Here is a 57,671-nt window from a genome sequence, read left to right on the forward strand (position 1 = left end):
GCAACGCTACAATCCAGAAACCCTGGCCGTGACCTGGAATGGGTACAGCATTGCGGACATTTTAGACCTGTCCGTCGATGAGGCGTTACCGATCTTTGCGGCGGAAAGTGGGATTGAACAAACCCTGCAGACGTTGCACGACATGGGCCTGGGCTACCTCTTGTTAGGCGAGAGCACGCCTGCATTGTCCGGGGGCGAGGCGCAGCGGTTGAAGCTGGTCTCGCGGATTGGCAAGCGCCAGACCGGGACACTGTTTATCTTCGATGAACCCACGGTCGGTTTGCACCCGTTAGACATCCAACAGCTGGTCAAGGTCTTTGACCAGTTGCTCCAGCAGGGCGCCACGGTCATTGCGATTGAACATGACCTGGACCTGATTGCCAACGCGGATTACGTAATCGACATGGGACCCGGTGGCGGTATCAACGGTGGCCACTTGGTCGCAACCGGCACGCCCGCAGATATTAGCCAGGCGGCAGATAGTGTGACCGGTAAATATCTAAAGGACCAATTAAACTTATTTGAAAAATAGACCGCAAAAAAGCGCATCGCCAGAACTCTTGGCGGTGCGCTTATTTTAGCAAATTAAAGTTTTTTGGAAACGGTGTAACGTTTGGTCGTTGACGGTTCTGTTCGATCAGTCAACTGTTGTTCCGCCAAAAAGATATCGAACGATGGCTCCCCGTGTTCGCTCTTGACGACCAGGACGTGACCGGACTCATCATGCCGTTCCTGGTAAATCTGGGCCGTTTGCACGGCTTCGTGATAATCGTGAAAATTACCAATTGAATCTCCTGGGTTGAAAAGGACTACTTCATCCATCTAATCATTCCTTTCGAGGCTAGCTGCTAATTTCATTATAGCGCATTCCTCTTGAAAACGATACCAATTTACAAGCCGGCATCCATGGTAAAGGTCAAGGCCGAGAGGTCGGCGTTGGCCTGGACTAATTTACCCGTCTGGACTTGAATGGCTTGGGCCAAGGCATCGGCCGTTTCGGCGTTGAACTGGCCGAGTGAGGCTGCTGAGACGGTGGCCTGTTGGTCGCCTAAATGTAAGCGTTGGTAGCCAGCCGCTTGCGTTTCGTTGAGGAAGTTGGCAAGTAATTTCCGGTTTTGGTGGTAATGAGCCTCACTCAAAACATCGAGCAACTTGTTGGCCCAGTAAGGGTTCTGCCCATTGTAGGCGGCGTTGTCCTCACCATAGGCCAGGCCCACTTGATCACCCTGCGCATAGAAGGGCAGGTAGGGACTGAAGGCGGGGTTGCCGAGGCATTGCCAAACGACGCCGGCCAGGACGGGCGCCACGTTGCGACGAATCTGCAGAATGTGTGAGTTCTGGGTCCGTGACAGGCCAACCGCCCGGAATTGGTGCTTGGATTCTTCGCTACCGGTGCCCAATGGATCAAACGGGGTTTCTTGGTAGTGAGAGCCGAGGAATTGTTCAACGGCGCCGACGCTGATCTTACGTTCGGCATGCCGGATGAAGGGGAGATCTTGACTGCTGGGGTTTTCCAGGGCACTCGGGGTGAACAGCTTGTGGCCGTACCAGACCCGTGGCGTGTTGTAGTGGGCGTCGTCAATCGTTTGCGTGCCAAAGATGTGGCGGGAGTTGAAGCGATTGCCGTCGGGGTTCAAGCGATTTTCCTGAACAAATTGGCGGATACCAGGGGAGGCCAAGAAATTCTTGGTGTCAATGAAGTCGACGTCCTCGATGGCCAATTGGTTGGCCACCACGGCGTAGGCGTCGTCGGGGATGCGCTGGGCGACCCAGTGATGCCCACTGACGATTTCCATGTACCAAACTTCTTCGGCGTCACTGAAGAGGACCCCGTTGGTTTCGGCGGCCCCATTTTCCGTGACCAGTTGGCCTAACCGTTGGATACCGGCCTGAGCGGAGTCGACGTAAGGCAGGACGACCGTTAACATGGCGTCCTCGGCGATACCGTCCGTGACCAGCGGATCAATGCCCAAGACGCGACTATTGGTATAGGCACTTTCAGTTGCGCTCATGGCCACGTTCTGGTCGTTGATGCCGCTCTCTTCAAAATATCCTTCGCTAGGGTCGTTGTCGGGCATGGCTGTGTAGTGGTAAGCCTGTTCCGGCAACGTCGTGGTAAACGCGTTACCTTTCGAAACAAAGTGGCGGTCGCGGTCCTCGTTAGCGGGATGGACGACGGCCCGTTTTGGCCAGATGGCCACGAAGTTATCTTCGTTGCGGGCAATCAGTGTGCTACCATCCAAGGTGGCGAGTTTACCGGCTAAAAATGAGGTGCAAGCCTGATGGGTATGACGGTTCATAATAATTCCTCCTTTTAGAGTATCGTTAAGCACACTATAACACACGCGTGGCGCGGGATAAACCGCTATCATTGTGAAAGAGATGGGGCATTTCGCCAAGAGTGAGGCGTCAGCCACCGGTAACCGCTAATAGTTTGATAGAATGGACTTAACTTGGTTTCGCCTCCGGGCTGGTGAAAACCGGGCCTGGTCGCGTCCGTTCCCGCCGGCGAGCTCAAGGCGCCCTGCTATGGGGCCGGTTCCAGACTGAGGGGCGGTCTTCCACCTCAACTTTGCGCCTGAGAAGCGGTCGCAAAGGTTGTCCCATGGGCTAGGCTGGAAAAGAACTCCAGCCAAGGCCATCGACACAGCCGGGCACCTTGGCTCGCCTCTGGTCACTTCCACGACCGGCCCAGTTTCCCCAGCCCTGCGGCTGACACTGGTTAAGTCCATAATCAAACGGATTATCAGTGGTTGTCGGTGGCTATGGCAGTGAAGAAGATTGGTTAGACGGTATCGTTCCCGACGGCAGATTCAACCACCCCTGCTATGGGGCCGGTTCCAGCCTGTGGAGCGGGCTTCCACCTCGATTTTGAGCCGAAGAGCGGTCTCAAAAGTCGCCCCGTGGGCTAGGCTGGGGAAATGCATCCCAGCCAAGACCACCGACACAGCCGGTCACCTTGAAGCCCGCCGCCGGGAACGGAATCATCCGCCATTTTTCACTAGACCAATAGAAAAAATTAAGGAGATGCCGAAATGGTACATGAACATCATCATGAATCAATCGAACAAGAGCTGGAATGTGTTTCCCAGGTGCCCATTTTTCAGCGCTTGTCGGCGGATCAACTGACGTCGGTGGCCCAGGTTACCCGGCCCGTTATGGCCAAAAAGGGCGGGACGGTGTTTAGTACGGGAGAAGTTTCACAAACCCTGTACATCGTCAACGTGGGTCAGGTGCGCCTGTACCATTTGGGCGAAGATGGTCGCGAACAGGTCTTGCGGGTACTGAATCCGGGAGACTTCATTGGTGAAATTGCACTGTTTACGGATGAAATTCACAGTTCATACGCCGAAGCCACCAAGGACAGCGAGCTGTGTACCATTTCGCGAGCATCCCTGACGGCCTTGATCAAGCAGATGCCACCGCTGTCCATGGCCTTGCTGGGGGCGCTGGCGGACCGGCTGAAGACGGCTGAACGGCAGGCAACCTTGCTGGCCATTCCGGACGCGCTGCCACGGCTAGCCGGCTATTTACAAGAAATTAGCGGGCACCAATCCGGCGTCATTGATTTACCGATGAGCAAGCAGGACCTGGCCGCCTACCTGGGCATGACGCCAGAGTCCTTGAGCCGCAAGCTGCGACAGCTGGTCAAGGACGGCGTGATTGAGACAATTGGTCGCCGGCAGGTCAAAGTGATCAACACGGATCAATTGGCTGAAGTGGCGCCAGAGTAACCGGAGTTTTAGCTATCCATTAAGAATCCTTAATATTATGGTATTCCCGAAATAAATTTGCTAAAATGATGGGTGTTGTGTTTCATTTAATTTTTAATGAACGACTAAATTAGGCGATAAGAATAAAGGAAAAAGGGGATACGCACATGTGTGGATTCGTTGGCTATGTGAATCAAAAAGATGTTCCGACTAATACCATCAACAGTATGGCAGATCGGATTAAGCACCGGGGGCCGGATGACGAGGCTTACTTCCACGACGAACAAGCCGTGATGGGTTTCCGCCGGCTGTCGATCATCGACTTAGCCCATGGTAAACAACCCATGTATAACCGGGATCAAACCAAGGTTTTGACCTTTAACGGTGAAATTTATAACTATCAAGAAATTCGGGCCGACTTACAAAAGTTGGGTTACGAATTCCAAACTGACGTGGATTCAGAAGTCTTGATCCACGGGTACGATGCTTGGGGTCCTAAGCTGTTGGACCGCCTGCGGGGGATGTACGCCTTCGCCATTTATGACAAGACGAAGAACGAAGTCTTTGGCGCACGTGACCACTTTGGTATCAAGCCAATGTACTACTACGATGACGGTGAGACCTTCCTGTGGGCCTCTGAAATTAAGGCGTTCCTCGAACACCCTAACTTCAAGAAGGAATTCAACGAAGCCCTCTTACCCATCCATTTGAGTTTTGAATTTATCCCATCACGGGAAACGATGTTCAAGAACGTCTACAAGGTCTTGCCTGGGCAATACTTCATTCACCATGCCAATGGCGAGACGGAAACGCACCGTTACTACAAGTTTAACTACGATCACATCGACAACAGTCAGACGGTTGAAGAGGATGCCAAGAAGATTCGCGGTATCGTTGATGAATCCGTTAAGACCCACATGATTGCCGACGTTGAAGTTGGGAGCTTCCTATCCAGTGGGATTGATTCTTCCTACGTGTTGAACGAAGCTTCTAAATTAAAGCCAATCCAATCCTTCTCCTTAGGGTTCAAGAACTCTAAGTACAGTGAATTGAGCTGGTCGACCGAATTTGCCAAGGAAATCAAGCAAAAGAACACGCCACTCTACATGACGGGTGACGATTACTTTGACATTTTGCCAACGATTATGTACTACATGGATGAACCGTTATCCAACCCATCTGCCATGCAATTGTACTACCTGTCCAAGGGGACGCGTGAATCCGTTAAGGTGGCGCTGTCTGGTGAAGGGGCCGACGAATTCTTCGGTGGCTACAACACTTACTTGGAAGCTATTCCATTCGAACGTTACCAGAAGTGGGTGCCTAAGGGCATTCGGAAGATGCTGGGTGGCATCGCTGAAAAATTCCCTCGCTTCCATGGTCGGCGGTTCCTGGTCCGTGGTGCACAGCCATTGAGCGAACGCTACTACCGGGTCAACTACGTCTTCGATTACCATGACCGGAACAAGATTCTGAAGAACCCAAGTCTGAACCAAGATGCTGGGGCTTACACCAAGCACTTCTTCGATGATGTTAAGGGCCTGGATGAAATGACGCAGATGCAATACTTTGATATCAACACTTGGTTACCTTATGACATTCTGCACAAGGCTGACCGGATGAGTATGGCGAACTCACTTGAAGTGCGGACACCATTGGTTGATAAGGAAGTTGCAAAGTTTGCTGCAACCATGCCTGTGAAGACGCGGATCCACACGGATGAAACCAAGGTTTCTCTGCGGGCCGCTGCCGAGGCTGAATTGCCAGAACGGGTGGCTAAGAAGGAAAAGATGGGCTTCCCATCTCCAATCGCCACCTGGATCAAGACGGAACCTTACAAGTCACGGATCATCGAAGCGTTTAACTCCGACGTGGCCCAAAAGTTCTTTAACACGGACGCCCTGATGGATATCTTACACGAACACATCAACGGTAAGTCCAGCATGCAAAAGATCTTCACCATTTACACGTTTATCTTGTGGTACGAGGTTTACTTCCCAGAAGACACGACGGCTAAGACGGTGGACCTGGTTCACCGCACGCAAATTTAATATAAAACGGCATAGCTGTTTGGCTGGCCGATAACGATCAAGGTTGCTATTGGACTCGTCCGCTAACAACCTTGATTGTGTTTACTTAGTTTTTTCCGGTCTGGCAACTCGTTTGCCCCGGTCTGGTGAAAATGGACCGGAACGTTGTGGGCAGTCGCCGTTCCCGGCGGCGGATTCAAGGAGCCCTGCTGTGGGGTCGGTTCCAGCCTGTGAAGCGGGCTTCCACCTCAACTTTGAGCCTGAAAAGCGGTCTCAAAGGTTGCCCCATGCTCTAAGCTGAGAAAAATCTCTCAGCTAAGACCATCGACACAGCTGGTCACCTTGATCCGCCTCTGGTCACTGAGACTGGCCACGCTTGGCCCATTTTCACCAGCCCGCCGGTTGCGGACCGGATATTGCCTGTAAGCACGGTGCTCATGGATGTGATTGTGAGCATCCGTGGTGGCTGAAATAATTATTGCCAGAAATTGTGCAATAAAATAAATAATTGAACATGCAATGAGAGATATAAGTACGTTGTGAAGGGACTTTAATTTGTTATGGAAACCAATGGAGCAAAATTCACGCCCGTTCTGTTAGGGAGCGATTTTAACGTATACGGGATGGCCCGGTCGTTTTATCAGCTGTACCATGAACCCGTTCAGGCCTTTGCCAGCATTCAGTTGGCACCGACCCGTTACACCAAAGTCGTCAACTTGGAATTGATTCCAGGATTTGATGAGGATCCCGTTTGGATTGAAACCATGCGGAAACTGAAGGAACGTTACGCGGATCATCCAGAACCCGTGATTTTGATCGGGTGTGGGGATGGTTATGCGGAACTGATCAGTAAGCATAAGGCTGAACTGGAAGATGTGTTCATTTGCCCATACATCGATTACGATAAGCTGCGGCACCTGAACAACAAGGAAAACTTCTACAAGGTTTGTGATCAGTATGGGTTGCCTTACCCCGCAACGCGGATCATCACCAAGGCTGACGCCACGGCGGCGGAACCCGTTGAACAACCCTTTGACTACCCGGTAGCCCTGAAGCCAGCCAACAGTGTGGAATGGTTAGACGTCCACTTTGAAGGTCGGAAGAAGGCCTTTCGGATTCAGTCCGAGGCAGAGTTCCGCGACATTTTACAGAAAATCTACGCTAATGGGTACCAATCCGACCTGATTTTACAGGACTTTGTGCCCGGCGATGACAGTAACATGCGGGTGTTGAACGCCTACGTGGACCGCAACCATCACGTTAAAATGATGTGCCTGGGTCACCCCTTACTGGAAGACCCAGCGCCATCCGCGATTGGCAATTACGTGGCCATCATTCCGGAATACAACGAAACGATTTACCACAACATCCAGAAGTTCCTGGAAGCCATTGAATTTACCGGTTACGCCAACTTTGATATGAAGTATGACGTGCGGGACCAATCCTTCAAGCTGTTTGAAATCAACTTGCGGCAGGGTCGGAGCAGTTTCTTTGTTACCTTAAACGGCTACAACTTGGCCGATTGGGTGGTTAAGGATTACGTTCAGGACAGCTTAGCAGATGCCCCAACGGTGTACGGCAACAAGGACGAAAGCCAACACGCGCTCTGGTTAGGCGTGCCGGTCAAGGTCTTCAAGCAATACACCCGGGAAAATGCCGACAAGGACCGCGCACTGAAGCTGATTGCAGCGGGCAAGTACGGCACGACCTACCGTTACGATGAGGACATGAACCTGAAACGGTGGGCATTGATTCAATGGATGCAACACAATTACACGGTTAACTTTAAGAAGTATTTCGCAGAAAATAAGGGGTAACCACCATGAAAAAATTCTTTACGATTATTGGCGGCATGGGGACCATGGCAACCGAGAGCTATCTTCATTTGTTAAATGCTCGGACGCCCGCCCACGCCGATCAAGATTATTTGAATTATATTTTGGTCAACCACGCGACGGTACCGGATCGGACAGCCTACATTTTGGATCACAGTCAGCCCAATCCGTTACCCAGTCTGCTAGACGATATTCGCCAGCAGAGTCAACTGGGCCCAGCCTTTTTCACGTTGCCATGTAACACGGCGCATTACTTTTATGATGACCTGAAGGCGGCAACCGATGTCCCCATCCTGCACATGCCGTGGGAAGCGGTGAACGAAATCAAGCGCAAGTTCCCGAATGCCAAGCGCATTGGGATTACCGGGACGCAGGGAACCATCACCGATAAGGTTTATGAAGACGAGATTAATGCGGCCGGGTTAACGCCCGTGTTGCCAACGCCGGAAATCGAAGCGGAAACGATGTCGTTGATTTACGACCACATTAAGCAAAAAAATGACGTGGATGCCGATTTATTCCACCGCATTATTCGCGAAATGATTGAAGACCAACACGCCGATGTCGTGATTCTGGGCTGCACGGAATTATCCTTAGCCCAGGAACGCGAACCGGAAAAGACGTACCCAATCGTTGACAGCCAATCCGTTTTGGTTGACCGGACGATTGAGATGGCCTTGTCCAAGCTACGCAATAAAGATTAAGCCATTTGAAAAGGAATCGCTCAGCTTCTCCGTATGGAGGGTGAGTGATTCCTTTTTTAGTGGCGCTAATGGAAAAAGCAAACAACGACCAAAAAGGACCCAGCCAGTCAGCCAGGTCCCAAACGTTAATCGTTAAATTTAGTGAAGGCCCAGCGTGAGTCCCAAGCCAATCGTTGCGAGGGCAACCACGCCCAGAATCCAATAGACCAAGTGAGGCGTGTTGCGCTCCATCTTCCGGCCGAAGCTGATTTCGATAAGGGCAATCGTGCCGATACCCAGCAGAAACTTCAGGCTGATGAGCAGGGGAGCGTGGCTAAAGGTCCGAATGCTTAAAACGACCCCACTGATGATCATGACTAAATACGCAATCCGCGCCAGAATCAAGAATTGCGTGGCCCGTTTTTCTGAATGGCGGGTCAAGCCACCGACAACTAAAATTGTTAAAACTATCCAGGTCCAAAAATGTAGGCCTAACCACATACCGACCGATCCTTCGCGTAAAAACTAAATTAAGCGTACCATACTCGCGTGGTCAAGCGTTACTAATTTCTGCGCTGATAGACCAATTCGGCCAGTGGCCCGAGGGTGTGGGCCTGCATCAAGGTGAATTGATGGGGCGCCGCGAGTTCTCCCCACAGACGTTTACCTTGACCCAACAGGATGGGGGCAAGCTGTAAGTAGAGTTCATCAACGAGGTCGGCAGCTAGTAAGGGGGTCAAAACGCTGGCACCGCCCACAATCCAGACGTTGCCGTCCGCCTGCTTGAGTTGGCGGGCAAGGGTGACCACGTCGGTATCAGTGAAGGTCGTTAACGGCAAATTCTGCCGGTTCTCCCGGGTTAAAACGTAATTGTGCATTCCTGGGTTGGCAGGGTTAAACGGGGCGTCAGGCGCCATTTTAGCCACGAAATCGTAGGTAACACGACCCATGATGGCGTTGGTCATCTGGGAAAGCACCTGGACACCGGCATCGGCGGGGATGTCGGGCAGTTGGGTGAGCCAGTCGATACTGTCCTCGGGGGTGGCTAGATAGCCGTCGAGGGAGGTGGCACCGTAGAAAATAATTTTATTCATCGGGAACGATCCTTTCAAAAAAGGCGCGAAACAGATGCGTTCCGCGCCTTAGGTAAGTTAAGCGTTGCCGTTCAAGCCGGCTGCTGGAATCCAGTAAGCTTTATCGTTTAAGGTGACGCGGTACCAGGTCGAACCGTCGCTGGCCTTAAGACCAGACTTGTTCACTTTGACCTTGGTGCCAGCAGGGAAGTCCTGCGTGTGCGCCGTCGTCTTGGACAGGTAATTTGAGTTTAATACGTGATTCGTCATCTTGTAGTTGGTGTCGGTGTTCAGGGTGTAAGTCCCGCTGGCATCACTGTAAGTGACCTTGGGGAAGTTCAAGGTCTTACTGTAGACCCAGTATTTCGCCGTTGAATTCTTGCCAAAGCGAATCCGGTACCAGGTACCACTCCAACCGCCTTTTTTCACGCCACGAGAGTCAACGTAGACCTTCGCGCCACGATGGTCCGCACTCAGGCGCCCCCAACCGATCTTGTAAGCACCGCTCGTGCCCTTGACGTGGTTGTAGACGGTCCACTTGGTATAGTTGTTAGCCAGGGTAGCCGTTTCATTGTTGCCACCGTGGTTGTACTTGACCGTCTTCTTAGGCGCCGTCACGGTATGATCCGTCGAAGTGTCAGTCGTATCGGTCGTATCCGTGCTGTCAGTGGTCGTACCACCGAGGTTAGCGTATTGGGTGTTGACCAGCGTCATGAAGTCATTCATGGTGTAGGTCGTGCCGAAGTAGGCGCTGGCGTTGGCCTTCCAGTAACCATCGGGGTCGGTATGGTTCGTGCCACCGAGGTTGTTAGACACATCGTGGTGGGAGAGAACCGTCACGTTACGCTTTGGTGACAGGCCATACTGGTTAAGGATGTAAGCCGTGTAGTAAGCGGCATTGTTCAATTCGGATGCGAAGGCCGCCTTGCTGTGGACCTCGACTTGTTCGAATTGGACGTAGCGGGCGTTGGCAATGGGACCAGCTCCCCAGCATAAGTAATTTGTGTTGGCGATGTTGATGATACTGCTAGCATCCACGAAGGTGTGGACGAAGGCCGATTGATAATTATTCTTCATATAAGAAATTTCACCGTAAATCGTCGAGTTGGGGTTGGCCGTTTCGTGGACCACGACCCCTTCAGGCTTCCCATTCCGGTAGCTATTCTTAGGAAAAGTCGGCCAGATATTCTTCGTGATTTTGGGTGTTGCATATTGCTGATTGGCAATATAAGTATTAATTGCATTGGCGCTGGCCGTTGCTGTTGACCAGAAAAGGCCTAAACAGCCCGCCGTAAGAGCGATTCCCCGAACCGCCCAACGTTGCCATTTCTTCATAATGTCTTCTCCTCCTATGAAATTTCCTATTGAATAAAAACGAACTAACACAACGACTAGATTATAACTTATTTAGACCAATTTGAGTATGGTTTAGGAATTCGCCGAAATATCCTGTTGTTCGGCAATTTGTGGTTGAAAATGACATTGGAGTTAAAAATGAAATTATTGTTCGTTCTTTAATGAACACAGCTGCTAAATAGCAGATAAGGTTCGGCTTTCTCATTTTGTTTCAATCACCTTACAATTAGATTGCAAGCCACGAGAAAGCGGGCGTAAACGGTGGTACTGGGGGAAATCATTAGGTCTGGGAGGGAACTTTACTTGCTTCACTGCTGAAACATGGCTATAATATTACTTTGCATACGAAAGGAGCGACGAACAATGGCTGAGACTCAAGAGATTAAGATTGGCGATTACGTTGCGGCGAAAAAATTTGGTCCTCTGGAACACGATTTCACTGGGGAAGTTACCAAAGTGTATGATAATTCAGTTTTAGTTGAGATTCGGGACTACGATCCTGCCGACAAAACTGCCGTTGGCGACATGAACAACCGCGCTGTTGTGCGGAAGTCTGCTGCTAAAATTACGGGAAACAGTGCGGATGAAAATTAGTTTTTCAAAACTTTTTTGAATTTATTTGCAAAAAACGATGACAACTCACAAATGGTATGCTATACTCATTTGTGTTGTGCGGGTGTAGTTTAGTGGTAAAATTCAAGCTTCCCAAGCTTGCGTCGCGGGTCCGATTCCCGTCACCCGCTTTCGAATGTTGGGCGGCCAGTCTTGGTCGTCTTTCTTATTATTCGAAGGCATTTATCGCCATTGAAATAGTACGTTGTGGAAATCCTTTTCAGCGAGTCCGGAGTGCTGCGAGCCGGACAAGGACCCTAACGGAACGGAGCAATTGGTGTCATTTAAACAGAATTTTAAAGTGGACTTTAAAGTCAATCAGAGTGGTACCGCGGGTCATCTCGTCTCTTACAATTTATTTTGTAGGGGACTTTTTTTATCCCGTGAATCGCCTGAGATTGACGATGCTCTTGAGAAGAATACGAGGAGGAACTAGTATGGATTACAAACAAACAGTTACCAATGCCTTAGCTACCGCGCTGGATGGCCAATTATCCGCAGAAGATATTGCGGCTAAGTTAGAACGTCCTAAGACGTCAGACAAAGGGGACATGGCGTTCCCAACCTTTACCTTGGCTAAGTTGTTGCACCAAGCACCCCAACAAATTGCCCAGGATTTGGCGGACAAGCTAGATAAGACGGGCTTTGAAAAGGTTGAAGTCGTGGGTCCTTACCTGAACTTCTTCTTTGATAAGAGCGCTTATAGTGAAGAAACGTTGAACACGGTCTTAACGGCCGGCGCCAGCTACGGTCAAAACGACGATGGTAACGGTGGTAACGTGCCAATCGATATGTCCTCACCAAACATTGCTAAGCCAATGTCTATGGGTCACTTGCGGTCAACGGTGATTGGGAACTCCATCGCTGAAATCTTGACCAAGAACGGTTACAACCCAATCAAAGACAATCACCTGGGTGACTGGGGGACGCAATTTGGGAAGCTCATCACGGCCTACAAGCTGTGGGGGAACGAAGCCGATGTTAAAGCTGACCCGATTAACAAATTAGTCGAATATTATGTTCGTTTCCATAAAGAAGACGTGGACAAGCCAGAACTGGACGATGAAGCCCGGGAATGGTTCAGAAAGCTAGAAAATGGCGATCCTGAAGCTCACCGTCTCTGGGATTGGTTCCGGAAGGCCTCATTGCAAGAATTCAACGACGTTTATGAAAAATTAGGGGTTACCTTTGATACCTACAATGGGGAAGCCTTCTACAACGATAAGTTAGCAGAAGTCGTTCAAATCTTGAAGGACAAGCATTTACTGGTTGAATCTCAAGGTGCCCAAGTGGTTGACCTGAGCAAGCACGACTTGAACCCAGCCTTGATTCTGAAGAGTGATGGCGCTTCACTGTACATTACGCGGGATATCGCCACGGCCCTGTACCGTGACCGGACTTACAAGCCAGCCAAGAACTTGTACGTGGTTGGGTCAGAACAAACCTACTACTTCAAGCAATTGAAGGCTGTCTTGCAGGAAATGGGCGTGCCATCAGCTGATGACGTTCAACACGTGCCATTTGGACTGATCACCGTTGATGGGAAGAAACTTTCCACGCGTTCTGGTCGGATCATCTTGCTGGACAAGGTTCTTGAAGAATCTGTTAAGTTGGCCGGCGAAGAAATCAACGAAAAGAACCCTAACTTGGCTAACAAGGAAGAAGTTGCCAAGCAGGTTGGGGTTGGTGCCATTGTCTTCGGTGATTTGAAGAACGAACGGACCAACAACATTGACTTCGTGCTCGCTGATCAATTGAAGTTCGAAGGGGAAACCGGTCCTTACGTCCAATACTCACGGGTACGGGCCGAAAGTATCTTACGTAAGGCTGGCAACGTGGCAGTCAAGGCTGATGGCAACCAAGTTTCTGATCCAGAAGCCTGGGATACGATCAAGACCTTGGCCGACTTCCCAGCCATGGTTAAGATGGCTTGCGATGAGTTAGAACCATCTGTGATTGCGAAATACGCGATTCGTTTAGCTAAGACCTTCAACAAGTACTACGCCCACTCCAAGATTTTGGCGGACGATGCGGGCTTGCCAGCACGTTTAGCTCTGGTCAAGGCAGTGTCAACGGTCTTGAAGGAAAGCTTACGTCTGTTAGGGGTTCAAGCACCTGACGAAATGTAATTAAATGGTTTTAAAAAGAGATGCCTGCGGGTGTCTCTTTTTTTATGGGAAAATCTTAGAGAAATTAAGTTAGTTCTATTTTACGTGAAGTTCGTGATTGGTAAATGTTTAAATAGCAAAATGAATTTATCAGCAATACAGTTCTAGTAAAAACGAATATTAAAATAATTATATCGACTAATTGTTAGTCTTTTAGTTGACAGTCAGGTGGCGAATTGCTAAACTTAGCGAATAAATAGACTAACGGGAGGAATAGACATGGTGCAGGTTGGTTTAGTCATGGGGTCCATTTCGGATTGGCCCACGATGCAGTTAGCGGCGCAGCAATTGACAACCTTGGGGGTCGACTACGAACGACGCATTATCTCAGCGCACCGAATGCCAGATGTGTTACAAGACTACGGCCAACAGGCGCAGGACCGGGGATTGCAGGTCATTATTGCTGGGGCTGGCGGGGCGGCGCACTTACCGGGGATGCTCGCGGCAAATACGGTACTCCCGGTCATTGGCGTACCTATGCAGTCGCACGCGCTGAATGGCATGGATTCGCTCCTGTCCATCGTCCAAATGCCAGCCGGCGTGTCGGTAGCCACCATGGCAATTGGTGCGGCTGGGGCCAAGAACGCGGCGTTATTAGCCGCCCAAATTTTAGGCTTACAGGATCAGCGAATCCAGACGCAGGTCCAGGCCTTTCGACAACGTCAACGGGAGGAGGCGGCGCAAAGTGAACAGCAATTCTGAGACACCGATTTTACCGCCAGCAACGATTGGCATCGTCGGCGGTGGCCAGTTGGGCCAAATGTTAGCGCTGAGTGCGAAAGCCATGGGTTATCACGTGGGCATCCTAGACCCCACACCTCAGTCACCGGCAGGACAGGTAGCCGACTTTCAAATCGTCGCGGACTATCAGGAGACCGCAGCTCTGAAGCAATTGGCTCAGCGCAGCGATGTGCTGACCTACGAGTTTGAAAACGTTGATGTGGCGGCTTTAGATGCCGTTCAGTCGCTGACCCGAATTCCCCAGGGGACGGATCTGTTGCGGTTAACCCGCAATCGTTTGGCGGAAAAGCAATTTTTACATAGTCAAGGGATTCCGGTCACACCGTTCGCAGCGGTTCAGGGAACGGTCGCGTTAGAAACGGCCGTTGAACAGTTGGGGACACCAGCAATTTTGAAAACGCTAGAAGGCGGCTACGACGGACATGGTCAGGTCGATATCAACCAGCCAGACTTGTCGGCAGCTAGTCGGGAACTTTGCCAACGGCCGTGCATCCTAGAACGCCGACAAGATTTTAAATTAGAGGTTGCCATGATGGTGACTCGTGATGCGGCGGGAAACGTGGTGGCCTTTCCACTGGTAGAAAATCGTCATCAAAACCATATTCTGCATACCACGATTGCACCAGCCCAGGTTGCGTCGGCTGTGCATCAGCGCGCACAAATACTGGCCACAAAGATTGCGGCGGCGTTGTATTTACGTGGGGTCTTGGGGATTGAATTCTTTGTCTTACCTGATGGCGAGCTCTTAGTGAATGAATTAGCACCGCGACCGCACAATTCTGGGCATTACAGCATTGAGGCGTGCAACATTTCACAGTTCGAGGCGCACATCCGCAGTATTTGTGGGTTGCCGATTCCCCAGATTATGCAGGCAACCCCAGCGGTCATGCGGAATCTACTGGGGGCAGACCTTCAGGTGGCGCGCGACCTGCTCAGTCAACATCCGGAGTGGCATTTTCACGATTACGGCAAGGCAGAGATTAAAAAGCAACGCAAGATGGGGCACGCAACGGTTTTAAATGCGGATATACAGGCTGCCTTAGCAACTGTAGCGGCGTTGAAAGGGGAACAATAACCGATGACAGAGATTACCAAGCAAGGGCTGATTTACACGGGGAAGGCCAAGGCCATGTACGAAACGAACGACCCAGAAGTGTTGTGGGTGGAGTATTTAGATCAAGCAACGGCCTTAAATGGCAAGCGTAAAGTTGCCATTGCACAAAAGGGCCTGCTCAACAATCGGATTGCTAGCCTGATTTTCCAAGACCTGGCCAAGCATGGCATTGCCAATCACTTTATCACGCAGCAGTCGGCTTACGTTCAGCTGGTTCGCCGGGTAACCATGATTCCTTTGGAAACGGTGGTTCGGAACGCGGCATCCGGGAGTTTTGAACGAAAATTTGGGGTTGATCATTTAATGCCTTTTTCAGAACCAGTCATGGAATTTTTCTATAAGAGTGATCAGTTAGATGATCCATTCATTAACGACTCCCAAATTGTGGCGCTGAACGTGGCTAGTACTGACACGTTAGCTGAAATGCGGCGACAAGCGCAATTGGTCAATCATCGATTGCAAGAAATCTTCGGGGCGATGCAGGTCCAGCTAGTCGATTTTAAAATTGAATTTGGCGTAACGGCAGATGGAGCGGTTCTATTAGCTGATGAAATCTCGCCGGATAGTTGTCGACTGGTTGATCAAGCAACCCATGAGTCATTGGACAAAGATGTCTTCCGCAAAAGTTCCGGGGACTTGACCCAGGTCTACACAGAGGTGCTCAAGCGATTGGCTGCGGTGGAGGAGGAGAAACCATGTATTTAGCAAAGGTCTACGTGACGTATAAACCATCGATTCTAGATCCGAAGGGTGAGGCCATCAAGGACGCGCTTCATCGGCTAGATTATGAAAATGTGGCGGCGGTTACCCTGGGGAAATACTTTGAAATTAAATTGACTCCCGGAGAAAAGCCATTAGCCGAACAGGTCGATGAAATGTGCGACCGCTTACTGGCTAACGTGAACATGGAGACTTATCGTTACGAAATCACAGAGTTGGAGGCTTAAACCATGAAGTTTGCCATCCCCGTTTTTCCGGGTTCTAATTGCGACTATGATTTATTGAATGCTCTGCGTGATTGTTTACACACGCCGGCTGATTTAGTGCCCGCAACCACCACCGATTTGAGCGGCTATGATGCGGTCATTCTGCCTGGCGGATTTTCGTATGGGGATTACCTTCGGAGCGGGGCGATTGCCCGCTTTGCACCAGTGATGACGGCGGTAAAAGAATTTGCCAATGCCGGCAAGCCAGTGATGGGAATCTGCAACGGGTTTCAAATTTTGACGGAGGCGGGCCTGCTGCCAGGTGCCCTACAGGCAAATGAATCATCCAAGTTTATTTGCCAGGTCAGCCCCCTCCACGTCAGCAACACCCAGACCCGGTTCACTACCGCGTATGCGCGTCATCAAGACATCAAATTACCGATTGCGCATGGCGAAGGGAACTATTATTGCGATGCCGCTACGTTGGCCGAACTAAAAGCACACAATCAGATTGTCTTTGAATATGTCGATAATCCTAACGGTAGTGTGGCGAATATTGCCGGGATTGTGAATCGTCGCGGCAACGTGCTGGGGATGATGCCCCATCCAGAACGGGCAGTTGAAACAATTTTGGGTTCCGTTGATGGGTTGGGTATCTTTGACTCATTGTTAATGAATCATGTACAGGGGGATGCGCATGTTGAAAACCGCTAAATTAACGCCGGAAGCCATCCGGGATACGCAAGCCTACCAGCAGCTGGGCCTCACGGCGGATGAGTATCACCTCATTTGTGAACAAGTCCTCCATCGATTACCCAACTATACTGAAGTCGGTCTTTTCTCGGGGATGTGGAGTGAACACTGTTCCTACAAAAATTCTAAGCCAGTACTAAAAAAGTTTTGGACCCAGGGAGATCACGTCCTAGCGGGCCCGGGCGAAGGCGCCGGCATCATTGATATTGGTGATGGCCAGGCCGTGGTCTTTAAGGCAGAAAGTCATAACCATCCGTCAGCGGTAGAGCCCTATGAGGGGGCCGCAACCGGCGTAGGGGGTATCATCCGCGATATTTTCTCAATGGGGGCCAAGCCAGTAGCACTGCTCGATAGCCTACGTTTCGGTGAGCCCACGGATTCGGCAACGACCTATTTGATTTCACAAGTGGTGGCCGGAATCGGGGGCTATGGCAACTGTATTGGGATTCCCACAATTGGTGGGGATATGGCGTTTGATACGTGTTACCAGAAGAATCCACTAGTGAATGCGATGTGCATTGGCCTCTTAAATCATTCAGACATGCAGAAGGGTCAGGCGACCGGGGTCGGCAACCAGATTATCTATGTGGGCGCCAAGACCGGGCGGGATGGCATCAACGGCGCATCCTTTGCGTCGGCAGAATTCAACGATGCCAAGGAAACGCAACGTTCGGCGGTGCAGGTTGGTGATCCATTCATGGAAAAACTGTTGATGGATGCCTGCCTAGAAGTCATTCACGAACATCGTGACAGCTTAGTGGGTATTCAGGATATGGGTGCGGCTGGCTTGGTTTCGTCTTCGGCGGAAATGGCGTCCAAAGCGGGAAGCGGCCTTAAGCTCAATTTGGATTTAGTTCCCCAACGTGAAGCTGATATGACAGCGTTTGAGTTAATGCTGTCGGAATCACAAGAACGCATGTTGTTATGTATTAAGCAAGGATCAGCGGCGGAAATTCGTGAAGTCTTTGATAAATACGGGTTAGATGCGGTGGTCATTGGTGAAGTGGTTCCGGGACATCAGTATCAGTTGGTACATCACGGGGTGATGGAAGCCGATGTACCAGTTGATGCCTTGGCGACGCAAGCACCGGTCTATCAACGAGAAAAGAGCCGCCCACAGCGACTGGACCAACAGTCCGTCACACAATTTGTGCCAGTAATCACGGATGTGACGGCAACACTAAAGCAGTTATTACAGCAGCCCACAATTGCTTCCAAGCGCTCGCTGTTTGAAACGTATGATTCCCAAGTTCAGACCAACACGGTTGTCCGACCGGGTTCAGATGCTGGGGTGATCCGGATTCACCAAACAGACAAGGCACTTGCCATGACAACGGATGTGAATGGGCGTTACCTTCATCTCAATCCACGTGTCGGTGGTGAAATGGCTGTGGCGGAGGCCGCTAGAAATATCGTCGCTTCAGGAGGGTTACCTCTGGGAATCACGGACTGCTTGAACTTTGGTAATCCAGAAAAGCCCGAACAGTTTTATGACTTGGATGAAGCCGCTCAAGGAATTAGTCGGGCATGTCAGTTGTTTAATACGCCAGTCATTTCGGGAAACGTGTCGTTGAACAATGAGTCAAATGGTGAACCGATTTATCCGACCCCGATGATTGGGATGGTCGGGTTGATTAAGCATTTACGTGACGTGACAACGCAAGACTTCAAGCAGGCCGGAGACAAGGTTTATGTGGTGGGTGCGACGCATGCCGATTTCAATGGAAGCGAGTGCCAGAAGATGTTGACGGGCCAAGTCAGCGGCAATTTGTTTGACTTTGACCTGGCGACGGAGCATCACCATCAAAAGCTTGTCCTAGAAGCTATCCAAGCAGGACTAGTTGCCAGTGCCCACGATGTCTCTGAGGGGGGACTGATCACGACGATTGCCGAATCATGTTTTGGCGGTGACTTAGGAGTGGCATTGACCAGTCAATTACCAGCCGTTCAGTTCTTTGCGGAAACGCAATCACGCTTTGTGGTTTCGGTAGCACCGGAACATCAGGCGGCGTTTGAGGCCTTGATGCAAGAGACGGTCACTTATTTGGGTGTCACCACAGTGGAAGACCGGCTATGGGTCAAGACGGCTGATCAGACCTTTGATTTGCCCGTCAGTGAAGCGAAAAAGTTATGGGAAGGAGCGTTACCGTGTCTGTTGAAATAAAAGGCCTGAATGAAGAGTGCGGCGTCTTTGGCGTCTGGGGCTCACCGGATGCGGCCAAGCTCACTTACTTTGGGCTGCATGCGCTACAGCATCGAGGGCAAGAAGGGGCTGGTATTACCGCAAATAATGGGGGTCAGCTCCGGTCAGAACGGGGATTAGGTTTGCTAGCCGATGTTTTTCGGGAACCGCGGCGCTTAGAGCAGTTGACTGGAACGGCTGCGGTTGGCCATGTGCGGTACGCCACCGCCGGCAACCATGGCATTGAAAACATCCAGCCACTGGAATTCAATTTCAGCGACGCCCAGTTTGCTTTAGCTCACAATGGCAATTTAACCAATGCCAAAACGTTGCGGCATCGTTTAGAGGCTGCCGGGGCAATCTTTCATGCGAGTTCTGATAGTGAAATTCTCATGCATCTAGTTCGCCGGAGCCAATCACCAACCCTGACTGGCCAGTTAAAAGAGGCATTACGCCAGGTCCATGGCGGCTTTGCTTACCTGCTATTAACAAATGATCGGTTGTTTGCGGCGTTAGATCCGAATGGTTTGCGGCCATTGGTCGTGGGGCAATTGCCCACCGGAGGCTACGTGGTTTGTAGCGAGACGTGTGCACTGGATGCCGTGGGTGCCAAGTTCATCCAGGATGTTCATCCGGGTGAGTTACTGACAATTGATGATCAGGGGCTGACCGTTGATCACTACACCACAGCGGGAAATTTAGCTATTTGTTCAATGGAATTCATTTACTTTGCGCGCCCGGACTCTAATATTTATGGTGTTAACGTGCATTCGGCCCGGAAACGCATGGGCGCTCAACTAGCTAAAGAGCAACCAGTCGATGCGGATATTGTGGTGGGGGTGCCTAATTCTTCGCTATCAGCCGCAACGGGGTATGCTGAGGCTAGTGGACTACCGTACGAAATGGGCTTGATCAAAAACCAATATTCTTCGCGAACCTTCATTCAGCCGACCCAAGCACTGCGAGAACAGGGGGTACGGATGAAGTTGTCCGCCGTCCAAGGTGTGGTCGCTGGGAAACAGGTCGTTTTGATTGATGATTCAATTGTTCGCGGGACCACTTGTCGGCGAATTGTGAAATTGTTGAAGGATGCTGGAGCTAGTGCCGTGCACTTGCGGATTGCGTCACCGCCGCTACGCTTCCCTTGTTTCTATGGGATTGATATTCAGACAACCAAGGAACTAGTGGCAGCCCAGAAAACGATTCCTGAGATGTGTAGCTCATTTGGGGCAGATTCCCTGGGCTTCCTGAGTGAACAAGGTGTGATTGATTCAGTGGGTCTGGACGTGGCTGACCCCTATGGTGGGCTGTGTATGGCCTACTTCAACGGGGACTATCCGACACCTTTATATGATTACCAGGCTGAATTTGACGAAGAAATGCAGTGGCTAAAGAAGTAAGGAGGAAGCAGGCATGAGTGAGGCCTACAAAAAGGCAGGTGTGGATCTAAATGCTGGCTATGAAGTGCTGAAGACCGTGAAGGCATTAAGTGGTAACCGCCAACTGGGGGCCTTTGGGGGTCTTTTTCCGTTGGCTGCCGAGACCGTCATGAACGATCCAGTGCTGGTTGCTGGCACGGATGGCGTGGGAACCAAATTACTAGTGGCGATTGCTGCCCAGCAGCACGAGACCATTGGCATCGATTTAGTCGCGATGTGTGTGAATGATATTCTTGCTCAGGGCGCGCAACCCCAATTTTTCTTGGATTATTTGGGCTTGGGTCATACTGATCAAGATCAGGTAGCAGCCATTATGAAGGGCGTGGTCGCAGGGTGTCAGGAGGCTGGCGTCGCACTGATTGGCGGCGAGACAGCAGAAATGCCGGACATGTATGCGCATGGTCATTACGACCTCGCGGGTTTTGCGGTTGGCATTGCGGACCGGTCGGCCTTGCTCGATTCGAGTCAAGTGCGGGCAGGTGATGTGTTGATTGGCTTGCCAGCCAATGGCTTACACGCCAACGGGTTCAGTCTGGTTCGGGACATCTTATTTAAACAGCATCATTTTTCACTCGACCATGTTTTTCCAACGGTGGGGCAACCTCTTGGCGCAGAATTATTACGACCAACTAAAATCTATGTCAGTAGCGTCTTACCATTGGTACAACAAAAATTGGTTGTCAGCATCGCTCACATTACTGGTGGGGGGCTGATTGAAAACGTGGCTCGAGCTCTGCCGGAGAAGTTAAGCGCCCAATTTGAGTTGGGAAGCTGGCCAGTGCCGCCAATCATGACCGTCTTAGCTGATTTGGGGCAACTGACGCCCACGGATGTCCGCTCAACATTTAACCTAGGTCTGGGGATGGTGCTGGTCGTTCATCCGGAACGAGTTGCACCAGTCCTTGCCAGCTTAGCCGCGGTTGATCAAGTCGCCTACCAAGTTGGGCAGGTCGTCACCGGTGAAGAACCAGTGACTTTTCGGGAGGCGACGGATGGTTAAACGCATTGCCATTTTTGCCTCAGGAACGGGGACCAACTTCAGTGCGCTCCAGTCAGCCATCGGGCAACGGAAAATTCCAGCAGAAATTGTGCTACTGGTTTGTGATCAGGCCAATGCCCCAGTTATTGAGCGGGCCGAAGCGGTCGGTGTGCCAGTGTTTGTGATTAACTACAAGAATTTTGCTACGAAGGCGGCTGCCGAGACGGCTATTTTAACCAGTTTACGTGCGCACCAGGTAGCGGCCATTTTGCTGGCGGGCTACATGCGTATCGTGGGGAAGACGCTACTAACGGCGTATCCCCACCGCATTATTAATCTACATCCGGCATTATTACCCAAGTTTCCGGGCAGACAGGGAATCGCGGATGCCTTTGCAGCCGGCGTTTCTGAGACCGGGGTGACGGTCCATTTTATTGATGCGGGGATCGACACGGGGCAAATTATTCGTCAACAGCGGGTTCCCGTGGCCCCTAATGACACCTTGACTAGCCTAACCGAACGTATTCATCGGGCCGAACATGACCTGTACCCAGAGGTTTTAGCAGAATTGATTGCGACGAAGAAAATTTAAGTAAAAATGGAGGAGAGTCAACTATGGCAGAAGTTTTCGTAATCGGTAGCGGTGGCCGTGAGCACGCCATTGCCAAGGCACTGTTGCGGAGTCCCCAGGTCACGACCGTTTTTTGTGCGCCGGGAAATCCGGGGATGCAATTGGACCAGATTGAAACGGTTGCCATTGCTGAACTTGATTTTGCCAAATTGGTTGCCTTTGCCCAGCAACATCAGGTTGCACTGACGGTCGTGGGCCCGGAAGTGCCATTGGCCGCGGGTGTTGTGGATTATTTCCAGGCGGCAGGGCTCCAAGTGTTTGGGCCCAAACAGCAAACGGCACGGTTAGAGAGCTCCAAGGTCTTTGCCAAGACATTTATGCGGCGCCACGGGATTCCGACCGCTGATTACCAGTTGTTTGAGGACGTGGCGACCGCAATTGCTTACAGTGATCAGGCCAATTTGCCTCAGGTTATTAAGGTGGATGGTTTGGCGGCAGGCAAGGGTGTCACGGTGGCGACAACGCACCAGATGGCGCAACAAGCCTTGCAAGCGGCCTTTTCAGCTGGTGGGCCGGTGTTGATTGAAGCCCATTTGACGGGTTTTGAATTCTCTCAGATGGTGTTTGTCGGTGGCGACCAGTACGGTCTATTGCCGACTGCGCAAGACCATAAACGCCTGTTGAATCAGGATAAAGGACCCAATACCGGGGGCATGGGGGCGTATTCGCCAGTGCCCCAAGTGACCGCCGATATCCTTCAAGAAACGGTTGAGAAGATTATTCAGCCAACAATTGATGGGCTGATTGCTGATGGCCTGTCATTTGCCGGGATCCTGTACGTCGGCGGTATCGTGACGCCAACGGGGGTGCAGGTCATTGAATATAATCTGCGGCTAGGAGACCCGGAAGCCCAGGTTTTACTGCCGCAATTACAAAGTGACTTCTACCAGGTCATCGTGGACCTCTTACACGGCCAGCAACCGACCTTAGACTGGCAAACGACGGACACGTATTTAGGCGTGGTCTTAGCGGCACCAGGCTATCCTAGCAAGCCACAACTCGGTGTACCCGTTCCAACCGTCGCCGGGGCAGACTATGCTAGCGTGGGTGGGGCGCCCGACCAACTGATCAGCACCGGTGGTCGGGCCATGTTGGTGGCTGCTCACGCCGCCGATTTAAAGTCAGCACAGCAACGTGTCTACCAACAGCTTGATCGGTTATCGCTGGGGGCTTTGATCTACCGCACTGACATTGGTGACCATGGATTGAAAGGCTCAGATTAGGTCCCTATCATTATAGAAAGCATGAGAAGTTCCGGGTCGGCTAAACAGCGGCACGAAACTTTTTCGTTTACCCAAAAGTTGGTAAATGAAATAAGCAAGGTTCTTTGCGTTAAAAACGAATATTTGGTACACTTACTTTATAAATATGCAGAGACATGTGGCTAAATTCCGCATCCTTTGTTATACTTAATGCAATTTTATGCGGGAGGGTCGTCGCCATGAAAAAAAGTATTCGCCAAGCGCGCATCGAGCAACTCATCAATCAGTATCCCATTGGGACTCAAGAAGAATTAATGGAACACCTGGAAGAGGTGGGTATTCAGGCGACTCAGGCCACCATCTCGCGGGATATCCGGGAAATGCAAATTGTTAAGGCCCAAGACGGGCACGGCCATTTGCGTTACACCATCTTCAAGGCGGGTAACCGAAGTGAAGAAGAACATTTGCGGGAAACGATTAACGAAGTGGTTACGGGCTTAACTCGGGTAGAATTCGTCAACATTTTGAAAACGTTGCCGAGTAACGGGAACCTGCTGGCCGCCATCTTTGATGATCTGAACATGCCAGAGATTGCCGGCACCTTGGCGGGACATGACACCATCTTCATCATTAGTCCGAACGCCGAGATTGCTGAAAAACTACATGATGAAATCGCCGGTGAAATGAATCCCGAAATTGTTCACTAAATTAGAAATGAAACGTGCGGTACCGGTCGAGTTTGTCGGCTGAGTGCCGCTTTTTTGTTGCGCTGAGTCGGTTAAGCTAATTTAAAGCTTGCTAAAGATTCACCTGAATGTCGGCTGATTGGCTGGACTATGCTAAAATAGGTCTATTACAATTGAGATAAGAAGAGGCTATTTTATGAATAACCAAGAACCTAATCAGAATTTTTGGTCGGGCTTCAGAGCTCGCTTCAAACGCTTCTGGCGGCGATTCCAGCTGACACGTTGGTTAATCGTGATTTTTCTAACCATCATCTTGGTGGGGAGCGGCTACCTGACCTTTATGGCCAAGACTGCCAACGTTGGTGATCTAAAGGCTGCACTGGAAAATCCAACGCAGATTTATGACCGTAAAAATAATAAGGCGGGGACCCTGTATTCACAGAAGGGAACCTACGTACCGTTGAAGAAAATTTCACCCAACGTTCAGAGCGCGGTGATCTCGACCGAAGACCGTAATTTTTACAAGGAGTACGGGTTTTCCTTCAAGGGATATGCCCGGGCCTTCTATCTGTTCGCCAAGAATAAAGTGCTTCGGCGCGGCTACATTAGTGGTGGGGGGAGTACGTTGACCCAGCAACTGGTGAAGAACGCCTACCTGACGCAGGAGCAAACGTTCACCCGGAAGTTTAAGGAACTGTTTCTCTCCATTGAGGTTGAAAATGTTTATAGCAAAAAAGACATTCTCTCAATGTATTTGAACAATGCTTACTTTGGCAACGGGGTCTGGGGTGTTCAGGACGCTGCCAAACGCTACTTTGGCAAGTCAGCGGCCAGTTTGACCGTACCCGAATCGGCTGTTTTGGCGGGGATGTTGACGTCACCGAGTGGCTACAACCCCGTCGACCATCCCCAAGCTTCCCGGGCACGGCGAAACGTGGTTCTGGGACTGATGGCGGACACCGGCAGCATTTCGAGCGCCCAGGCCAAGCAGTATCAGGCGACCGCGTTAACCACCAGCGACACCTATAACTACAAGAATAGTTATAAGTACCCGTATTACTTCGATGCCGTTATCAATGAGGCCGTTAGCAAGTATGGGTTGACCGAGTCGGAGATCATGAACAAGGGGTATAAGATCTACACGTCCTTGGATCAGGCCAACCAGTCGCAAATGCAGACGCTCTTCAAGAATCCAAGCTATTTCCCAGCCAACGCTAGTGATGGGACCAAGGTCCAGGCCGCTAGCATCGCGATTGACCCCAACACTGGCGGGGTTGAGGCCGTCGTCGGCGGTCGGGGCCAGCACGTGTTCCGGGGTTACAACCGGGCCACGCAGATGCGGCGCCAACCCGGGTCAACCATCAAGCCGCTGGCCGTTTACACGCCAGCCTTGGAAAATGGGTACTACTATGATTCTGAATTGACCGATAAGAAACAGTCCTATGGAACCAACAAGTATTCACCACACAACTACGGCAACCAGTACAGCGGCAAGGTGCCAATGTATCAGGCACTTGCGCAGAGTAAGAACGCGCCGGCCGTCTGGTTACTGAACAAGATTGGCGTGGACAAGGGGTATGACTCCGTGAAGAAGTTTGGGCTCCCTGTCAGCAAGTCCGATAAGAACCTGGCGCTGGCGTTGGGTGGCTTGAAGACTGGGGTGTCCCCGCAGCAGTTGGCTCAAGCCTACACGGCCTTCGCCAACAACGGGACCATGTCCTCGGCCCACTACATTCGCAAGATTGTCGATGCGTCCGGTAATGTGGTCGTGGATACGTCGGATTCCGCGGCTAAGAAGACTAAAGTCATGTCCAGCAAGACGGCCAAGCAAATGACCAGCATGATGATGGGCGTCTTCAACTACGGGACCGGGGTCAGTGCCAAACCTTACGGGTACACGATTGCCGGGAAGACTGGGAGCACCGAAGCCGATGGTGACTCCGATGCGACCCGGGACAAATGGATCGTCGGCTATACGCCGGACGTGGTCGTGGCCACCTGGGAAGGCTTTGACAACACCAGCAGCAAGCACCATTTGGAAAACGTCAGCGGCACCGGTGAAGGACCGCTTTACCAAGCCGAAATGCAGAGCATCCTGCCGAATACGAAGGGCACTGCCTTCAACACCAAGGATGCCTCGACGATTGCCAAGGCCGAAAACAATGGCAGCAGTTCCAGTGACGGCAGTGACGTTTGGGATTCTGTGCAAAAGGGCATCGATAACGCCGGCAAGTCCTTCAGCGACGCCGCCAATACGGTGAAGTCATGGTGGAATTCCATCGTGAATTAGCCAAATGTGGGTGGGATGAAAGCGCCTAACATGTTACAATAGAATCTGTATTGTAAATGGGCGTCACGCCCACTGAGGAGGAAACGTAATGGCTGACAAGATGGTAGAGTTGGGCGAACAAGTGACCCAAGCTCTCAAAGATTCAGATCAATTCAAAGCCCTGCAAACGGCATTTAACGAGATGAAGGCAGACGCCGACACCTACAAGCTGTTCAAGGACTTTCAAAAGATTCAACTGGACTTGCAACAAAAGCAAATGGCTGGTCAACAATTAACGGACGATGAAATGAAGCATGCCCGTGAGGTTGCCGACCAAGTTGGCAAGATCGACGCCATTAAGAACTTAATGGAAGCCGAACGCGGTGTGAACTCCATGTTGAACCAATTAAACAAAACGATTACGCAACCCATTCAAGATATTTACGCGGGTTAAGCATCAGTCAATCGTCGGCGCAACCACTCACTTTGGGAGGTCGGTGCGCCGACGATTTTTTGTTCGACCCAGTTAACCGGGAGGAAACACATGAAATTTATCCACGCAGCTGATTTACATTTAGATAGTCCCTTTCTGGGATTGACGACCCTCCCCAGTAGCTTACTGACGACCGTGCGGCAATCAACTTTTACGGCGGCGACGCGGGTCTTTGACCGGGCCATCGCCGAGCAGGTCGACTTTGTTTTACTTGCGGGGGACCTGTTTGACCGCGCAGAACAAAGCGTGGCGGCGCAGGCCTATCTTTTTCAACAATTTGACCGTTTAAACGATCACCATATTCCGGTCATTATTAGTTTTGGGAATCATGATTACTTGGCCGACCAGCACCAGACCGTGAACTATCCGGCCAATGTGACGGTTTTGGGGCCCAATGTCACTACGCACACATTGACGCTGGCTTCGGGCGAGACCGTGGCGGTGAGTGGTTTCAGCTACCCCGAGCGATGGGTACCCACGGATCAGGTGGCCGATTTCCCGGCCCACGCTGAAACCAAGTGGCACATTGGCATGCTACACGGTGCCGTGGCCACGGGAACCAGCGACCATTACGCCCCGTTTCACGTGGCCGACTTGTTGGCTAAACGCTATGATTACTGGGCGTTGGGCCACATTCACCATCGGCAATTTCTGGCGGAACAGCCACCAATTCTGTACGCCGGCAACACCCAGGGGCGCAGCATCAATGAGACGGGGGAGAAGGGCGCCTACCTGGTGACCAGTCAAGCCGGTAAATTGGTGCCGGAATTCTTCCCGACCGCCGAAATTCTCTGGGAGGCCGCCGCGTTATCGTCGACGGCCACTAATTTGCCCCAGCTGACGACCGACCTGACGACCTGGCTCACCGCCAACACCGCTACGCAAGCCACGTTGACCGCGGTAACCGTGAGTGGTGCGGCACTGACCGGGGCCGATTTGACCAGTTTCAAAAATGGCGAATGGCTGGCCTTATATCAGCGGACCCACGCCCGCCAGTTGAAGGCCGCCCAGCGTTATTTGATTGGTGTCAAACTTGCGACCAATCAAGCCCAACCAGTCGCGCCCCAGTTGGATCAAGCCTACTGGGAGCAGGGGGCGGCGACAATCTTTACCGCAGATAATCTACAAACAACCTTTGGCAAATTAGCCCAGGACCCGGCCCTAGCCGAGTGGTTTGCTCAGCCCGACACGGCCACACAAGTCCACGAGCAGGCCGAGCAACTTTTGGCAGAATTGATGGGAGAGGAGGCACACGATGAAGCTTAAGCGTTTGACGATTTACGGCTTCGGCCATTTTCACGACCGGACCTTTGACTTGACGGACGGTCTCAACTTTCTGGTGGGCCCCAACGAGGCCGGTAAGTCGACCCTGACCCAATTCATCACGGCCATCCTCTTTGGCTTCCCGACCAAGAAGCATCCCGAGCTACGTTACGAACCGCTGGACGGCAGTCGTTTCGGCGGCGAAATTCAGTTCGTTCAGGCGGACGTCACCTACACCGTCACCCGGACGGCGGGGCCCCACGGTGGCAAGGTCACACTACACAATGACACCACGGATCTGGCGTTGCCGGCCAACAACCTGGCTGGTCTGCTAGCGCCGGTGGACCAACAACTGTTTACCAGCGTTTATGCCATCAACGAGCCGCGACTCGGCCAGGTCTTCGCGGCCTCCAAACAGGAGCTGATCGACCGTCTGCGGCACGTGGGCGCGGTCGGCAGTGATTTTTGGCTAACACAGGCCCACCAATTGGACCAGCAAGCGGATAGCCGCTACAAGCCACAGGGCCGCAATCCCATTTTGAATCAACAATTACAGGCCCACCGCGAGCTGACGGACAAATTAGCCAAGGCAGATGCGGCCTATGGGACTTACTGGCAATTGTTACAGGAACAACAGGATCTGCGTCAGCAGCAGGCCCAAACGCAGGACCAACTGGCGCAGCAACGCCAAGTTACGGTCCAGCTGACGCAGCAGGCGGCCAGTTGGCCGGCGTTTGCGGAATGGCAGCGACTCGGTCAACTGGCCGATCAGCCCGTCCCGAGTGGCTTTAGCGCCGATGATGCCACGCAGCTCGAACAATTACGCGGGCAGGTCACGGCAACGGAAAAGGCCCTGACCGCTGATCAACAACGGGTCCAGGACCTTCAGCAAACGGCGCAATTGCCGCCGTTGTTTCAGGAATACTTACCGGTCGCGGCCCAGGTCGATCCGTTACTGACGCAACTGCCGGCCGTACAACAGGCGGCCCAGACGCAACAGCAGTTAGCCACGCAGCAACGTGACCTCCAGCAACGGTCGACGGCCCTGGAAACCCAGTACGCGGTCGGCGGGCAGATGCCGCGGCCATTTTCACTGACGACCCTGCAGCAAGTCAAGGACCTGCAGGAACGCCTGACCACCGCCAATCAAAAGCGCCGGCGTATCCAGCAGCATCTCAATCAGCTGAATGAACGCTACCAGCAACAACAGCCGACCCGCCAGCAGCAACGCAACCCGCTGGCCGACAAGCAACTGATCTGGTTGGCCGTGGGATTGGTGGTCCTGGTGGGTTCACTGCTCTTGCCAGGGACACTGTTCAAGCTGGTGGGGGCCCTATGTGGGGTCGCCGTCGGCTATTACGGCGTCTTTCAGGTCGACAGCAGCACGCCGGCTAGTCGGGAGCTGGAGGATTTAACGGCTGACATTCGTGACAACCAGGCGCAACTGCGCGAGGGGGGCCACCTCGTCGATGACCTGACCACGCAATTGGACGTTATTGGCGAAGCCCACGGCCTGGGCAACGTGCCGTTAGCCCAGTGGTCGGCCGCCCAGACTGCCATTGCGGAGTGGGAACGCTTATCTCGGCAAATGGAAGAGCAGGGCGCCCAACTGGCTAAGGCCAAGCAGACGATTGCGGATTTTCTCACAGCAGTTGGCCAGGTCTTACCCTCACTGGCGACCAGCGATTTTGCCACGGTCGCCACGCAACTGGCTGATCTACAGGCGCGCCAACAGGCCAGTCAGACCCAATCGGGTGAGCTGGCCAGTCTGACGGAGCGCCTCCGCGCGGATCAACGCGCCGCGGACGAGGCCAGTCACGCGCTGGCCACCTTCCTGAGTACGCGGAATCTGCGGAGTGTCGCGGCCTTTTATGACCGCTACCAAGCCCAACGCGAACGACAAAACCAGGCGCAACAACGGACAACGCTGGCCCAGCAAATTGGGCCGGCCAACCTGGCAGCCTTGCAGAAAGTCGCTGATCAGGCGTCACTGACCCAATCCGTGCAACAGGCACAAACGCAACAGGCCCAGCTGCAGCAGACACTGGACCAAGCCACGACGCAGTTGGCGACTTTGGCCGGGCAACTGGCCCATTTAACAGCCAGCGGGACCCAGGCCACGTTGCGCCAGCGCCTGGCTAATTTGGAAACGCAAATGGTGGCTACGACCCAGGAATGGCTGGTGCAACGCCTGACCAGTCAATGGATCAGTGCAACCTTGGCCGCGGCTTCCGGCGACCGGCTCCCACAAATTGTGGCCCAGGCCAGCAAATTATATGGCAAATTAACGGAAAACCGGTATACTGAAATTGAACTGACCGCGACGACTTTACGGGTACGGCGGGCCGACGGGGCATGGCGCAACGTCGGTCAGCTTTCCCGGGGGACCGCGGAACAGCTAGATTTGGCCGTGAAACTGGCATTTGCCATCGTCATGCAGCAACAGGTTGCCATGCCGTTGCTGATTGACGACGGGTTCGTCAACTTTGATGCGGACCGGCGCCAAGCCGCGTACGCCTTATTGGCGGAAATCAGTCAGACCGTTCAAATTATTTTCTTGACGGCAGATACGGCCGTTGAACGGTTAAACACGGGAAACTTAATTCGGTTAAATGACTAGGAGGGACACATATGGCGGCAACGAAACAACTAATGGACTATGGGGTCGACGAAGCCGTTGACCTCTTCGTCCTCCTGAAGTCGGCGGACGTCCGCACGGCCAAGAACGGGAAGCAATACATTGCACTGGTCTTCGAGGACCAGTCGGGTGAAATTTCTGGCAAATACTGGGACGCCTCACCGGACGACACGGAAAACTATGTTGCCGGACGGGTCGTGCATCTACAGGGGAAGCGCGAGAATTATCAAACGCATCCGCAGATCAAGATTTTCCATCTGCGCTTGACCCATCCAGGCGAACCCAGCGACCCCAACGCCTTCATTGAACAGGCGCCGATGACGCGAGCAGAGATGGAAGAGTACATCACCCAGACCATTTTTGAAATCACGCAGCCAACCTGGAATCGGCTTGTGCGCAAGTTGATTGCGGAGTACGCGGATAAATTTTACACGTACCCGGCGGCCAAGAGTAATCACCACGCGTTCCAAGGTGGCTTGGCGTACCACACGATTTCTATTTTGAAATTAGCGCACGCGGTCGTGAAGCAGTATTCAGACCTGAACGCACCGCTGCTATTCGCCGGGGCCATCCTGCATGACCTGGGCAAGACGATTGAACTGTCCGGGCCCAAGTCGACGGTCTACACGCTGGCCGGCAACCTGGTCGGGCACATCGTGTTAATCGATGGGGAACTGGTCCGGGCCTGTGACACGCTGAAACTTGATCCACAAGCCGAAGATGTGCTGCTGCTCCGGCACATGATTCTCAGTCACCACGGCTTGCTCGAATATGGCTCACCGGTGCGACCAGCCTTGCGAGAGGCGGACGTCTTGCATCAATTGGACGAACTCGATGCCTCCATCATGATGCTCGACACGGTCGTGGCCCACACGGAACCCGGTGAATTCTCCGAACGGGTCTTCGCCATGGACGGTCGTCGGTTCTACCGGCCATCCAGCACCACGCCGCAACCACCAACTGAAGGCTAATGCCAAATAGGGCGTTGTCAATCTCTCACGGGAGACTGGCGGCGTCCTTTTTAAGTGGTTACGGCAGACAAAAAGGGCGCCGACCAAATGATCGGTGCCCCAAACGGAAATGTTTAATTATTTAGATGAAGCTGATGATGACGTCTTAGAACTTGAGCTAGTTGAGAGGTAGTCGGAAAGGATGTTCTTCAAGTCACTATCCTTGATAGAAACGTTACCCTTCTTCAAGACCTTGGCAACCACGTTGTGCAGAACGGTGCTATCGTTCATGTCGTTGTCAATGATTTGCTTCTTCAATTCAGCCTTGTGTTCGTTGATCGTGCCCTTACCAGGGTTCTTCAACATCAAGATGACGTGGTAACCGTATTGCGTCTTAACAGGCGTAGCGGTGTATTCGTCAGTTGATAACTTGAAGGCAGCCTTCTTAAAGGTTGAGTCCAGGGAAGTGTCGGTGCTATCGAAGGCACTCAACTTACCACCCTTGTTCTTGGTAGCCGTATCAGTGGAGTACTTCTTAGCTAACTTCGTGAATTCGCTAGTCAAGTTGCTCTTCTTGGTACCCTTTAAGTCGCTGATAACCGTGTTAGCAGTGGACTTCTTAGATACTAAGATGTGGGCAACAGTGACCTTTGGTTGGTAACTCTTGAATTGCTTCTTGAGTTGCGCGTCACTAACCGTCACGTTATCCTTAACGGCTTCCTTCAAAAGTAAGTTCGAACGGATTTCAGTCTTTAAGCTGGATTCCGTCATCCCACTTTGGGAAAGAACGCTCTTGAATGATGAACCGTATTGTGATTTGTAGGTGTTGAATTGCTTGGTAACAGCAGACTTGCTGACCTTGCTACCGTATTGCTTTTCCAAGACCTTGTTCAAAATCATTTGTTGCAAGACTTGCTTACCAGAAGAGGTACCCTTTAAACTGCTGTAGTACGCACTTTCGGTAATCTTACCACCGTTAGTGGTGGCAACGGTTTGGCTGCCGCAACCGGCAAGCGTTACAGTCAGTAACAAGCCAGCGAAGGCGATAAACCATTTCTTCATATTCCTCAACACATCCATTCATCAAAATTGGTGCAAGCACCATACTCAAACATCATAACACAAATAGTGGCAAACCGAAAAAGGTCGGCAAAGCTTTACAAAAAGTTCAAAATTACTCGCCAGCGTGTTCATCCAAAATTTCTTGAATCGCTGATACCCGCGGGGCAATCTTAAAGGCAAACTTATCGACGTCGGTCTGAATGTCATCCAAAACGGGTTGGGCAGCGGTCAGGGCTGCCGTCAATCCGGTTGCGCGTTGTGCCACGCGGTCCTTGGCTTGACGAATGTCGTCAATTTGTGCGGCCGTGTGCTGCGCCTGTTGTTTGACATTTTTGCCCCAGGTGAGGGGGTCCTGCTTCGTGAGGGTTAGGTAGGCTGCCAAACCAACGCCGACAGCGAGGGTGGTGCCCGTTAGAAAACGACCAAGTCCCATAATTAGCCCTCCAATTGTGCTTTGATTTTTTCTTGAATCGCAGCGTAGTCGGCGGGGGTGTAATTGCCGGAGTTGTCTTTGAAGATCATCTTGAAGTCATCCTGGTCGGTGTAACGAGGAACCAGGTGAATGTGGGAGTGGAAAACGGATTGGTAAGCCACTTTCCCATTATTGTTTAAAATGTTCATCCCGGTGATGGCCGGGTCGGAAGCCTTAACGGCGCGCGCAATCTTAGGAATCCGGGAGAAGACGGCGGCAGCGAGGTCGGCGTCGTAAGCAAAGATATCTTGAACGTGGGTCTTCGGAATCACCAACGTGTGGCCGGGCGTCCCTTGCGAGATATCCAGAAATGCCTTGACGATGTTGTCTTCGTAAACGGTGTAGCTGGGGATGTCCCCGGTTAAGATTTTACAAAAGATACAGTCGTCAGCGTAGTGTGGTTCTAGGGTCATTTGATCCATGAAAACTCCTTCTTTCACTTCGATTTCCCTCATTATACACCACCCATGTCATCCCACGCGACTCAATTCCACTTGACACTATCGTCCTGGGGGTCCGCAACTCCACCTACGGCAGTTCAGACCCGTTTCGGACAGGTCAACTCCACCTACGTCAGTTCAGACCCGCCCCCCTGTGGGGACCGACTGAAGCCAAGGGACGGTCTTCAGTCTTGCTTTTGAGCCTGAGGCCCGGTCTCAAAAGGCATCCCGTGCTGTAAGCCCGAGAAAAATCGCTCGGGCTAACACCACCGACACAGGGGGGCGGGTCTGACTGACTCCGGCTCCGTTGTCCTGTCCGAAGCTGACGCTGGTGTGGGTTGGGGCATCCGAGTGTGGTGTATATATGGTTGAGGTGTGCGATGACTGGGGAGTGACGGAGTGTTAGTGATTGCCTTTGCAGCGAAGTGGGAACAGTTCGTCAGATGAAAGCGGTTCGTCGCTGTCTAATCTGTTGATGCACTCTCGTAGAGAAATAGTGGCGTCAAGCAGCGGTTCCCCACGCAAGACAACATAAAGTGGTGAAGGGAACTATAAGTTAATTGAAGCAGAGACAACAGTATGTCGAATAAAAGCTGACCGATTATCCCATCCGTGGCCTCCGCCTAACGAGTTGGCGGGGCGGGCCTCGCCCTTGACCTTGACCCTAAGCCCTAAGCCCCAAGCCAAAAGAAAGGACAACGCACAATCAGAGCCGGAGGAAGCCAGGTACGGAGACGGCTGTGTCGGTGGTGTTGGCTGAGAGCCTTTCTCAGCCTACAGCACGGGACGACTTTGGAAACTCGCGATTTTTGCGAGGTTTCAAAGCGAGGTGCAGGACCGCTCCTCAGGCTGGAACCGTTCCCCACAGCAGGCGTAGTACCTGGAAGCCGCAGGCGGCCAAGTGTCAGCTATCCTTAATCTTTTGACTTTAAGGGCCAAAGGTCTAAGGGTCTGAGGCCACACCCCGCCAACAAGATAAAAGCAACCCTAAGGCCACGTATGGTATAATAGGGCGGTTAATTCAAAGGAAATGAAGGGATGCATAATGGCACTAGAAGTCAGCCATGTCGTGGGTGGTTACTCACAAATTCCCGTCTTAAAAGATATCAGTTTTGACGTTAAAGACGGTGAATTAGTTGGACTCATTGGATTGAACGGGGCCGGGAAGTCGACCACGATTAATCACGTGATTGGCCTACTGACCCCCCACAAAGGGAAAATCAGTCTGAACGGCGTGACTATCGATCAGGATAGTCAAGCCTACAAACAACAGATTGCTTACATTCCCGAAACGCCGGTGCTCTATCAGGAGCTCACGTTGCGAGAACATTTGGAAATGACCATGATGGCCTATGATCTGGACCAGGAGAAGGCCTGGGTCACGGCGCATGACTTGTTAAAGACGTTCCGATTAGACAACAAGCTTGACTGGTTCCCCGCCAACTTCTCCAAGGGGATGAAGCAAAAGGTCATGATCGTCTGTGCCTTTTTGACCCAAGCCAAGCTGTTCATCATTGACGAACCCTTCCTGGGCCTGGACCCATTGGCCGTCAACGACCTTTTAAACTTAATCGAAGCCCGTAAGAAGACCGGGGCCAGCATCTTGATGTCGACCCACGTGTTGGACACGGCCCAACGGTACTGTGACCGCTTCGTGCTCTTGCACGACGGCCAGGTCAAGACCGAAGGCACTCTCAGTGAATTGCAAGCCGCTCTTCCGGAAGCGGGGGAATCGCTGAATGATATTTACCTGTCGATGACCAAGGTCGACCGCGCATGAGAGATTTATTCAAGAACCGGCTGCAGCGCCATCTCCGGGAAATGGCCAAGTATTTGCGGCTGGTGTTCAATGATTTCTTTGTCTTTGCGTTACTGTTCTTCATGGGTGGCCTGGGATTGGGCTACTCCAACATTTTAAAATCATTAAAGCCGGGCCTGTGGTGGGCACCGGTGGTGGCACTATTGGTACTGGTCATCGTGGCTCAGATTGGCCGGTTTGCAACGCTGATTGAGGATGCCGACCGCGTCTTCCTCCTGCCAAAGGAGCGGGCGATGCACGATTACTTTGTGGCCGCTCGGCGGTACAGCCAGTTTCTGGCGCAGTGTACGCAGGTCATCACGCTGTTCATTCTGGCCCCATTTCTGAGCGTGGCCCTGCACTGGACCGTGGCTAAGATTCTGATCCTCGCGGTGGCCCAAATCGTCTTGAAGGATAGCCTTCTACGGTTGGACCTGGCCAGTGCCTACCAGGTGACCGGGCAACGCCGGATGAACCAGTGGGGATTCAAATGGTTGCTGGCCATCATCGTGATTGCTAGCGGCCTGTGGGTCACACCTTACGTGGCCTTGGTGCTGGCTCTCGTCGTTGACGGGGCAGTGGCCGTTTGGTTCCAACAACATTGGCAAAAGCAACAGATTCGTTGGCGCGAGCAGATCAAGATTGAAGACAACCGGATGCTGGGAATTTACCGCTTTTTCAATCTCTTTACGGAGGTCCCCATGGTTTCGGGCACCATCAAGCGGCGGCGTTACCTGGACTGGCTCTTTACCGGGATCAAACCCAAGCACAGTCAAACGTACCTGTACCTGTTTAGCCGTGGGATGGTCCGGGGCACCGATTTCAGTGGGTTGGTCGTTCGCCTGACGGTCATCGGTATGCTCCTGCTGTACTTCGTGCGGGGCCAGTGGTTGCCCGTCTTTCTGGCGGCCCTGTTCATCTACCTGATTGGTTTTCAGCTCCTGCCATTCTTCCAGCAGTACGACGACGTGGTCTTCACGCACGTTTATCCCGTTCTGCCAGAGTTTCGGCTCAAGAGTTTTGTCAAATTGGTCACGTTGATTCTCAGTACGGCGGCGCTCCTGTTGTGGGTGGTCGTCGTGATTGCCAACCGGCAGTTGGAAACGGCGGGCATCACCTTGCTGGTCGAAGCTGTCGAAGTTTGGTATCTTGCCAGAATCTACACGCCGCAACGGTTAGCGCGTGCCGATAAAAATAAGGCTTGACGTGGCTGCCATTTCCCCATAGAATTAATAATAGCTGACAAATCGAGGAGGGGTGGCACGCATGGCACTAGATATTAGTGACGGCTGGAGTCTGTATCCGCTGGGCGGTAATACGGGCACGGCGTACATGGGAACCAAGGCGTCACAAAAGGTGTTCTTAAAACAAAACGCGTCACCGTTTCTAGCGGCTCTCTCCATGGAGGGCATTACGCCGCGGCTCGTCTGGACTAAACGCTTGGCCACGGGCGACGTCATGACTGCCCAGGAATGGTTAAACGGCCGGACATTACGGCGCAGTGAAATGCGTGAAGAGCGGGTTGCCCGCTTGCTCCACCGGGTCCATCATTCCCATCTGCTTCATGATATGTTATTAAAAGTCGGCGGACGATTTACCACGCCCGCCCAGTTGTTAACTCGCTTACAGCCAGCCTTAGCCGCTGACCTGCGCCAACATCCGCTGATCCAATCAGCCTTTGCGACCTTGCAAAACGAGCAACCGCAACTGCCCAAGACGCATTATGAAGTTTGTCATGGTGATTTGAATCATAAGAACTGGTTGTTATCCGACCGCCAACGGCTTTACCTGGTGGATTGGGATGCAGCCACGTTCGCTGATCCCGCCTTCGACCTGGGCGCACTGCTCTGTGAGTACGTGCCCCTGGAAGAGTGGCAGCGCTGGTTACAGGATTATGGCGAGACAACAACGCCGGACCTGACCGCACGGGTCAACTGGTATGCGCGGGTGCACTGCTTGAGCGTTATCGCGGAGAGCTTCCACCAACAGCGTTTTCAAATCATGAATCAACATTTAATTTTACTCGAAAAGCTGACGCGTGAGTCAGTAACTGATTAAATAACGTCGGCGGGAGCGGGGACAAACCTCGCGCCCGCCGTTGTGCTAACAAGGAGGATTTTACATTGCGTGTACGTAATAAACCATGGGCCAAGGACTATGTGGCCGAACATACCGAACGATTGGTGGCCGAACCAGAACCCTTGAAGGGCAACTGGCAGAGTCGCTTCCCGAAGAACCAACCCTTATTTGTTGAAATTGGGACCGGGAAGGGTCAGTTCATCGTTGAAATGGCCAAAGCTCACCCCGACCACAACTTTATTGGGATTGAAATTCAATTTTCTGTGATTGCGGCCGCCCTGAAAAAGGTCGTGGCCAGTGAACTGACGAACATCCAGTTGGTGCACACGGATGGTGAATCCATCAACACGTTCTTCGCCGCTGGGGAAGTTGCGGGACTTTACCTGAATTTCTCTGATCCATGGCCTAAGACGCGCCACGAGAAGCGTCGGTTAACGTCACCGGTCTTCTTGGCCCACTACGCCGACGTCCTTCAACCAGAAGGGTCCGTTCAGTTCAAGACCGACAACCGTGGCTTGTTTGAATATTCCTTAGGGAGTTTGAACAACTTTGGTATGGCCTTTGATGGCGTTTGGCTTGATTTGCACGCCGCTACCGATGGCGTGGAAGATATTCAGACGGAGTACGAGCAAAAGTTCTCGGCTAAGGGTCCTATCTATCAAGTCATCGCCCATTTCCCAGCCAAGGCCTAATCGCTAAGCATGGTGAAAACGCAGGTTGGTTTTGTCGTTCCCGCCGGTGGGCTCAAGGTGTCCTGCTATGGGGCGCGGCTCCAGCCTGAGCTAGTCACGCGTTCCCGGCGGCGGGTTCAACCTGCTCTGCTGTGGGGAACGGCACCAGCCTGAGGAGCGGTCTGGAGCCTCGCCTTGAAACCTCGCTGTGAATCGCAAGTTTCCAAGGTCGTCCCGTGGTCTAAGCTGAGGAAATCACTCAGCTAAGACCACCGACACAGCTGCTCAGGTTGACCCGCCTCTGGTCACTCAGACTGGCTTGGCAAGGCCCGTTTTCACTGGTCAGGCTTGATTGGTTACTGGATAGTTAATTAATTGGCGTGTATTGGTGTTAACAATTATTAAAAATACAAATCTCCAATCCGAATCCCATTCCAAGGATTCGGATTTTTTTTATTTTCCCACGAACATTTGGCCATCCTTTACGGAGTTAACCTGTGAGGAGGGATGTTTGATGTTGATTGCGGTTCGAGAAAAACAGTTGGTGGATGCGAAGAATGCCGAGCGGGGGCGGTCGTACGTGTGTCCGGCGTGTCAGCAGCGGGTGGTCTTACACCATGGGACGCGGGTGCAGCCGTACTTTGCCCACCGGCCGCAGTCACCGTGCACGGTTAAGGGGGAAGGAGAGACGGCCCAGCACGTGTTGGGGAAACGCCAATTGGCTGAGTTCTTTGCGCCCTGGGGAGCCATTACCTTGGAACGAATCTTACCCAGCATTGCTCAGCGGGCCGACTGTTGGGTCGATCATCAGCCGCGGCCGATTGCCCTGGAATTTCAGTGTAGCCCCATCAATCGTGACGAGGTCGCCGAACGGACGCTGGGCTATCAAGGCTTGGGCGTGTATCCACTCTGGTTACTGGGGAGCCGGTTCGCCAAGCAAAAATTGGGGTGGCACCTGATCGACCGCTTTGCCAGCTGGTTAAACGGGTGGGGACTGTGCCTGTTGTTCTGGGATGTGGACCGCCACCAACTACGCGTCGACCATCACATCTGTCAGGCGATTACCGGTGAATACCAGTGCCAGTCGGTTTGGCTGACGAACGTGACTGACTTGTCGGCCGGGTCGCAGCGCCGTTTGTGGTGGGCCCAACCGAATCTGGCACGTTTTCGCTGGGAACTGGACCGTGATTTGCGCCGGTCATCCGCCGCACTAAAACCCTTACAGACGGCGGTTTATTTGACGGGGCATCATCTGGCTGGGTTTCCTCAGGTCTTAGCGACGGTGGCAGTTACGGCGCCCATCTTTGGCCGTGGGCTGTTACTTTGGCGCATCATTTTGGCGGCATGGCTGTTTGAACGGTCAAACGTGCTGACGGATACTTTGGAGCGCTTAGCGTGGACCGCCTTTCAGTTAGTGGGTGGCGAGGTCACGGCGGTTCGGTTTACGGGACAGGCGGCTTATTTGAAAGCCGTCGACGATTTACTAGCCGATTTGATCCAAGCGGACCTGGTCAAACGTACAGCGACCGGTTGGCAAATTATCTCGGAACCGCATTGGGATGCAGATTATACCGCATGGTTAGAAAATGATGAGAAAGTTTTGGGCTGATTTCCCAATGGCACGGGTGAAAGTGGTAAAATATTGCTATGCAATGTTAAAGGAGGATGAGAAATTTGAAACAAATTCCCAAACGTTCCGCAGTTCCCACGGCTCTGACCTGGGACTTAACCACGATTTACCCCGACGACGCGGCTTACCAAGCTGCCGTGAAGGACGTCCAAGCCGAAGCGACGAAGATGGCCGCCATGAAGGGGCAATTATCCCAGAGCGGTGCCGATCTGTACCGAGTGACCAAGGCCAACTTTGACCTGGAACGCCAGTTAGAACGCGTTTACGTTTACGCCTCCCTGAAGAATGATCAGGACACCGGCGATGCGGCCGCCCAAGCCTTGATGGGCCAGGCGGAAGGCCTCTTGGCAACCGTTGGGGCAGCGGCATCCTGGTTCGAGCCAGAAGTCTTGGCCTTGGACCCAGCCGACCTGCAAAAGCTGATCGATGCTGAGCCTAAATTAGCGGTGTATCAACACATCTTTGATGTCTTAGGGCAACAACGGGCCCACACACTGTCCGTCCAAGAAGAAAAGCTCTTGGCGGGGGCCAGCGATATCTTCGCCGCCTCATCGAAGACCTACAGCGTGCTGAGCGATGCCGACTTGAAGTTTCCCGTCGTTCAAGATGAAAAGGGTGACGACGTCCGGCTCTCAGAAGGCCTCTATGGGGTCCTGTTGGAATCCACCACGCCAGCCGTTCGTGAACAGGCCTTTAAGGCCCTGTACAGCGTCTATCAACAATTCCGGCATACCTTTGCCTCTACGCTGGCTAGCGAAGTTAAAACGCATAATTTCAACGCTGACGTTCGTCACTATGCCAGTGCCCGTGAAGCTGCGATGAGTGCCAACAACGTGCCCGCCGTGGTTTACGACACGCTGGTCAAGACGGTCAACGACCACCTGGATTCCCTGCACCAGTACGTGAACCTACGTAAGGAAATCCTGGGCCTGCCTGAACTGCATATGTACGACCTGTACACGCCAATCACCGGGGAACCTAGCCTGAGCTACACTTACGAGGAAGCCCAACAGGAAGCCTTGAAGGCGCTGAGCGTGCTCGGTCCCGATTACGTGGCCAACGTGCAGAAGATGTTCGATACCCGCGCGATTGACGTCGTGGAAAACGAAGGCAAGCGCACAGGGGCCTATTCCGGTGGGATGTACGACACCAAGCCGTACATCCTGTTGAACTGGCAGGACAGTCTGGAAAGTCTGTTCACGCTGGTCCACGAAATGGGTCACAGCATGCACAGCCACTACACCCGGACGAACCAACCCTACCAATACGGGGATTACTCCATCTTTGTGGCCGAAATTGCTTCGACGACGAACGAAAATCTCTTAACGGATTACCTGTTGAAGACGCAAACGGATCCCCAGGTGCGCGCCTACGTGTTGAACCACTACCTGGATGGGTTCAAGGGGACCGTTTACCGGCAGACCCAGTTCGCTGAATTTGAAGACTACATTCACACGCAAGCCGCTGCCGGGGAGACCCTGACGGCCGACTTCATGAGCAAATTCTACGGCGACCTGAACCGGCGTTACTACGGTGACGGGGTCGTGTCTGATCCCCAAATTGCTGACGAGTGGACGCGGATTCCGCATTTCTACTACAACTACTATGTTTACCAGTATTCCACTGGTTTCGCGGCCGCAACGACCTTGGCCCAACGCGTGTTGAGCGGGGATGACGCCAAGCGCGAGGCTTATCTGAACTACCTGAAGTCTGGGAGCTCCGACTTGCCACTGAACGTGATGAAGAAGGCCGGCGTCGACATGACGCAGCCAGATTACCTGCAGACGGCATTTAAGACGTTTGATGACCGCTTAGCTGAATTCAGCCAACTGGCCCATGAATTAAAGAAATAGCGCATAAAAAGAGACTGATCACCCACCCATAATTGGGCAGTGATCAGTCTTTTTGGGTTGCATTCAGATTAATTTTAGTAGGATTGCCAGTCGCGTTGCCAAATCAGGCCCATGGTCTTTTCACCCGTGTGGACACTGATGGCGGGGCCGAGTTGGCTCTGGACCACGCGAACCTCTGGAAATTGGTCGGTGAGCGCGGCGTCCCAGTCGTCGGCTAGGTCGGCGTTGTTGGCGTTGATGACCGTGACCAACAGAGGATAATCGACCTGGGTCAACGTCTCCTGGAGCTTGTCAGTCATGTAGTGGAAGGCCTTCTTCATGGTCCGTTCCTTGCCAATGGCGATAATCTTACCTTCGTCGTTGAACGTCAGGAGGGGCTTGATGTTGAGCAGGTTACCGATGATGGCCGAACGGTTACTGAGACGACCGGTCCGGGCCAAGTGGCTCAGGTTGTCCACGGCAAAGTACACGTTCATGGTATCGCGCAAGTCCTCAAGTTGGGGGACGATGTCGGCGGCTGCGTTGCCGTTAGTGACCAATTGGCCCGCTAACAGGCACAGGTTGGCCTCGCCGGCACTGGCGACCAGGGAATCGACCGGGTAGATGTGAGCCTTGGTGTAGGTCCGGCAGAACATCTTGAGGTTGCTCATGAACGAGGTAATCCCACTGGACAGGTGAATCGAGATAATCTCGTCGTAGCCCTCGTCGGCCAGCCGGTCATAGGCTTCTTCAATCTGGCCCAGGGAGACCTGTGCTGTGGTGGGCAGCTCCTGATCCGTTTTCAGGTAGTCGTAGAACGTCTTCAGACTTAACTTGGATTCGGCGTACTGCTGGTCACCTAAAATCACGGTGATGGGCAGGACCACGATATGAAATTGCTTGATCTGTTCAGGGGTGAGGTAGGAGGCGGTGTCCGTAACGATAGCTGTTCGCATAAGTTTTCCCTTCAGTTCAACAAAATAGTTGGGTCAATCATACCATATTGCATTCTAATTCGGTAGTGGAATGTATCACTAACATTTACAATTAAGCGGATGATTAGTGAGTTGGAAACACCCCAGGCCAGTCAAAATTTAGAGGGCCTGCCCGCAACGTGCCGACCGAAATCACTCACACGAAAAAAATGGCTCCGTAAAATCACGCAGATTTTACGAAGCCAGTTTTTAAGTTGAACAAGCGACGAAACTACAACACACGTAGGTTGGGTTGATTGTTCCCCAGCATTAATGAAGTCGCCTGTTCATTAGTTTGATAATTAGGTTCAGCCATTAACATTTCTTTCGTGGCAACGCCTTGGCTTTCACAGACGTCGCAGAGGGCATCATAAGTCACGTCGTTTAAGAGCAACCCACAGTCGGAAACATCACAGTTAAAAATCACAGCGGATGAGGATTGTTCGATCTTCATTTCAGCCGCTAACTTTTGATCCGTCTTGAAGGCTTGTTTCGCCAGATCGGATTGACAGTCTTCCGTGAACATGTCGAGGTCCAGGTGGCACTTCTTGGCCATTTCTAAAGTCAGTTCTTCCGTAAAGCTTTGGTGCTGACTGACAACGGCATCCTGCATGTTGAGCAGGAACTTGCGCCCCTTACGCTTACCTTGGAAAAGGGCGGCCTTATAAGCCAAAATTGCTTGGTAGGTGACGTTGAAGCGCGCGTTTCTCTCAGTGAGCGTTGGCCGCGAAGAGAGGGATTGCGCGATGATCTGTTGGTTAAGCAACGGAACAAACTGGAACGACACCTTGCTATTAAGATGATCGGCCAACCGCATGATATTTCGTTCAGAACGCATACAACGCGCACCGAGCGGGTTGACGAACAAATAGACTTCTAACACATTGCTTCCTCCTATACCTGTCCTAGTTGGCAATCAGCAAGGGTCGCCAAACAAAAAGTAACAATACCACTACATTACCAAAATTTCAAAAAATAGCAATTGGAACGTTTGTTTGAGGTGAAGACCGTTCGTTTAAAACGCAACCCTATCATGCAACATTTTTGCGCGGACGTAAAGCTAAACGCCTCGTAAAAGGGAGTCGGTCCGTTCGTCAAACGATAAGTGAAATGTTTAACAAATTAATGAGGTAATTACTCTCGGTTGCTGAGGAAATATGGTAAAATCGAGAGATGAGTCATGTTTTACCCGAGAGAAAATCATCGGGTAGACGTGGAATTAAGGTTGGGGGATAGTCATTATGGTAACGAACTGGGATCAATTTTTATTGCCCTATCAACAGGCCGTGAGTGAGCTCAAGGTGAAGCTCCGCGGTATCCGCAAGCAATTTGAAAATAAAAATGAGCGGCCGCCGATTGAGTTCGTGACGGGTCGGGTCAAGCCAGTCCCCAGCATCAAGGAAAAGATGTCCCGGCGCCACGTGGCCGAGGAACGGCTGGAACAGGATATGCAAGACATTGCGGGCTTGCGGATCATGTGTCAGTTTGTGGAAGACATTTACCAAGTCGTCGACCTGTTACGGCGGCGGACCGACCTGACGATTCTGGAGGAACGGGATTACATCCATAATGAGAAGCCGAGTGGTTATCGGTCTTACCATATTGTGGTGGAATATCCGGTTCAACTGGTCTCCGGTGAGAAGAAGATTCTGGCCGAGATTCAGGTGCGGACGCTGGCCATGAACTTTTGGGCCACCATCGAGCATTCATTAAATTACAAATACCAGGGCGCCTTTCCAGAGGAACTCAGCGACCGCCTGCAACGGGCAGCCGAGGCCGCCTTTAAGTTGGACACGGAAATGTCCGAGATTCGTGAAGAAATTCAAGAGGCCCAGCAATATACGCCGAAGCATGAGAGCGATGTGGATGGAACGCCTCACCAGAATAAGGAAGATTAGTTATGAAGGTTTCCATTTTTAGTAATAACGGCCCGTCCTCACAAAAGGTGGCGACGGCGCTGCACCGTGGCTTAGAGGCTGCGGGGGTAACCATCGATAGTCTGAACCCAGATATCGTGGTCACGGTCGGCGGGGATGGCACGCTGCTATCCGCGTTTCACCATTACAATGACCGACTCGACAAGGTCCGCTTTGTCGGGATCCATACCGGCCACCTGGGCTTCTATACCGACTGGCGGGACTTCGAGGTCCAAGAGCTGGTCGACAGCTTAGCCGATGACAACGGGCAAAGCGTGAGCTATCCACTATTGTCGATTCAGGTCGACTACGCGGATGGCACGCACTCGGATCAGGCGCTGGCCTTAAACGAATCCACCATTAAAAAGGTGTCTGGGACCATGGTCGCCGACGTGTACATCAAGGACGAACTCTTCGAAAGTTTTCGGGGGGATGGCCTGTGTATTTCGACGCCGACCGGTTCCACGGCCTACAATAAGTCCGTGGGTGGGGCAGTGCTCAATCCACGGTTCAACGCGATTCAAATGGCAGAGATTGCGTCCATTAACAATTTAGTCTTCCGGACATTGGGGTCGCCCCTGATTATCCCAGCGGACGAATGGATTCGCATCGAACCCACGGACCCGACCGACAACGTCTTAATGTGTGATCAGCTCGGCATCGAGGGCCGGCCCATCAAGGCCATCTCGTACCGCATCGCGCGGCAACGCATCGCCTTCGCTGAGTACCGGCACACCCATTTCTGGCAACGGGTCGAAGCTTCCTTCATCGGACGGGAGAACGTATGATTAATTTTAAATGGACAGTGACCGGTGAGAGCCCGGTCCACGTACGCACGGTGCTGATGGCCCACGGGGTCACCCGCACCTTTTTGAAACGCGTGAAATTTCACGGCGGCATCATCACGCTGGACGGGGTCGAGGTCCGGGTGATTGCGATGGCGCAACCAGGGCAAACGGTGGGGCTGCAGCTGCCACCGGAACCGGCCAACGACCACGTGGCGACCTCGTTTAAGCCGCTGGACATCCTCTATGAGGACCCGCACTTCTTGGTCGTGAATAAGCCGGCTGAAATGGCCTCTGTGCCGTCGCACCTGTATCCAGATGATACGTTAGCTAATCGGGTCAAAGGACACCTGACGGCCATTCATGCGCCCAGCACGGTGACCCACATCGTGACGCGCTTGGACCGGGAGACCAGTGGGGCGGTGCTGTTTGCCAAACATCACTTTGCCCATTCCATCCTGGATAAGCAGCTGAAGGATCACGCGCTGGACAAGCGCTACATTGCGCTAGCGACCGGCCGAATTTCCGTGGATCACCAGCTGATTGACGCGCCAATTGGGCGGGCAGCGGACTCCTTTATCAAACGAACCGTCCGGCCAGATGGGCGCGCGGCTCAGACGGAGTTCTGGGTTCGGGGACGTTCTCGTTCGGTCACCTTACTAGCCCTCAAGCTCCATACCGGCCGAACGCATCAGATTCGGGTCCATTGTCAGTCGATTGGGCACCCACTAGTGGGAGATTGGTTGTACGGCAAACAAACCAACCCCTGGATTCACCGTCAAGCCTTGCACTGCGCGCGTTTGCGCTTCTATCAGCCGTTCTTGGGTAAGTGGATCACCTGTTACGCACCACTGCCAGATGACATGGCAGCGGTTATCACCAACGAGCTTATAAACTGAACAATCTAGTCAAAGGGTCCCGTCAACGCAGTCTGTTGGCGGGATTTTTGTGTCGATAAATATCCAATTGTTGGTGGTTTATACGGAGGTTACTAGTCGAAATTCGACAAGTTAGTAATGAAAACGGTTTCTGAAAGCTGATGACCTGAGGCGGCATCGGCCTAGTTGAAATATAAATGGATTAATAGACGGATGAATAAAATAGTTAAAATTGCGAAGAATATTAATGTTACACTTCAAAGAATGTGTGTGGATAGTAAACTGATTTACGTGAAAAGTTAAGGATTTCTAAACTAAATGCTTGATTTTTGATCGCAAAAATGGCCAATAATCGTTTGCGCACAAATCGTCGTATGGACAATATTTTCATCAAAATATAATTTTTAGGAACTATGAATATCTTTTGACGAATTTGTAACAGTTAATGGTATAACCCCTGTATTTATCGCACGATAGAAAGGTAACAATTGATTAACACTTTAAAAATCCTGATTTAACGCGATTTATAAACTGAACTAATCAGGAAAAAGTCTGATTATCAGCTTAATAATTCTAACTTTACGGATAAAATGGCGGCAAGAAGTTTGATGTTATAGTTTTAACAATTAACATAGTTTTAGCGAAATCTTAGAAATATTATCAATAAATTTATCTTTAGAACAGTGCGTAGAGTAAATCTATGCTAGAATAGCAATTGTCAGGGGATGGTTTATAGGGGAGACCCTTTATTAGGGAAATGTGTATAGACCATTCAATGTAAGCTAATTAATTTATGGGAAATTCAATCACTAGGAGTAGCGATTGTCACTCATCTATCACAAAGACAACTTTTAAGGAGGACGATTAAAAGTGAAATTCATGCGGAATAAAGCTTTTAACGGCGACCCTAAATTACGGTACAAGATGTACAAGGTAGGGAAGACCTGGGTCTTCGCTGCATTGGCATCCTTTTCGTTATTAGGTGCAGGAACGATGTCAGCCAGTGCGGATGCAACGAGCACGGATGACGCAACCAGTAGTAGTAAAGTCGCCACATCAGCTGCCAGTTCAACAAGTTCGGTGGCGGATCAGCAGGAACAGAAGAGCGAATCAACAGCCAGTAGTGCTGACGCGAGCAGCGAGACTAGCGCTGCCAGTTCATCAGCCTCAAGCGCTTCATCTAATGCGGTAGTTGAATCTGCATCGGTTTCCGACGCCAGCAGTTCAGCTGCTTCATCATCAAGCAACACGAGTAGTGCCACCACGGCAACCGCCACTAGCGCTGTTACGACTAGTGCAGCAACGTCAACGACGGACGCTGCGAGCATCGCTTCTAGTGCCGCTGCCAACGTTAAGACGGATGTAACATTGAGTGCCAACGTGACCAAGACAGTTGCGAAGGTTGCGACGACTAAGAAGGCCGTTGTGACGCCCGTAGCTGAAAGCGATACCGTTACGGTGGGAACTTCTGACGAGACAAAAGTCGCCACGGATGCTGACAACGATGCAAGTGCCGCTGCTAGTGCGGCCGCTGCTGCCAAGGTCAGTGCCACGACGGCTAGTAGTTACGCAGCGCTGGTACCAACGAGTGACGTGAATAACGCTTACACGGCAACCAGTAGCTACGCAGCAAAGACGGACACGGCTTCTGAATTAACACATTACTACAGCAGTTTAGCTTCTGGTTACAAACAAGCGGTTGCTGATGGCATGGGCGATTCAGACAGCTTAATGAACAATTACGTGTCAGCCTTGACTGCAGCTAAATCAGCCGCAAGCAACGCTACGTCATACGCCAACCTGGCTTCCAGTACCGCAGCGATTGCCAAATCAGCCGCCGCTGTTGGTTTGAAAGATATGGTTAGCAGTGCCAACCTGCCAACGTTCTCAGCCGCTGCTGCAGCTAGCGAAGCAGCCATTGCTGCCGCCGCTGCCGCAAGTAGCGCTTACAACGCCACGCAATACGATACCAGTAACGCGGCGGCGGTTGCGGCCTATGCAACGGCCAACAGTGCCGCTTCAGACGCAGCCAACGCTTCATCCTTAGCAACATCCTTAGCTGGCGACGCCCAAGCCCAATACAGTGTGGCTAACAGCGCTGCTCTGAGTGGGGACTACGAAGCAGCTAGTGACGCGCTGATCTCAGCCAATGGGATTTCTAGTCAAGCACTAGATGCTTACAATGCGGCCAGCACGGCGAACTCAACTGCCCAATCCGCTGCCCTGACGGCAACGTCTCTGGCAGTTAGTGATTCAGCAGTGAAGGCATCTTCAAGCGCAGTTTTGGCCGCTGGTTATGCCAGTTCAGCCAACTCGTTTGCGTCAGAAGCTAGTGGCTACAAAGGGGACCAATCCGCTCAATACGCGGAAAGCGCTGCGTCATTTGCAGCAGCCGTCACCTCTTCCGCTAACCTGGCCAGCTCAGCCGCTTCAACGGCTGCCGCTGCAACCAGTGCCGCTGACGCTGCTTCATTAGCTCGGGTGGCTAGTTCGGCTGCTTCCGACGCTGCTTTGAACTTAGAAGGCGCTTCTAGTGCCGCTTCCTTGGCCGCAGCTTATGAAACGGACGCCCAAGGCATTGATGAAAACGAAGAAGAAGATACAAGTGCCATTGGTGGAACGACCAACACGCTGACGAGTTCATCGACAGCGGTGGGCGTGGGCCAGAGTGTTACGTTGACTAATTCTATGACATTAGGGGCATACGATTTCACGATAGGCATTGGAACATCGAAGTACAAGATTACTTCAGCTACTTACACTTGGTACGAATCAACCGATGGTAAGAATTGGACGGTTGCTTCAACCAGCTCATCCACGGCCACTTCACAGACGTTTACGCCAACCTACACTTCAGCTGGAACCTATTACTACTACTTGAAAGTTAATGGGCAAAAGAAAGCGTCAGGTACTTTTTCAAGTCATACAGCCAGCTTCTCAACGTCTTCCAACGTGATCACGGTTGTCGTTTCTGACGTCAACGGTAATTACACAGATCAAGCTTCGAGTGCCGCCGCTGCTGCAGATGCGACCGCTGCGTTAGCTTCCTCAATGGCTAGCTCAGCCAATGCGGCTTACGACCTGTTGGCCAGCACGACGGATCTTGTTTCCGACGTTACGGTCCAAGATTACGCTAGAAGTGCGGCTAACTACACGAAGGATACGGCTAGTTACGCAGCGTTGGCTGTGAAGGCCGCTACTGCTGCCAGCAGTGCAAGCAGTTTGGCAACTTCTTATGAAGCGGAAAATAATTACTCCGCTGCCCAATCCGCAGCACTCGATGCGATTGCTGCACAAGCAGATGCCGATTCATACGGTGTCTTGACGACTTCTGCCGCTGCAGATGCGACGAGATTAGTGGCAGATACCTACACGGCTGCTCAAAAGCAAGAAGCCGCTGCTAATTACTTGGCTTCCAGTTACGCTGCCGCTGCCGCTGGTGCGGCCAGTCAGGCACTTGATCAAGCCAACATTGCCAACTCCAATGCGGCCGATGCTGCCAACGCATTTGCTTCAGCACCGCTGTATCAAGAAGCGGCCTCTGCAGCTAATGCGGCTGCTATCGCTGCCAATACGGATGCAGCAAGCAACGCGTCAATGGCTGCTGTCAAGGCAAGTGAAGCGGCTTCCCATGCGGCAGCTGGTAGCTTAGCCGATGCCTCAACCGCCGCAGCTAACGCCAAAACGTATCTCAAATGGGCGACCGAAGCTGCTAGTTCTGGTGCTTCCGCAGCTGCTGAAGCAACCAAGATCATTGTGGATGGTCAATCCTCAGCAGTTAGTGTCAGTGCGGCTTCAACGGCTGTCATTGATGCTGCCGCTGCTACCAGTGCACAAGCAGCGGGATCCATCGCTGCTTCCTTAGCCGCTACGATGACAGAAAATACTAGTCTGGGTGGTTCTTACACGGCTGCCGCTGCTGCGTACGCACAGGACGCGCAGTACGCCGCCGCTGCTGCCGATGCAGCCACCAACGACGCCAACAGTTACATGGCAGCGGCCTCATCCGCAGTTGCCGCAGGAAGCTTCGCCGCAGCCAGTGAATACTCTACTGCCGCTGATGCAGAATTGGTTTCTGCCAGCCAGTTAGCTTCTGAAGCCACGGTAGCCGCCGCTGCTGCGACTGAAGCTGCTAGTTACGCGGTGCTTTATTCCAATAACTTGGGTAAGTATAAAGGGAAACCATCAGGGGATGCTTTTGTTCTGTTAGGAATGGTTGTCTCTGGTGGGTTTACACAACAGCCGACTGCCGTTACCTCAACCACTTCTGGCAAGACGATTAGCTTAACTTCGACTGCCAAAACGGGTCTGGGTGCCATTAACATCAGTCACTCAACGACTTGGTATACGCAGATCAATGGTAAGTGGGTAACACTTAAAGGGTCATCAGGTAGTATTAACGATGCGAGTGGAAAAGAAATTGCCACTTATACGGTCAAAGACAACACGCCGTGGTACGCTGGGCTAGCAACCGCTTCCAGCACGCTGACGGTGACAACGAGCGAAGACTTTACTGGTTCGCTGCTGTTCCAATCAGGCGCTGGTTTCTTAGGAACTAATACGGTAACTGGGGACTTTTACAGTAACTTAGCCCAGGTCGACGTTTACGACAGTGAAATTGCTGCCACGGGTATCACCATTGCCGGGGATGATTACATCCTGAATGGCTCAGATACGCAAACTGAAGGGGTCTTCACGGCAACGACCAATCCTGGCAACGCCACTGGGGACATCACTTGGACTAGTAGCGACGAATCCATTGCCACAGTCAGTGCTGATGGGACGGTAACGCCAACGTCCGCAGCCTCCGCTGGGAAAATTACGATTACAGCGACAATCACCAATGCTGATGGGACTTCATTCTCAGCCAGCAAAGATGTGACCATCGGTAATGGTTTAGCTGATCATGCGGTTAACGCCGGCGACGATTTGACCTGGTCACCAGAAATGGATACGACAAGTGATGGCACAAAGGTTTCATACCAGTGGTACTATTCCGCAACGGCCGGTAGCCAAGGCCAGAAGTTAACTGGTCAAACCAGTGAAACTCTGAACTTGACGGGTGCGACGGCTGGTAACCAAGGGTACTACACACTTGTTGTGACCAGTGGTAGCACGACCATGTCCCTGGGTCAGGCCTACCTGACAGTTAACACGACGCAAACTGATGCGGCTTCATCATCAGCAAGCTTAGCAGCTGATGCCGCAAACGAAGCTGGTCAATACGCAAGTGTGGCTAACTCCTACGCAGATCTGTCTACGGATTACGCAGTGAAGGGGTCAACGGCTTCTAGTTACGCTGCTGAAGCTGCAACGGCCGCATCGACAGCAACTTCTGCTGCAGCCGAGGCTTCGTCAGCCGCCGCCGCTGCTTCAACGGCTCACGCCAATGCTTCATCAGCCGAAGCAGCTAGTGATAACGCTGCAGCATCAAGTTACGCAGCCGAAGCTTCATCAGCCGCCGCTGCTGCTCAAACTGCCAAGGATCATGCTTCTAGCGCCGCTTCTGACGCACAGTCATATGCAAACATGGCTATTGCTGCAGATACGGATTCGGATAGTGATTCCGATAGCGAAAGTGATTCAGATTCGGATAGTGACAGCGACAGTGACTCAGATAGCGATAGTGATTCCGATTCCGACAGTGACTCAGATAGCGACAGCGATTCCGACTCTGACAGTGACTCAGATAGCGACAGCGACTCAGATAGCGACAGCGATTCGGACTCCGACAGTGACTCTGACAGCGACAGTGACTCCGATTCCGACAGTGATTCGGACTCCGACAGTGATTCCGACTCCGACAGTGACTCTGACAGCGACAGTGATTCAGATTCCGACAGTGATTCTGATAGCGACAGTGATTCCGACTCCGATAGTGATTCAGACTCAGACAGCGACAGTGATTCTGATAGCGACAGTGATTCAGACTCCGACAGCGACAGCGATTCAGATTCCGACAGCGACTCTGATTCCGATAGTGACTCCGATTCCGACAGTGACTCCGACAGTGATTCTGATAGCGACAGCGATTCCGATTCCGACAGTGACTCAGACTCCGACAGTGACTCCGACTCCGACAGCGACTCAGATTCCGACAGTGACTCTGATTCCGATAGTGATTCAGACTCCGACAGTGACTCTGACAGCGACAGTGATTCAGACTCCGATAGTGACTCAGACTCCGACAGCGATTCAGACTCTGACAGTGATTCCGATAGCGACAGCGACTCAGATTCCGACAGTGACTCTGACAGCGACAGTGATTCTGATTCCGATAGTGATTCAGACTCCGACAGTGACTCAGACTCTGACAGTGACTCAGACTCCGACAGTGACTCTGACAGCGACAGTGATTCCGACTCCGACAGTGACTCAGACTCCGACAGCGATTCTGACAGCGACAGTGATTCCGATTCCGACAGTGACTCTGATTCCGATAGCGACTCAGACTCTGACAGTGATTCAGACTCCGACAGTGACTCCGATAGCGACAGTGATTCCGATTCCGACAGCGACTCAGATTCCGACAGTGACTCAGACTCTGACAGTGACTCAGACTCCGACAGTGACTCTGACAGCGACAGTGATTCCGACTCCGACAGTGACTCAGACTCCGACAGCGATTCTGACAGCGACAGCGACTCAGATTCCGACAGTGACTCTGACAGCGACAGCGATTCAGATTCCGACAGCGATTCAGATTCCGACAGCGACTCAGACTCTGACAGCGACTCTGACAGTGACAGTGATTCCGACTCCGACAGTGACTCTGACAGCGACAGCGATTCAGACTCCGACAGTGATTCCGATAGTGATTCAGATAGCGACAGTGACTCAGACTCTGACAGCGATTCCGACAGCGACAGTGACTCTGACAGCGACAGCGATTCAGACTCCGACAGTGATTCCGATAGTGATTCAGATAGCGACAGTGACTCAGACTCTGACAGCGATTCCGACAGCGACAGCGATTCCGACAGCGACAGCGATTCCGATAGCGACTCAGACAGCGACAGTGATTCTGATTCCGACAGTGACTCGGACTCCGACAGTGATTCCGATTCCGACAGTGACTCAGACTCCGACAGTGACTCGGACTCCGACAGTGACTCAGACTCCGACAGCGATTCAGATAGCGACAGTGATTCAGACTCTGACAGCGATTCAGACTCCGATAGCGACTCAGACAGCGACAGTGATTCTGATTCCGACAGTGACTCGGACTCCGACAGTGATTCCGATTCCGACAGTGACTCAGACTCCGACAGTGACTCAGACTCTGATAGCGACTCAGACTCCGACAGCGATTCCGACTCCGACAGTGACTCCGATTCCGACAGTGATTCGGATTCCGACAGCGACTCCGATTCCGACAGTGACTCAGACAGCGACAGTGATTCAGATTCCGACAGTGACTCTGATTCCGATAGCGACTCTGATTCCGATAGCGACTCAGACAGCGACAGTGATTCAGATTCCGACAGTGACTCTGACAGCGACAGTGATTCCGATTCCGACAGTGACTCAGACAGCGACAGTGACTCGGACTCCGACAGTGACTCAGACTCTGACAGTGACTCAGACTCTGACAGTGACTCAGACTCTGACAGTGACTCAGATAGCGACAGTGACTCAGACTCTGACAGTGATTCTGACAGCGACAGTGATTCAGACTCTGACAGCGACAGCGACTCAGATTCCGACAGTGACTCAGATAGCGACAGTGATTCTGATTCCGACAGTGACTCAGATTCTGACAGCGACAGCGATTCCGATAGCGACTCAGACAGCGACAGTGACTCAGATAGCGACAGTGACTCGGACTCCGACAGCGACTCAGGTTCTGGCGGTGGTGATGGATCCAACAACGGTGGCGACTCCGACTCCGATAGCGGTTCCGATTCTGACAGCGACTCTGACAGTGATAGCGACTCTGATTCTGAACAAACTGGAAACGAGGGCGATTCTGGAAATGGTTCAGGTTCTGGCAACGGTTCAGGGTCAGGCAGTGGATCAGGCTCAGGTTCCGGTAGCGGTTCTGGCACTGGAACGGGTTCAGGTTCTGGTAGTGGCACTGGCGCAACTGGCACAACGACTAACACGGGTTCAGGCACGACGCCGGTTGCAGCAACAACCTTGAATTACGGTGGCGCTGCGAACACGGCTGCGGGCACTGCACCAATGGTTGATTTGACTGCTAGCTCACCAGCTACGGTAGCTGATACGGCAGCAAGTCCAGCAGACAGCAGCGACAAGTCTGCCAGTGACAAGGCTGCTACTGATAAATCAGCTAGCGACAAGACGGGCGACAAGTCTGGCACCACGAGTGGTAACGCCGCAGACTCAGCGACTGATGGGGACTCCGCAGTTAAATCAGCGGATAGCAACCACACGACTCTCTGGGGAGCAATTGCCGCTGCCATCGCCGCAGTAACTGGTGGCTCATGGTGGTACTTCGGCAAACGTGGCAAGCACGACAATTAACAAAAAGTAGGGTGACTGATTTAAAAATAAATCTGCCGCACTACCGATCAGCAAAGAGCACGTCTAAAAAAATTAGGCGTGCTTTTTTGCTGTCTGAAAAAGTTTGAATTCATCAATTAAATAGTCCTCACACAAATTAAAATGTGGATAGTTAAGCGTAAATTAAGCTTCGTGATAGATGTTGCGGTATAATAAAACTTATCATCGCAGTTTGTTCGTAAAGTGAGCAATCAATGGCGACATAAATACGGCTCTTGATTCAGATAAACACTGATATATCAGCATTTTATTCACCGCTCTATCAGTTGATTAATAAATAATGATAAGATAATGTAATTTGAATGAAAAATGTAAAAAAACAATAGTGCGTATGGTGAATTTGTGTTAACATGAATTTGTACAGAGAATAAACCAAACAAGCTATAATTCAATGATGATTATCTAACCAGGTAATGGTTATCGCCTTGATCGATTAAACCATTTAGCACCAAAGTAAGTAATGAAGAAGGGGGCTTCCTTGCCAATGAAAAAAGCATTGATCAAAGACTTCAAAGAGGCCGTGCAGGATTTAGGAAATTTGCAGGATCACGCCACGGGATTGACGACGCTAGCCGTATCGATTTCAGATCGACGACATCGGGCCGACGTTCAATTCATTCGGGCATCCAGCTTTAATCGTGCTTGGACAGACGCGGAGAAACTACTAGCGGGGGCACCGCAAGATGGTTGGATCCGGATTGAAGTGGTGCATGCCATCCAGCAGTTACCATTAGCGACCGTTCAACAGGAGCTGGCCGAGATGTCGCGCATGAATTACTGGCGCCGGGGCATTAGCTTCGATGAGGCTTTCCACACAGCACTGCTGGAGATGGAAATCAACGGCCATGAATTCTTTAAGCCCGGGAAGGACCACAAGATTGGGAAGAACCCTTCAGCTACTTGGATCGACTACCCCCACATCAGCAAGTACTTGAAACGGCGGAATGGGTCGCTGGATATCGACATCGCACAGGCCCAGCAAGTATGGGTGTTCACCACGTCCGGCATCTTCAGCGATGGCCAAAGTATTTGGCACTTGAATGACAGCGAAACTGGTGAAAAGGGAATTCGCCAATTAGTTAATCCACGACAAGAGTTACGTGATTACTTAGTTCAAGGAGAAGCCTTCCTGGCGCGTCAAATCAAAGATAGTGGTCAGTTTATTTACGGCTACTACCCCGGGCTCCAGCGAATCCTAAGTAGCTATAACAGCGTGCGGCATTTCTCGTCGATTTACGCACTATTGGAAGCGGTTGAGTTTACCGGCAACGTTGCCGATTTGGCCAAAGTGAAGGATGCTTTACAGTGGGGACTGCAAGAATTAACGTTAACGAAGGACGATGCCTTGTTCGCGGTGGAACACCGGAAGCAGGGGCCAGACGAAATCAAGCTGGGCGCGCAAGCAATGCTGATTCTGGCGCTTTGTAAATACCAAGAGGTCGCCCATGATGAGACCTTCTTACCCCAGGCCCAGCAGGTATTTAACGGGGTCGTGGCCTTTCGCCAAGCATCCGGCCGGTTCAACCACGTCTTGAACACGGATCTAACCGTTAAGGATGCCTTCCGTATCATCTATTATGAAGGAGAAATCACCTTCGCTCTGGCACGGTTGTACGAGCTGACCCATGACGAACAGGTGCTGGACACCGTGCAACAGTCTTTAGACTTCATGGTGGCCAACGACTATGGCAAGTACCATGATCACTGGATCTCATATGCGGTGAACGAGGCGCTACAGATTTTGCCTGACAATCGGGACTACATGCGGCTGGGATTGAAGAACGTGTACAGTCACTTAGCCTTCATCGAGGCGCGGGACACCGCTTATCCAACGTTGCTAGAGCTACTGAATGCGGCCGTTAAAATGACCGACATCATCAAGAAGACGGGGAATGCCGACTTACTAGAACCCTATGACCTGATTCGGTTACGGCGGGCCTGGAAAATGCGTGCGGAACATGAATTAGCAACGGGCGCGTTTCAACCTGAACTGGCCATGTACTTCTACGCACCAGCCAAATTTGTGGGGGGCTTCTTCGCCCGACACGACCATTTCCGTACCCGAATCGATGATTGCGAGCATTTCTTATCGGGACTCATTAACTACTACAACGACACTTACTGAGAGGAGCTGACACGATGGCAGTATTAACCACAGTCTTTGCGTATAAGAAAGTCCAATTTGCAATCCGGATGATGATCTACGTAGTGGTGGGCGTACTCGTGCTGGTGTTCCGGTGGCGGAACCGCAAGAAAACGCGCAAACGCATGGATGAGCGAACTGAGCATATGATGAAGCATACCAAGAAAAACGCTGACGGCAAGTACCCCTGGGAAGAGTAAGCAAAAACAGATTGGAGTGGAACGATGTTCTATTTTATTAATGAATACATCTTACAAAAGAATTCAAGCGTGGAGCACACGGCGATGAACCGCGTGAAGCTGTTTAACCATTACAAACGGCCCGCTAAGATTGTGACCAAGACCTACGACCGGTTGATCCACCAAACCATCAAGACGTTTGATGTGGCTGATAATGAAATCGTTAACATGTTTGATTTCTTCCAAGAAGCCACGGATCTAACTACCGAAAAAGTCTTGCACACCGATGATTTGAACCTGCCACTGTCTTCAGAAGTCATTGTTGGCGCGAACTTCAGTCAGGTGTTGGAAGGCGATACGCCCACCAGCAATGTCGGCTTCATTCCCGGCACCGTTGGCCGGGTCTTCTACCAAGAGTTCTTTGACGGCCAGGGCAACGTGATTGAAACCAACCTCTGGGACTGGCGGGGGTTCAAGTCAGCCACCCAGTACTTCGGGCAGAATGGCAAATTGATCTTACAACGCTACTACACGCCAACCGGCAAGACGA

The 57,671-nt window shown here is 52.0% G+C and carries 46 protein-coding genes and 1 tRNA gene (2 of these 47 cut by a window edge); 37 read left to right on the forward strand and 10 right to left on the reverse strand.

The features are described 5' to 3' along the window. A protein-coding gene (locus ACEPST_RS10970) for an ATP-binding cassette domain-containing protein (protein ID WP_204122001.1) crosses the window boundary here: on the forward strand, positions 1-532 show its final stretch. It extends 1,973 nt beyond the left edge of the window; the window shows 532 of its 2,505 coding nt (coding positions 1,974-2,505); the start codon falls outside the window, past its left edge; it ends in the stop codon at positions 530-532. A 53-nt stretch (positions 533-585) separates the two neighbouring features. Here the strand turns inward: ACEPST_RS10970 and ACEPST_RS10975 are convergent, their stop codons facing one another. Then, the gene (locus tag ACEPST_RS10975) at positions 586-822 is read right to left on the reverse strand and encodes a hypothetical protein (RefSeq protein ID WP_125763224.1); all 237 of its coding nucleotides are present in this window, start codon (positions 820-822) and stop codon (positions 586-588) included. A gap of 68 nt (positions 823-890) precedes the next feature. Then, positions 891-2,300, reverse strand: coding sequence for a C69 family dipeptidase (locus ACEPST_RS10980; RefSeq protein ID WP_204122002.1), 1,410 nt, complete (start codon positions 2,298-2,300; stop codon positions 891-893). A 735-nt stretch (positions 2,301-3,035) separates the two neighbouring features. Between ACEPST_RS10980 and ACEPST_RS10985 the strand changes: the two genes are divergently transcribed. The 4 genes from ACEPST_RS10985 (at position 3,036) to ACEPST_RS11000 (ending at position 8,282) form a co-directional block, all read left to right on the forward strand. Beyond that, positions 3,036-3,734 carry a Crp/Fnr family transcriptional regulator gene (locus ACEPST_RS10985; protein WP_204122003.1) on the forward strand — a complete coding sequence of 233 codons (699 nt, stop codon included), beginning with the start codon at positions 3,036-3,038 and terminating at the stop codon, positions 3,732-3,734. A gap of 146 nt (positions 3,735-3,880) precedes the next feature. Continuing rightward, a complete protein-coding gene (gene asnB / locus ACEPST_RS10990; protein ID WP_204122004.1) occupies positions 3,881-5,764 on the forward strand; it encodes an asparagine synthase (glutamine-hydrolyzing) in 1,884 nt (627 codons plus the stop codon). Positions 5,765-6,303: 539 nt separating this feature from the next. After that, the gene (locus ACEPST_RS10995) at positions 6,304-7,560 is read left to right on the forward strand and encodes a carboxylate--amine ligase (protein WP_203645899.1); all 1,257 of its coding nucleotides are present in this window, start codon (positions 6,304-6,306) and stop codon (positions 7,558-7,560) included. A gap of 5 nt (positions 7,561-7,565) precedes the next feature. Next, a complete protein-coding gene (locus ACEPST_RS11000; RefSeq protein WP_204122005.1) occupies positions 7,566-8,282 on the forward strand; it encodes an aspartate/glutamate racemase family protein in 717 nt (238 codons plus the stop codon). Between the two features lie 138 nt (positions 8,283-8,420). On the opposite strand, the gene ACEPST_RS11005 is transcribed toward ACEPST_RS11000, so the two are convergent. From ACEPST_RS11005 to ACEPST_RS11015, 3 genes are all read right to left on the reverse strand, one after another. Next, a complete protein-coding gene (locus ACEPST_RS11005) occupies positions 8,421-8,762 on the reverse strand; it encodes a YisL family protein (protein ID WP_203645907.1) in 342 nt (113 codons plus the stop codon). Positions 8,763-8,824: 62 nt separating this feature from the next. Next, on the reverse strand, positions 8,825-9,355 hold the full coding sequence (locus tag ACEPST_RS11010) for a dihydrofolate reductase family protein (RefSeq protein ID WP_204122006.1): 531 nt from the start codon (positions 9,353-9,355) through the stop codon (positions 8,825-8,827). A gap of 57 nt (positions 9,356-9,412) precedes the next feature. Further along, positions 9,413-10,669, reverse strand: coding sequence for an N-acetylmuramoyl-L-alanine amidase family protein (locus tag ACEPST_RS11015; RefSeq protein ID WP_204122007.1), 1,257 nt, complete (start codon positions 10,667-10,669; stop codon positions 9,413-9,415). Between the two features lie 384 nt (positions 10,670-11,053). On the opposite strand from ACEPST_RS11015, the gene ACEPST_RS11020 reads away from it, so the two are divergent. The 19 genes from ACEPST_RS11020 (at position 11,054) to ACEPST_RS11110 (ending at position 31,757) form a co-directional block, all read left to right on the forward strand. Then, entirely contained in the window at positions 11,054-11,284 is a 231-nt protein-coding gene (locus tag ACEPST_RS11020) for a DUF2187 domain-containing protein (RefSeq protein ID WP_203645913.1), read from the forward strand. 78 nt (positions 11,285-11,362) lie between these two features. Then, positions 11,363-11,433 (forward strand) — tRNA-Gly (locus ACEPST_RS11025). A gap of 306 nt (positions 11,434-11,739) precedes the next feature. Further along, positions 11,740-13,431: an arginine--tRNA ligase gene (gene argS, locus ACEPST_RS11030; RefSeq protein WP_204122008.1), complete on the forward strand. Its 1,692-nt coding sequence runs from the start codon at positions 11,740-11,742 to the stop codon at positions 13,429-13,431. Positions 13,432-13,689: 258 nt separating this feature from the next. After that, on the forward strand, positions 13,690-14,172 hold the full coding sequence (gene purE, locus ACEPST_RS11035; RefSeq protein WP_204122009.1) for a 5-(carboxyamino)imidazole ribonucleotide mutase: 483 nt from the start codon (positions 13,690-13,692) through the stop codon (positions 14,170-14,172). Then, positions 14,156-15,286 carry a 5-(carboxyamino)imidazole ribonucleotide synthase gene (gene purK, locus ACEPST_RS11040; protein ID WP_395390816.1) on the forward strand — a complete coding sequence of 377 codons (1,131 nt, stop codon included), beginning with the start codon at positions 14,156-14,158 and terminating at the stop codon, positions 15,284-15,286. Before purE ends, purK begins: the two co-directional genes overlap by 17 nt. Before the next feature lie 3 nt (positions 15,287-15,289). Next, positions 15,290-16,030 (forward strand): phosphoribosylaminoimidazolesuccinocarboxamide synthase, encoded by a 741-nt coding sequence (gene purC, locus ACEPST_RS11045; RefSeq protein WP_204122011.1) that lies wholly within the window; start codon positions 15,290-15,292, stop codon positions 16,028-16,030. Further along, entirely contained in the window at positions 16,021-16,272 is a 252-nt protein-coding gene (gene purS / locus ACEPST_RS11050; protein WP_203645928.1) for a phosphoribosylformylglycinamidine synthase subunit PurS, read from the forward strand. Before purC ends, purS begins: the two co-directional genes overlap by 10 nt. A gap of 3 nt (positions 16,273-16,275) precedes the next feature. Continuing rightward, positions 16,276-16,965, forward strand: coding sequence for a phosphoribosylformylglycinamidine synthase subunit PurQ (gene purQ, locus ACEPST_RS11055; protein WP_203645929.1), 690 nt, complete (start codon positions 16,276-16,278; stop codon positions 16,963-16,965). Further along, a complete protein-coding gene (gene purL, locus ACEPST_RS11060; RefSeq protein WP_204121815.1) occupies positions 16,949-19,168 on the forward strand; it encodes a phosphoribosylformylglycinamidine synthase subunit PurL in 2,220 nt (739 codons plus the stop codon). The genes purQ and purL overlap by 17 nt, the downstream gene beginning before the upstream one ends. Next, complete coding sequence (gene purF / locus ACEPST_RS11065) at positions 19,153-20,586, forward strand: amidophosphoribosyltransferase (protein WP_204121814.1); 1,434 nt, start codon at positions 19,153-19,155, stop codon at positions 20,584-20,586. The genes purL and purF overlap by 16 nt, the downstream gene beginning before the upstream one ends. Before the next feature lie 13 nt (positions 20,587-20,599). Further along, positions 20,600-21,625: a phosphoribosylformylglycinamidine cyclo-ligase gene (gene purM / locus ACEPST_RS11070; protein WP_204121813.1), complete on the forward strand. Its 1,026-nt coding sequence runs from the start codon at positions 20,600-20,602 to the stop codon at positions 21,623-21,625. Next, entirely contained in the window at positions 21,618-22,196 is a 579-nt protein-coding gene (gene purN, locus ACEPST_RS11075) for a phosphoribosylglycinamide formyltransferase (RefSeq protein ID WP_204121812.1), read from the forward strand. The genes purM and purN overlap by 8 nt, the downstream gene beginning before the upstream one ends. Positions 22,197-22,219: 23 nt before the next feature. Continuing rightward, entirely contained in the window at positions 22,220-23,458 is a 1,239-nt protein-coding gene (gene purD, locus ACEPST_RS11080; RefSeq protein WP_204121811.1) for a phosphoribosylamine--glycine ligase, read from the forward strand. 218 nt (positions 23,459-23,676) lie between these two features. Continuing rightward, a complete protein-coding gene (locus tag ACEPST_RS11085) occupies positions 23,677-24,144 on the forward strand; it encodes an arginine repressor (RefSeq protein ID WP_125763180.1) in 468 nt (155 codons plus the stop codon). 175 nt (positions 24,145-24,319) lie between these two features. Further along, entirely contained in the window at positions 24,320-26,413 is a 2,094-nt protein-coding gene (locus ACEPST_RS11090) for a PBP1A family penicillin-binding protein (protein WP_204121810.1), read from the forward strand. Positions 26,414-26,501: 88 nt separating this feature from the next. Then, a complete protein-coding gene (locus ACEPST_RS11095) occupies positions 26,502-26,846 on the forward strand; it encodes a YlbF family regulator (protein ID WP_204121809.1) in 345 nt (114 codons plus the stop codon). Between the two features lie 90 nt (positions 26,847-26,936). After that, positions 26,937-28,151: a metallophosphoesterase family protein gene (locus tag ACEPST_RS11100; RefSeq protein WP_204121808.1), complete on the forward strand. Its 1,215-nt coding sequence runs from the start codon at positions 26,937-26,939 to the stop codon at positions 28,149-28,151. Continuing rightward, the gene (locus ACEPST_RS11105; RefSeq protein ID WP_204121807.1) at positions 28,141-30,768 is read left to right on the forward strand and encodes an ATP-binding protein; all 2,628 of its coding nucleotides are present in this window, start codon (positions 28,141-28,143) and stop codon (positions 30,766-30,768) included. The genes ACEPST_RS11100 and ACEPST_RS11105 overlap by 11 nt, the downstream gene beginning before the upstream one ends. A gap of 11 nt (positions 30,769-30,779) precedes the next feature. Then, entirely contained in the window at positions 30,780-31,757 is a 978-nt protein-coding gene (locus ACEPST_RS11110; RefSeq protein ID WP_204121806.1) for a 3'-5' exoribonuclease YhaM family protein, read from the forward strand. Between the two features lie 117 nt (positions 31,758-31,874). On the opposite strand, the gene ACEPST_RS11115 is transcribed toward ACEPST_RS11110, so the two are convergent. The 3 genes from ACEPST_RS11115 to ACEPST_RS11125 form a co-directional block, all read right to left on the reverse strand. Next, on the reverse strand, positions 31,875-32,798 hold the full coding sequence (locus ACEPST_RS11115; RefSeq protein WP_204121805.1) for a peptidylprolyl isomerase PrsA: 924 nt from the start codon (positions 32,796-32,798) through the stop codon (positions 31,875-31,877). Between the two features lie 112 nt (positions 32,799-32,910). Beyond that, positions 32,911-33,231 (reverse strand): hypothetical protein, encoded by a 321-nt coding sequence (locus ACEPST_RS11120; RefSeq protein ID WP_125763167.1) that lies wholly within the window; start codon positions 33,229-33,231, stop codon positions 32,911-32,913. A gap of 2 nt (positions 33,232-33,233) precedes the next feature. Further along, the gene (locus ACEPST_RS11125; RefSeq protein ID WP_203637228.1) at positions 33,234-33,692 is read right to left on the reverse strand and encodes an HIT family protein; all 459 of its coding nucleotides are present in this window, start codon (positions 33,690-33,692) and stop codon (positions 33,234-33,236) included. 1,063 nt (positions 33,693-34,755) lie between these two features. Here ACEPST_RS11125 and ACEPST_RS11130 point away from each other — a divergent pair. The 6 genes from ACEPST_RS11130 to pepF all read left to right on the forward strand — a co-directional run bounded on the left by ACEPST_RS11130 (position 34,756) and on the right by pepF (position 41,741). Next, positions 34,756-35,490, forward strand: a complete 735-nt coding sequence (locus ACEPST_RS11130) for an ABC transporter ATP-binding protein (RefSeq protein WP_203645969.1) — start codon at positions 34,756-34,758, stop codon at positions 35,488-35,490. Further along, positions 35,487-36,713 carry an ABC transporter permease gene (locus ACEPST_RS11135; RefSeq protein ID WP_204121804.1) on the forward strand — a complete coding sequence of 409 codons (1,227 nt, stop codon included), beginning with the start codon at positions 35,487-35,489 and terminating at the stop codon, positions 36,711-36,713. Before ACEPST_RS11130 ends, ACEPST_RS11135 begins: the two co-directional genes overlap by 4 nt. Before the next feature lie 61 nt (positions 36,714-36,774). Next, positions 36,775-37,566: a phosphotransferase family protein gene (locus ACEPST_RS11140; protein ID WP_125763159.1), complete on the forward strand. Its 792-nt coding sequence runs from the start codon at positions 36,775-36,777 to the stop codon at positions 37,564-37,566. A 65-nt stretch (positions 37,567-37,631) separates the two neighbouring features. After that, the gene (gene trmB, locus ACEPST_RS11145) at positions 37,632-38,279 is read left to right on the forward strand and encodes a tRNA (guanosine(46)-N7)-methyltransferase TrmB (protein ID WP_395390825.1); all 648 of its coding nucleotides are present in this window, start codon (positions 37,632-37,634) and stop codon (positions 38,277-38,279) included. Positions 38,280-38,772: 493 nt separating this feature from the next. Beyond that, positions 38,773-39,867: a competence protein CoiA gene (locus ACEPST_RS11150; protein WP_204121802.1), complete on the forward strand. Its 1,095-nt coding sequence runs from the start codon at positions 38,773-38,775 to the stop codon at positions 39,865-39,867. A 56-nt stretch (positions 39,868-39,923) separates the two neighbouring features. After that, positions 39,924-41,741 (forward strand): oligoendopeptidase F, encoded by a 1,818-nt coding sequence (gene pepF / locus ACEPST_RS11155; protein WP_204121801.1) that lies wholly within the window; start codon positions 39,924-39,926, stop codon positions 41,739-41,741. A gap of 74 nt (positions 41,742-41,815) precedes the next feature. Here the strand turns inward: pepF and ACEPST_RS11160 are convergent, their stop codons facing one another. Together ACEPST_RS11160 and ACEPST_RS11165 are read right to left on the reverse strand one after the other, a co-directional pair. Beyond that, positions 41,816-42,676, reverse strand: a complete 861-nt coding sequence (locus ACEPST_RS11160) for a DegV family protein (protein WP_204121800.1) — start codon at positions 42,674-42,676, stop codon at positions 41,816-41,818. A gap of 250 nt (positions 42,677-42,926) precedes the next feature. Then, positions 42,927-43,577, reverse strand: a complete 651-nt coding sequence (locus ACEPST_RS11165; RefSeq protein ID WP_204121799.1) for a DsbA family protein — start codon at positions 43,575-43,577, stop codon at positions 42,927-42,929. A gap of 358 nt (positions 43,578-43,935) precedes the next feature. On the opposite strand from ACEPST_RS11165, the gene ACEPST_RS11170 reads away from it, so the two are divergent. The 7 genes from ACEPST_RS11170 to asp1 all read left to right on the forward strand — a co-directional run. Then, positions 43,936-44,592 carry a GTP pyrophosphokinase gene (locus tag ACEPST_RS11170; RefSeq protein ID WP_125763147.1) on the forward strand — a complete coding sequence of 219 codons (657 nt, stop codon included), beginning with the start codon at positions 43,936-43,938 and terminating at the stop codon, positions 44,590-44,592. Positions 44,593-44,594: 2 nt separating this feature from the next. Beyond that, complete coding sequence (locus ACEPST_RS11175; protein WP_204121798.1) at positions 44,595-45,398, forward strand: NAD kinase; 804 nt, start codon at positions 44,595-44,597, stop codon at positions 45,396-45,398. Continuing rightward, on the forward strand, positions 45,395-46,294 hold the full coding sequence (locus tag ACEPST_RS11180; protein ID WP_204121797.1) for an RluA family pseudouridine synthase: 900 nt from the start codon (positions 45,395-45,397) through the stop codon (positions 46,292-46,294). Before ACEPST_RS11175 ends, ACEPST_RS11180 begins: the two co-directional genes overlap by 4 nt. Before the next feature lie 858 nt (positions 46,295-47,152). Then, on the forward strand, positions 47,153-54,760 hold the full coding sequence (locus tag ACEPST_RS11185) for a KxYKxGKxW signal peptide domain-containing protein (protein ID WP_395390829.1): 7,608 nt from the start codon (positions 47,153-47,155) through the stop codon (positions 54,758-54,760). A gap of 523 nt (positions 54,761-55,283) precedes the next feature. Further along, complete coding sequence (locus ACEPST_RS11190) at positions 55,284-56,924, forward strand: glycosyl transferase family 1 (RefSeq protein ID WP_395390831.1); 1,641 nt, start codon at positions 55,284-55,286, stop codon at positions 56,922-56,924. A gap of 14 nt (positions 56,925-56,938) precedes the next feature. Then, a complete protein-coding gene (locus tag ACEPST_RS11195) occupies positions 56,939-57,142 on the forward strand; it encodes a hypothetical protein (RefSeq protein WP_125763137.1) in 204 nt (67 codons plus the stop codon). 24 nt (positions 57,143-57,166) lie between these two features. Continuing rightward, positions 57,167-57,671 carry the 5' end (the start) of an accessory Sec system glycosyltransferase Asp1 gene (gene asp1 / locus ACEPST_RS11200; RefSeq protein ID WP_204121794.1) on the forward strand. The gene runs 1,013 nt beyond the window's last position, so the window shows 505 of its 1,518 coding nt (coding positions 1-505); its start codon is at positions 57,167-57,169; its stop codon lies off the right edge, out of view.

Origin of the sequence: Levilactobacillus sp. FUA 3915, assembly GCF_044053135.1 — a bacterium.
In the GTDB taxonomy this organism is placed as follows: domain Bacteria; phylum Bacillota; class Bacilli; order Lactobacillales; family Lactobacillaceae; genus Levilactobacillus; species Levilactobacillus lanxiensis.

Bases quoted from the DNA above. Each gene is read 5' to 3' on its own strand.
- ACEPST_RS10975 (WP_125763224.1), bottom strand. From the start codon at position 822: ATGGATGAAGTAGTCCTTTTCAACCCAGGAGATTCAATTGGTAATTTT.
- ACEPST_RS10980 (WP_204122002.1), bottom strand. From the start codon at position 2,300: ATGAACCGTCATACCCATCAGGCTTGCACCTCATTTTTAGCCGGTAAA.
- ACEPST_RS10985 (WP_204122003.1), top strand. From the start codon at position 3,036: ATGGTACATGAACATCATCATGAATCAATCGAACAAGAGCTGGAATGT.
- asnB (WP_204122004.1), top strand. From the start codon at position 3,881: ATGTGTGGATTCGTTGGCTATGTGAATCAAAAAGATGTTCCGACTAAT.
- ACEPST_RS10995 (WP_203645899.1), top strand. From the start codon at position 6,304: ATGGAAACCAATGGAGCAAAATTCACGCCCGTTCTGTTAGGGAGCGAT.
- ACEPST_RS11000 (WP_204122005.1), top strand. From the start codon at position 7,566: ATGAAAAAATTCTTTACGATTATTGGCGGCATGGGGACCATGGCAACC.
- ACEPST_RS11005 (WP_203645907.1), bottom strand. From the start codon at position 8,762: ATGTGGTTAGGCCTACATTTTTGGACCTGGATAGTTTTAACAATTTTA.
- ACEPST_RS11010 (WP_204122006.1), bottom strand. From the start codon at position 9,355: ATGAATAAAATTATTTTCTACGGTGCCACCTCCCTCGACGGCTATCTA.
- ACEPST_RS11015 (WP_204122007.1), bottom strand. From the start codon at position 10,669: ATGAAGAAATGGCAACGTTGGGCGGTTCGGGGAATCGCTCTTACGGCG.
- ACEPST_RS11020 (WP_203645913.1), top strand. From the start codon at position 11,054: ATGGCTGAGACTCAAGAGATTAAGATTGGCGATTACGTTGCGGCGAAA.
- argS (WP_204122008.1), top strand. From the start codon at position 11,740: ATGGATTACAAACAAACAGTTACCAATGCCTTAGCTACCGCGCTGGAT.
- purE (WP_204122009.1), top strand. From the start codon at position 13,690: ATGGTGCAGGTTGGTTTAGTCATGGGGTCCATTTCGGATTGGCCCACG.
- purC (WP_204122011.1), top strand. From the start codon at position 15,290: ATGACAGAGATTACCAAGCAAGGGCTGATTTACACGGGGAAGGCCAAG.
- purS (WP_203645928.1), top strand. From the start codon at position 16,021: ATGTATTTAGCAAAGGTCTACGTGACGTATAAACCATCGATTCTAGAT.
- purQ (WP_203645929.1), top strand. From the start codon at position 16,276: ATGAAGTTTGCCATCCCCGTTTTTCCGGGTTCTAATTGCGACTATGAT.
- purL (WP_204121815.1), top strand. From the start codon at position 16,949: ATGTTGAAAACCGCTAAATTAACGCCGGAAGCCATCCGGGATACGCAA.
- purM (WP_204121813.1), top strand. From the start codon at position 20,600: ATGAGTGAGGCCTACAAAAAGGCAGGTGTGGATCTAAATGCTGGCTAT.
- purN (WP_204121812.1), top strand. From the start codon at position 21,618: ATGGTTAAACGCATTGCCATTTTTGCCTCAGGAACGGGGACCAACTTC.
- purD (WP_204121811.1), top strand. From the start codon at position 22,220: ATGGCAGAAGTTTTCGTAATCGGTAGCGGTGGCCGTGAGCACGCCATT.
- ACEPST_RS11085 (WP_125763180.1), top strand. From the start codon at position 23,677: ATGAAAAAAAGTATTCGCCAAGCGCGCATCGAGCAACTCATCAATCAG.
- ACEPST_RS11090 (WP_204121810.1), top strand. From the start codon at position 24,320: ATGAATAACCAAGAACCTAATCAGAATTTTTGGTCGGGCTTCAGAGCT.
- ACEPST_RS11095 (WP_204121809.1), top strand. From the start codon at position 26,502: ATGGCTGACAAGATGGTAGAGTTGGGCGAACAAGTGACCCAAGCTCTC.
- ACEPST_RS11100 (WP_204121808.1), top strand. From the start codon at position 26,937: ATGAAATTTATCCACGCAGCTGATTTACATTTAGATAGTCCCTTTCTG.
- ACEPST_RS11105 (WP_204121807.1), top strand. From the start codon at position 28,141: ATGAAGCTTAAGCGTTTGACGATTTACGGCTTCGGCCATTTTCACGAC.
- ACEPST_RS11110 (WP_204121806.1), top strand. From the start codon at position 30,780: ATGGCGGCAACGAAACAACTAATGGACTATGGGGTCGACGAAGCCGTT.
- ACEPST_RS11115 (WP_204121805.1), bottom strand. From the start codon at position 32,798: ATGAAGAAATGGTTTATCGCCTTCGCTGGCTTGTTACTGACTGTAACG.
- ACEPST_RS11120 (WP_125763167.1), bottom strand. From the start codon at position 33,231: ATGGGACTTGGTCGTTTTCTAACGGGCACCACCCTCGCTGTCGGCGTT.
- ACEPST_RS11125 (WP_203637228.1), bottom strand. From the start codon at position 33,692: ATGGATCAAATGACCCTAGAACCACACTACGCTGACGACTGTATCTTT.
- ACEPST_RS11130 (WP_203645969.1), top strand. From the start codon at position 34,756: ATGGCACTAGAAGTCAGCCATGTCGTGGGTGGTTACTCACAAATTCCC.
- ACEPST_RS11135 (WP_204121804.1), top strand. From the start codon at position 35,487: ATGAGAGATTTATTCAAGAACCGGCTGCAGCGCCATCTCCGGGAAATG.
- ACEPST_RS11140 (WP_125763159.1), top strand. From the start codon at position 36,775: ATGGCACTAGATATTAGTGACGGCTGGAGTCTGTATCCGCTGGGCGGT.
- ACEPST_RS11150 (WP_204121802.1), top strand. From the start codon at position 38,773: ATGTTGATTGCGGTTCGAGAAAAACAGTTGGTGGATGCGAAGAATGCC.
- pepF (WP_204121801.1), top strand. From the start codon at position 39,924: ATGAGAAATTTGAAACAAATTCCCAAACGTTCCGCAGTTCCCACGGCT.
- ACEPST_RS11160 (WP_204121800.1), bottom strand. From the start codon at position 42,676: ATGCGAACAGCTATCGTTACGGACACCGCCTCCTACCTCACCCCTGAA.
- ACEPST_RS11170 (WP_125763147.1), top strand. From the start codon at position 43,936: ATGGTAACGAACTGGGATCAATTTTTATTGCCCTATCAACAGGCCGTG.
- ACEPST_RS11175 (WP_204121798.1), top strand. From the start codon at position 44,595: ATGAAGGTTTCCATTTTTAGTAATAACGGCCCGTCCTCACAAAAGGTG.
- ACEPST_RS11180 (WP_204121797.1), top strand. From the start codon at position 45,395: ATGATTAATTTTAAATGGACAGTGACCGGTGAGAGCCCGGTCCACGTA.
- ACEPST_RS11185 (WP_395390829.1), top strand. From the start codon at position 47,153: ATGCGGAATAAAGCTTTTAACGGCGACCCTAAATTACGGTACAAGATG.
- ACEPST_RS11190 (WP_395390831.1), top strand. From the start codon at position 55,284: ATGAAAAAAGCATTGATCAAAGACTTCAAAGAGGCCGTGCAGGATTTA.
- ACEPST_RS11195 (WP_125763137.1), top strand. From the start codon at position 56,939: ATGGCAGTATTAACCACAGTCTTTGCGTATAAGAAAGTCCAATTTGCA.